This window comes from Prochlorococcus marinus str. MIT 9302, from assembly GCF_000759975.1.
Taxonomy (GTDB): domain Bacteria; phylum Cyanobacteriota; class Cyanobacteriia; order PCC-6307; family Cyanobiaceae; genus Prochlorococcus_A; species Prochlorococcus_A marinus_M.
This window is the reverse complement of the sequence record NZ_JNAM01000011.1, coordinates 286,321-340,802: the sequence shown is the minus strand read 5'-3', so window position 1 is coordinate 340,802 and position 54,482 is coordinate 286,321. Positions and strand designations below refer to the sequence as shown.

Sequence of the window (54,482 nt, the reverse complement as noted above, 5' to 3'; positions counted from 1 at the left end):
GGCATTGCAAGAATATATGGCTTAGATCAGGTCATGGCTGGTGAATTATTGGAATTTGAGGATGGTACCGAAGGTATAGCTTTAAACCTTGAAGATGATAATGTTGGAGCCGTTTTAATGGGCGAAGCACTGGGAGTTCAAGAAGGGAGTAATGTAAAATCTACAGGTAAAATAGCATCTGTTCCTGTTGGCGAGGCAATGCAGGGAAGAGTAGTTAATCCTCTAGGTCAGCCAATAGATGGTAAGGGAGAAATTCCAACAAGTGATACAAGATTGATCGAGGAAATGGCTCCAGGAATTATTAAGAGAAGATCAGTCCATGAACCAATGCAAACCGGTATAACTTCTATTGATGCAATGATTCCTGTGGGAAGAGGTCAAAGGGAACTTATAATTGGTGATAGACAAACTGGAAAATCTGCAATTGCGATTGATACAATAATCAACCAAAAAGGTCAAGATGTAGTATGCGTTTATGTTGCTATTGGTCAGAAATCAGCATCTGTAGCAAATGTGGTTGAGGTTTTAAGAGAAAAAGGAGCCCTTGATTATACCATTGTTGTTAGTGCAGGAGCATCTGAAGCCGCAGCTTTGCAATACTTGGCTCCATATACTGGTGCTGCAATAGCTGAGCACTTTATGTACCAAGGCAAAGCAACACTAGTTATTTATGATGATTTAACTAAGCAAGCTCAAGCTTATAGACAAATGTCTCTCCTTTTAAGAAGACCACCAGGAAGAGAAGCTTATCCTGGAGATGTTTTTTATTGTCATAGCAGATTACTTGAAAGGGCAGCAAAATTATCCGATGATATGGGCGGTGGTTCAATGACAGCATTACCAATTATTGAAACTCAAGCTGGTGATGTTTCTGCTTATATTCCAACAAATGTTATTTCAATTACTGATGGACAAATATTCTTGAGTGCAGATTTATTCAACTCAGGATTAAGACCAGCTATTAATGTAGGTATTTCAGTTAGTAGAGTTGGAGGAGCTGCTCAAACAAAGGCAATTAAGAAAATTGCTGGAACACTTAAATTAGAATTAGCTCAATTTGATGAATTAGCTGCATTTTCTCAATTCGCTTCCGATCTTGATGAGGCTACTCAACAACAACTAGAAAGAGGGAAAAGATTAAGAGAGTTACTAAAACAAGCACAATTCTCACCATTAAATCTTGCTGAACAAGTTGCAGTTGTGTATGCAGGTGTTAAGGGTCTTATTGACGAAGTTCCAGTGGAAGATGTAACTAAATTTGCTGCTGAACTTAGAGAGTACCTTAAGTTGAATAAAGCAGATTTTATTGAGGAAATTCTTAAAGAGAAGAAATTAAATGATGGCTTAGAAGCAACACTCAAAGAGGTAATAAAAGAAGTTAAATCTTCAATGCTTGCCACAGTTTAAATTTATTTAAGTAATTATCATGGCAAATCTTAAAGAAATTAGAGATCGCATTGTTTCTGTTAAAAACACACGAAAAATAACAGAAGCAATGAGGTTAGTTGCAGCTGCAAAAGTTAGGAGGGCACAAGATCAAGTTCTTAAGAGTAGACCTTTCGCAGATAAACTTGCTCGAGTTCTAGAAAATATTCAATCTAGAGTTCAGTTTGAGGCTGTAGATTCTCCTCTTTTATCAAAAAGAGATGTTAAAACAATTTCTTTGGTATGCATAACTGCTGATAGAGGATTATGTGGAGGATATAATACCAACATAATCAAGAAGGTAGAAATTAGGTATGCAGAGTTGATTAAACAAGGTTATGAACCAAATTTGATCTTAGTTGGTAAAAAGGCAATAGGTTACTTCCAAAACAGGAAAGATAGATACAAAATTAAAACCACATTTAAAGAGCTAGAACAGGTGCCAACTGCCAAAGACTCTGAAGGGATAACTAGTGAAGTCTTAGCTGAATTTTTATCTGAAAATGCTGATAGGGTAGAGATTATTTATACTAAATTCATTACTCTTGTAAGCTGTGCACCAGTAGTTCAAACATTGTTGCCACTAGACCCTCAAGGTATTGCGGATGAAAATGATGAAATTTTTAGGTTAACAACTAAAGATAGTAAGTTATTCGTTGAAAAATCAAATATTGAAAAAAGTGATTCAGAGAAGTTACCTTCAGATATTGTCTTTGAACAAAGTCCTGATCAATTATTAGATTCGCTATTACCACTATATTTACAGAATCAGGTACTCAGAGCTCTTCAAGAGTCAGCAGCCTCAGAACTTGCATGCAGGATGACTGCTATGAATAATGCGAGTGATAATGCTAAAGAATTAGCAAGTACGTTGAATCTTACTTATAACAAAGCCAGACAAGCAGCTATTACGCAAGAAATATTAGAAGTTGTAGGAGGTTCAGCAGTTTAGCCAGAAGATTAAGAATATGCCTGAACATAATATCAAAGTTAGATTTGAGCAAAAGACTTTTAGTTTTTTATGTTCTGAAGATCAAGATGTTATTTCAGCGGCAAAAATAAATGGAATAGATTTACCAAGCAGTTGTTGTTCAGGTGTTTGTACGAGTTGCGCATCAAGGATATTGGAGGGATCTGTTGAACAAGAAGATGCTATGGGATTAAATGATGATTTAAGAGAAAAGGGCTTTGCTCTTTTGTGTGTGGCATATCCAAAGTCAGATTTGCATGTTGTTATTGGTGAACAAGTTGAAGATGATTTATATAATGATCAATTTGGTAAGTATCAAAAATGAAATTAAGTTCAGTTGATTTTTATTTGGATTGGCCAGTTGCAATAAAATTAAAAAATTTGAGGAAATTTATTATTACTAATTTAGAAAAAAAAGGTGATGTAATTAGATGGTCAATTGTTGAAATTCAAAATTCTATTGACTCTTATGGCACGAAAAAACTTAAAATTAAAGCTGTCCTTGTTAATTAAAGAAGAATATAAATTGAAATATTTTTAATAATGGAAATTTCACCAACAGTATTCATTGTTCCAACTGGTATAGGTTGCGAGATAGGAGGTTTTGCTGGTGATGCACTTCCTACCGCTAAATTATTAGCATCGGCAAGTGGATGTTTAATTACTCATCCAAATGTTATGAATGGTGGGACTCTTTCTGAAAAAGATCAAAATATTTTTTATGTTGAGGGTTATAGTTTAGATCGACTTGTTAAAGGAGAAATTGCTCTAAAAAGGGTAAAGGAACAGAAAATTGGGATAATTTTTGATTCAGGCATTGAAAGTGAAATATTAGTAAGACATTTACAAGTTGCTGATGCGTGTGTTTCTACTTTAGGAATTAACGTTCATTCGTATGTGGCTACAAAAAAACCATTAAATATAGTTATTGATTCTGATTCGTCAAAAATGAGTGGTGGCATAATTGAAAATCCTGATACTTTAATTGATGCTGGTAAATGTTTAATAGAACAAGGAGTAACGGCAATAGCAATTGTGGCAAAATTTCCAGACGATTCAGATTCTCCAGAAACAAATATTTATCGAGAGGGAAAAGGGGTTGACCCTATTTCTGGAGTCGAAGCGGTTTTAAGTCATCTGATCAGCAAGTTCTTAAAAGTCCCCTGTGCTCATGCACCAGCGTTAAATCCAATTGAGTTGAATGAAAAATTAGATCCTCGCGCTGCTGCAGAAGAAATTGGATATACCTTTTTACCATCGGTATTGATTGGTTTAAGCAATGCTCCTGACATTGTTGAATTGCCTAATCAAAATGAACTTATCTCATTATATCCTAATCAAATTGAATCTATTGTCGTTCCTAATGGGGCGCTAGGTGGAGAAGCAGTACTCGCAGGTATTGAAAAAGGTTTATGTATTATCTCTGTAAAAAATCAAAATACATTAAAAGTTACTAATGAGTTTTATGATTATCCTAATCTTTTTGAAGTGAATAATTATTTAGAAGCTGCAGGCATAATTCTTTCTATAAAAAAAGGTATCAATCTTAATGCAATTAAACGGCCTTTAAAAAAAATCCAAAAATGTACTTAAAGCGATTAGTAAGATATTGCTATTGGAACTCTCCAGTCACTTCCTAATGATTGACTACTTAGTTTTAGGATTGGAGGAGCTTGCTTTCTTTTGAATTCAGCTTTTTTTATTAATAAGATTATTTTTAAAATTAATTCTTTTTTATAACCATCTTCTTCAAGTTGTTTTAAATCTTTTTTCTCTTCAATAATTCCTTTAAGAATACTATCTAAAATGGAATAAGGTGGGAGAGAATCAGTATCTAATTGATCAGGACCCAATTCGGCGCTTGGAGCTTTCGTACGTATATTTTCACCAATTATATTTACATTACTATCTAACATATAAGATTTTCTATGATTAATTGAATCTTTACTATCAAGCCAATTGCATAATTTAAAAACATTACTTTTATATAAATCCCCAATTACAGATAATCCTCCATTCATATCACCATAAAGTGTGCAATATCCTACAGCTAGTTCCGATTTATTACCTGTTGAAAGTAATAAATGCTTTTCTTGATTTGCTAAAGCCATCAGAAGCGTTCCTCTGATCCTTGATTGAATATTTTGATTTGTTATTTCAGCCATCTCGAAATCTATGGTTTCTATAAAAGATTCTTCAAAAGAGGTCATCAAGTTTTCAATTGGTATGCTGTTGAAATTTATCTTTAATCGTCTCGCTAACTCTTTCGCATCACTCTTTGAATGAGATGAGCTCCATTTAGAGGGCATTGAAACGCAATAAATATTATCACTTCCAAGAGCAGCTGTCGCAATTGCTGAAACTAGTGCTGAATCAATGCCACCACTCAATCCAATTAAAGCTGTCTTAAATCCGCATTTTTTTGCATAATCCTTAACTCCAAGCACTAATGCATCAAAAATTGATGACATTGCAGAGTTTTCAATTTTATTTTTTTCAGGTTCTGTCTGCTCAATTTCCCAACTGGAGAGGTCTTCTGAAAAAGGTTTTAATTGCTTAATTTTAGATCCATTCTTGTCAAGAATAAAACTATTTCCATCAAAAATTAAATTATCATTTGCTCCAATTTGGTTTACATAAATTAGGGGGACTTGAAGATATTGAGCAGCAAAACTGGAAACTTTGGATCTTAGCTCTAATTTTTTGAAGGTATATGGTGATGCCGATAAATTTACTAAAATATCAACTTTTTTTTTCTTTAAATCAAAAATAGGATTCTTTTTATGAATTCCTCTACCTTCTATATCTTTATTGACCCACAAATCTTCGCATATAGTAAAGCCAAGTCTCCAAGTTTTATCTTTAATTTTTTTTATCAATATAGAAACTGTTTCCTCTGATCTAAAGTATCTTTTTTCATCAAATACCTCATAAGTTGGAAGAATCATTTTACGTGCAATTATTTTCCATTTACCGCCCTCAAGCAATGCAATAGCATTATAAAGATTTGGGAAAAAAGAATCATTTATTATCTCAGCTATCCCAACGGTGATACTTAAGTTTCCATATTTTTTATATATATTTAAGGCTAATTGGTCAAGTATTTGATATTGATTTTTGATTAAATTTTTTTTTAGAAGTAAGTCATTTGCTGGATATCCCCATAAGGATAATTCTGGCGTAAGAACAAAATCAGCAGAAATTGAGCTAGCTTTCGAAGCAATAAAAAGTATTTTTTTTGCATTGCCCTCTAAATCTCCAACTACTGGATTAATTTGAGCGAGTAAAAACTTCATTCAACTAATTTAGTGGATTCATATAAATTATTCTTCTTAACAATATCTATTAATGACTTTGGTAAAGTAGAGTAATTAAAATTTAATCTGAACTTAGAACTTGAAATGTCTGGAATTTGTATGGTTGAAATCTTAAATTTCACTTTATAAGTTTCTAACATTTTAAGAGTATTAGATTCAACAGGATATCCTTCTCTTAAAATTATCAAAAAACTAACCTCCTTAATAATTTTATCAAAATTTTTCCAGTATAAAATATCTTTAATTAAATCACTACCAATAACAAAATCTAAATTATTAAAGTCATAAATTTCTTTACATTTTTTGATTGACTCCACCGCCCATTGGCTACTAACTCTTTGATTAAATAAAATTTTAGGATTGTCTAAATCTTCAATAAGAGTTTTTAATAAATGGCTACGAATGGTGATATCTTCTTTGTGCTTTTTGTTGGGGTTGTTGCTTACATAACTAATGGTAAAAGTATAAATTCTAGATAATTCTTCAAGTATTTTTTTATGACCAATGGTCGGTGGATCTGCACTAGTACCAAATAATGCAATGCTTTTACCCATTTCAAGTTTTAAGGCAGAAAACTAACAAAATTATTATTTGAATTTCTATTTGATAAATAAATATTTATGTGGTTAAAAATCTCTGGTTCATTAAAAGTAATATTTTGAATCATTATAAAAGGTTCTTTAAACGAAACTTTGCTTCTTATAAATAGCTCTTTAGCTGCTAATTTCCCGAGAATTTTTGTAGAATGCACTGCGATTGCTGCTTGAATAACTGCTATAGGTCCATAAGGTAGTAATGATAGTCCGTTAGTGAAAGGTGCAGTTAATAAAATTACTTTCTTAATAAGATTGAAAGATGTATTAATACCAACTTGAGTAACTCCCAAAAATAAATTATTAATAGATATATTTTTGAATATTTTCCTTGTTGATTCACCCTTTAAATTTAAGTCGTAAATCTTACTTAATTCGCTAATTAATGCAGTATCTAATGCAAAACTACCAGCAACATCAAACAAAATAAAAGGATTAAGAGCTACTGTTGATGCTTTTATGGTAGAAAATTTACCTATAGTTGACTGGGCTAATTTCTGCCTTCTTTTTAATCTTTGCTCTTTTATCTGAAGAAACAATTTGTCAGCTAATTGAAGAGAATTTAATATTAATAATATGTCTCCATGTTGATTTATTATTTTTGAGATGTAATTTTTAAGATTTTTTTCATGATTAATAATAATTGGAATACTTAAATCTTTTGGAAGCTTAGATTTTATATTTTCTATTACTTCTTTTAGTTCATTTTTTTTAAAAAGATCGATTTTATTTAAAATTACAATAATTTTTTTCCCATCTTTAATCAAGGAGCTGATTTCGCTTAATTCATTTCTATTAATATCTCCCGAAACTATAAATAAAATAAGATCTGAATGATTTATACAAGAGTAAATCTTATCTGGGAATTTAATATTACAGAAATCAAATCCTGGCGAATCTATCAACTCTATACTATTGATAGTTTGATCTTCAAGGGTCCACTCTTCCGAGTGTATTTCTCTTGTAGCCCCATTGATAATATTTGTTTTGAATATTTCTTTTTTTAATAAAGAATTTAACACAGAGGATTTACCTACGCCTGATTTACCATATGCGCTAATTCTTATTTTTTTTTCTTTGAGCCTAAAAAGTTGTTGATTAAAAGAAATTATTTCTCTATTAAAAAAACTTTTTTCATAGTTGGTAAGATCAATATTCTCCCACCAATTTTTTAAAAGAAAATAATTTTTATTAATTTTCAATTGTTTCATAATTTATTTTTCCACCAACCAGCTAATACAGATAAAACAGCTTCCGCTCCGATAATTCCCACGAATCCTCCAAATTCATCTACTACTACTTTCACTCCTTTATGGTTCTTGTCAAATCTTGTTAATAATTGATCTGCCTTAATCATTTCGGGAATGTAGTCCACAGGTTCGCAAATTTCTGATAATGATTTTTTATTTCCCCCATTAATTAATTCTTCTAACATGATCTCACGCTTAACTACTCCTTGTATTTTGTCAACTTTATCTCCCAAAATAACCCACCAAGGGGAGTTATCTGACATTATTAGTTTTGAAATTTGATCAAGATTTGAAGACCCATCAAGACAGGGTGCTGATACCCTGGGGATCATTAAATCTTTAGCTTTTAAATCATTTAATTGAAAAACCTTAAATATCATTGCTGCCTCATCAGCTTCTATTAAACCTTTTTGACTCCCGATTTTCGCCATTTGTCTAATTTCTGCTTCATCAGTTGAAATTTCATTTTCTGCCGTAATAACTGGAAATATTTGCTCTATTAATATTAAGAATGGCTTCATTAAAGTATTTAATATTCTCAGAATTGGAACGGATAATAATGCTATTTGGACTGAAAATCTTGTACCAAGAGCTTTTGGTAGTACTTCTCCAACTAAGACGACTAACATATAAAAAACAATTGAAAACAGTGTTAAGCCATAACTGCTATTAATTACCAATGCTCCGTATACACCCAAAATTAGACTTCCTATTATATTAAATCCATTATTAGTAATAGTAATTACAGTTAATGTTCTTCCAAGATGTTTCCTAAGTTTAAGGAGTTGATTCGCGGAACTTTTTGGCTTTTGTCTTGAGGCTATTTCTAGAATTCTAATTGAATTTACAGCTAAAAAAGCCGCTTCTACTCCCGAACAACATGCTGACCCAATTAAGATGATAATAATAAGTAGAATTAAACCGTAAACACTTGGTTCCATTAAAATAGATTAGGTACTAAATCTGTTTTAATTCATTCTTCCATTTTTTTTTAAAACACGCCAATACACAATTTATGTTTAAACCTGATAATAAAGTTTTTGAAGAAAGAAGAAAAATTTTCTTAAATAAATTAGATGGTAAAGCAGCTATCATCCCTGGAGCTCATCTTGTAAAGCATCATGCTGATTGTGAATATCCTTTTAGACAAGATAGTGATTTTTGGTATTTAACTGGTTTTGATGAGCCGGATGCGATTGCTCTTTTCTTATCGCATAAACCAGAAGGAGAGAGATTTATTTTGTTTGTAGCTCCTAAAGATGTTATTAGCGAGGTTTGGCATGGCTTTAGGTGGGGTTTAGAAGGAGCTGAAAAAGAATTTAATGCTGATAAGGCTCACTCAATAAATGAACTTAGAGATTTACTTCCAAGTTATATAAATGGTTCTGATGAACTTGTTTTTTCAATTGGTAAGCATCCATTAATTGAGAAAATAGTACTAGAGATATTTTCACAACAACTTGAAAATCGATCAAGATTGGGGATTGGTGCAAATTCTATAAAATCCCCAGAAATTTATTTAAATGAGATGAGATTAATTAAAAGTGATTTTGAAATTAAGAGAATGAAAGAGGCTGTACAAATTTCAGCAGAAGCTCATGAACTAGTTAGAGAATCTATCTCATTTAAGAAAAATGAAAGACAAATTCAGGGGCTTTTAGAGGGATTCTTTTTGGAAAAAGGGGCGAGAGGCCCTGCTTATAATTCTATTGTTGCTTCAGGAGATAATGCATGTATTTTGCATTACACATCAAATAACGCACCTTTGAATAAGGGGGATTTATTGTTGGTGGATGCTGGATGTTCATTAGTTGATTATTACAATGGAGACATAACAAGGACTATTCCCATAAGCGGAAAATTTTCTAAAGAACAAAAAGTTATTTACGAAATTGTATTGAGTGCCCAGAAAACTGCAATTAAAAGTGCTGTAAGTGGATCAAATTCGAGTACTGTGCATAATGTAGCTTTAAGAATTTTAATAGAAGGATTAAAAGAAATCGGATTATTGTCGGGCAGTACTGAGGAAATAATTGAGAATCAATCATATAAACATCTTTACATGCATAGAACTGGTCATTGGCTCGGTTTAGATGTTCATGATGTTGGAGCATACAGAATGGGAGACTATGAAGTTCCATTACAGAATGGAATGATTCTTACAGTAGAACCTGGAATTTATATAAGTGACAGGATCCCAGTCCCTGAAGGACAACCCATCATTGATGAGATATGGAAAGGTATTGGGATAAGAATTGAAGATGATATCCTTGTCAAAGATACAAATCCTGAAGTTTTAAGTATTGCTGCACTTAAAGAAATTTCTGATTTAGAATTTTAAAATTTGACTTATCTAGTTAATAGATTTATTTTTTATTAAGTTTAAAATTCAAAAATGAATAAGTCAGATTCATATGATGCGAAACTCTCTCAAGCAAGAGGTTTGGCCAGCCAGCTTGGAATGTTTGCAGAAGAAAACGATATCCCTAAAGATCTTTGGGACTCACTGGAAGCTACAATTTATGATTTTTATCAAGTTTCTCATGATAGATAAAAATCCTGTTTAAAAATTATCAATAACTAAAATCAAGAAGTTTTGAATAAATCAATCAAAATGTGACCATAAACTGATAAATTAATTATTGAACATAAATAAGTGAATGTCCTCATCAGATAAATTAAATCAAAATTCAGCAGAAAAAAACGCAAAAAACAGTGACTCTTCAAATTCTAAAAATCCCTCTCCGAATTCAGGAATGTTGGGTGCTACAGCTGTAATGGCTGCGGCTACAATTGATGAAGATGGAGTACCTACTGGTTATACCCCCAAACCTGATGAAGGAAGATTCATAATTAAAGTGTTGTGGTTGCCTGATAATGTTGCTTTAGCTGTTGATCAAATAGTAGGGGGAGGGCCAAGCCCTTTAACTGCTTATTATTTTTGGCCAAGAGATGACGCTTGGGAGAAATTAAAAAGCGAACTAGAGAATAAAAGTTGGATTACAGATAATGAGAGAGTGGAAATATTGAATAAAGCGACAGAAGTAATAAATTATTGGCAAGAAGAGGGTAAAACTAAAAAATTAGAAGAAGCCAAACTAAAGTTTCCTGAAGTAACTTTTTGTGGAACCGCATAATTATTAGTTTTTTGCAGCTTGAATCCTTGCCTCAGCTTTTGAAATCTCTTGAAGAGCTTTAATTTTCTCTGGATTTTTTTCATTTTCAGAGAATTTACTTATTGCTAATTTTGCTTCTTTAAGTTCTTGTTCAGCATTTTGAACATCAATCTCGGATCCAATTTCCGCATTGTTTACTAAAACTATGACTTCGTCTGATTCAATTTCAGCGAAGCCTCCCATTAAAGCTATTGATTTCCACTGAGAATTCATTCTTAGCCTTAAAACGCCAATATCTATAGCTGTAACTAAAGAAATGTGTCCCGGAAGCACACCTAGTTGCCCAGTAGTGCTAGGAAGAATCACTTCTTCAGCTTCGCCTTGATAAACATTTTTGTTAGGAGCTAAAACCTTAAGAGAAATTGACATTAATTTAAAATTATTGAAGGTTAAAAATATTTTTGGATATTTATTTTTCTGATTTTAGTTTTTCAGCCTTTGCTTTGACTTCGTCAATGTTACCAACTAAGTAAAATGCCTGTTCTGGTAAATCATCTAATTCGCCTGACAAAATCATGTTGAAACCAGCTATGGTCTCTTCTAATTTTACGTATTTACCTGACATCCCTGTAAAAATTTCTGCTACGAAGAAAGGTTGTGAAAGGAATTTTTCAATTTTTCTAGCCCTGTCAACTGTTAATCTATCTTCTTCAGAAAGCTCATCTAAACCAAGAATTGCAATAATATCTTGTAATTCTTTATATCTTTGCAAAGTTGATTGAACAGCTCTGGCCGTTTTGTAATGCTCATCGCCAACTACTGATGGTTGAAGCATGGTACTTGTTGAGTCTAATGGGTCAACTGCTGGATAAATTCCTTTTGCGGCAAGAGCTCTTGCAAGCACAGTAGTAGCGTCTAAATGTGCAAAGGTTGTTGCCGGAGCTGGGTCAGTTAGGTCATCTGCAGGTACATAAACAGCCTGAATAGATGTTATTGAACCTTCTAATGTAGATGTAATTCTCTCTTGCAATTCGCCAACGTCAGTTCCTAGAGTTGGTTGGTATCCAACAGCTGAAGGCATTCTGCCAAGTAATGCTGACACTTCAGAACCGGCTTGAACGAATCTAAAAATATTATCAACAAAAAGAAGTACGTCTTGTTTATTGACATCTCTAAAATGCTCAGCCATTGTAAGTGCCGACAAGCCAACTCTCATTCTTGCACCAGGAGGCTCATTCATCTGCCCAAAGCATAATGCAACTTTTGATTGACTTAAATCATCTGCATTGATGACTCCTGATTCTTTAAATTCTTCATATAAATCGTTGCCCTCTCTAGTTCTTTCGCCTACACCTCCAAAAACAGATACTCCTCCATGTTCCTTAGCAATGTTATTTATTAATTCTTGAATAAGAACAGTCTTTCCAACACCAGCACCTCCAAATAATCCTACTTTTCCTCCTTGTCTGTAGGGAGCTAAAAGGTCAATAACTTTTATTCCAGTTTCAAAAACTTTTGGCTTAGTTTCTAGGTCAGTTAGTTTTGGAGCGGCTCTATGAATTGGAGCGGTATTATTCGTTTTTACTGGACCTTGTTCGTCAACTGGTTCTCCTAAAACATTAAATATTCTTCCTAAAGTTGCTTCTCCTACGGGTACAGATATTGGAGCACCTGTATCGATTGCTTCCATGCCCCTCACAAGACCGTCTGTGCCGCTCATTGCTACTGCCCTAACTCTATGGTCGCCAAGGAGCTGTTGAACCTCTGCAGTGAGCGCTATGTCTTGCCCAGCAGGGTTTTTTGCTTCAATTCGCAACGCATTTAATATTTTTGGCAATTTTCCTGCTGGGAATTCTACATCCAGAACTGGGCCAATTACTTGGCGGACTATGCCTTTTGTTTGAGAGGAAGTTGATGGAGTTGCTACCATTTTTTATTGATTGGTGATGAATAGCTGATTTTAATTCAGCTCATAATCCGAAAATACTACCACCTCATGGGTAAATTCGTTAAATGGGTTCGGCCACCCGCACAGTTAAAGTATGGTTTAATTGCCGCTTCGCAGATTATGTTGTTGATGATACGGATAGAGAGTTTATCTTTCTATTTTTTATGGCGCAAAGCGTCTCAATTATGATCCTCCATTAATCTATGGCAGCTGTTTCACTTACAGTCTCTACAGTAAAACCACTGGGAGATAGAATATTTATTAAAGTTTCCGCATCTGAGGAAAAAACTGCTGGGGGCATTCTTTTGCCTGATACAGCTAAAGAAAAACCACAGGTAGGAGAAGTTGCTCAGGTAGGTCCTGGGAAACTTAATGACGACGGTTCTCGACAAACTCCAGAAGTGAGTATTGGCGATAAAGTCTTATACAGCAAATATGCTGGAACAGACATTAAATTGGGAGGAGATGAATATGTCTTGCTCTCAGAAAAAGATATTTTAGCTGTAGTCGGCTAAGATATCTGTTTCAAAAATTATTAAAACTTATTACTAAATTGCTGCCTAAACATGGCTAAAAGAATTATTTACAATGAGCAAGCTCGTAGAGCGCTCGAGAGAGGGATCGATATCCTTGCTGAGTCTGTGGCTGTAACGCTAGGACCTAAAGGGAGAAATGTTGTCTTAGAGAAAAAATTTGGTGCTCCACAAATCATTAATGATGGTGTCACAATCGCTAAAGAGATTGAATTAGAGGACCACATTGAAAACACAGGGGTTGCATTAATTAGACAAGCGGCCTCAAAAACTAATGATGCGGCTGGTGATGGCACTACAACAGCAACTGTTTTAGCGCATGCAATGGTTAAAGCAGGGTTGAGAAACGTTGCTGCAGGAGCTAATGCAATCACCTTAAAAAAAGGAATTGATAAAGCTACTGAATTTTTAGTCGGTAAAATTCAGGAAAATTCCAAGCCAATCAGCGATAGTAATGCTATCGCTCAATGCGGGACTATTGCTGCTGGAAATGACGAAGAGGTTGGTCAAATGATTGCTAATGCAATGGATAAAGTTGGGAAAGAAGGCGTGATTTCTCTAGAAGAAGGAAAATCAATGACGACTGAATTAGAAGTTACTGAGGGTATGCGTTTTGATAAAGGGTACATTTCACCTTATTTCGCAACTGACACAGAGAGAATGGAGGCTGTTCTAGATGAACCGTATATTCTTTTGACTGATAAAAAAATTGCCTTAGTACAAGATTTAGTTCCTGTTTTGGAACAAATTGCTAAAACTGGTAAGCCGCTCGTCATTATTGCAGAAGATATAGAGAAAGAGGCTTTAGCTACTCTTGTCGTTAATAGATTAAGAGGTGTGTTAAATGTTGCAGCAGTTAAAGCACCTGGATTTGGTGATAGAAGAAAAGCTATGCTTGAAGATATGGCCGTTCTAACTAATGGTCAACTCATCACTGAGGATGCAGGCTTAAAATTAGAGAATGCTACCTTAGATATGCTTGGAACTGGTAGAAGAATAACTATCAACAAAGAGACTACAACCATTGTAGCTGAGGGGAATGAGCAAGCTGTTAATGCTAGATGTGATCAAATTAAGAAGCAAATGGATGAAACAGATTCCTCATACGATAAAGAAAAGCTTCAAGAACGTCTAGCAAAATTAGCTGGAGGAGTAGCAGTTATTAAAGTTGGAGCCGCAACTGAAACTGAAATGAAGGACAAAAAACTTCGTCTTGAGGATGCTATCAATGCTACAAAAGCTGCTGTTGAAGAAGGTATTGTACCTGGAGGAGGAACAACTCTTGCTCACTTATCTCCAATCCTCAAAGATTGGGCTGATAAAAATTTAGAAGGAGAGGAATTAATTGGAGCTAACATTGTTGAAGCTTCATTAACAGCTCCCCTTATGAGAATTGCAGAAAATGCAGGCTCCAATGGTGCTGTGATTGCTGAAAATGTTAAATCTAAGCCATTTAATGATGGATTTAATGCTGCTACTGGAGAATACGTTAATATGTCCTCCGCTGGTATAGTTGATCCTGCAAAAGTTACACGTTCAGGATTACAAAATGCAGCTTCAATAGCAGGAATGGTTCTTACAACTGAATGCATAGTTGCAGATCTACCTGAGAAAAAAGATGCAGCTGCCCCTGGAGGAGCTCCTGGAATGGGTGGTGACTTTGATTATTAACTAAATAATAGTTAATAAATAACATTTCAAAGAGGGATCATTTTGTATGATCCCTCTTTTTTTTGTTCGATTTTTATGCAATCCAGCCAGCACTAAGAATAATTGCCAGTGACAAAAATATAACTAAAAAAGTCCAAGTTATTTTGTTAAGAGAGGCTTCTGCACTACTGGCGCTATTGAACATAGAGCTTCCACTGGCAGCTATTCCTCCCATTCCATCACCTTTAGGACTATGAAGTAAAACAAGAAAGATTAGAAGAACTCCAGAAAAAACCCATATCCAACTTAAAACTTGAATCATTACTTGAAAAGCTTGTATTAACTTTAAACGTGTTGTACGACCTTATTATAACCTTTTAATTCAATTTCTTTAATTAGGGATTTTCCTGTCATTTCTTTTGGAATTGGGAGATTTAATAATTGTAATAATGTTGGTGCAATATCTGCTAAGCCTGCATTGTCTCTTAAATAAATCTCATTTCCCATATTAGGGATTTTTCTTTTTTCACCCTCAATAAAAATTAAGGGAACTTTGTTTATAGTGTGAGCCGTCCATGGTTCTCCAGCTGGACCTTTCATTACCTCTGCATTCCCATGATCAGCTGTGATGACAATGCTTCCACCCATTTCTCCAGTAGCATTAACTATCTGACCTATACATTTATCGACTGTTTCTATAGCTTTTATTGTTGCATTCATGTTACCTGTGTGACCCACCATATCAGGATTAGCAAAATTGATTACTATAAAAGCATAGTCCCCACTTTTTATGGCTCTAGAGCAACTTATAGTTAGTTCTTCTGCAGACATTTCTGGTTCCATATCATAAGTTGCAACTCTTGGAGATGGAATCAAATATCTCTCTTCGCCTGGTAACGGGATTTCTACTCCTCCATTGAAAAAATATGTTACGTGAGGATATTTTTCTGTTTCTGCTGTTCTGTATTGCTTGAGTCCATTTTCTGACACTATTTGCCCTATAAAATTATTAAGAGACTCAGGAGGAAACGCTACTTTTACCGAGAAATTTTGGTCATATTGAGTAAAAGTAACTAAATCTAAGTTTGGAACGACTTTTCTTTTGAATTCTGAGAATTCCTTCTCTGAAAGTGATTTGATGATTTGTCTTGCTCTATCTGGACGGAAGTTAAAGCAAATTAAACTATCTCCATCTTTAAGATAGTTTTCAGACATTCTTATAGGCTCTATAAATTCATCAGTTATATTATTTTCGTAACTTTGTTTTACGTAATCCAGAGGAGAAATATTTGTTACTTTAATATCTGGATCAGTTAAATTAGCAAATGCTTTTTCTGTTCTTTCCCATAAAAGATTTCTATCCATTATCCAGTATCTTCCGCATATAGAGGCTATTTCACCTGTATTGAATTTTTTTATGCATGACTCTATTTGATTTAAATATTTAGATGCACTTTTTGAAGGAGTATCTCTTCCATCAGTAATAATATGTATTGCTACTTTTTTGATGCCATTATCAGATGCCCACTTTATTAATCCTAATAGATGATCAATATGACTATGTACGCCTCCATCAGAACATAATCCCGTAATATGCAAAGTAGAGTTGTTTTTCTTTAATGAATCAGCCATCTCATTTAACTCATCTATTATGCACAACTGATTATTTTTAACAACATTTGAAATCCTTACAAGTTCTTGTTGAATTATTCTTCCCGAACCAATAGTAAGGTGTCCTACCTCGGAGTTACCCATTTGACCATCTGGGAGACCTACATCAGAGCCACTAGCGCTTATAAGAGTGTGAGGGTAAGCATGCCACAATGAATCCATGATTGGTGTTCTAGCACTTTTTATGGCATTGTCTGATTTATCTTCTCGATATCCCCAACCATCTAGTATTGCAAGAACTACAGGGCTCTGAGGAACACTTAATTTATTTATACTTTTGCTGCTAATCTTTGACATATTTATATCAATTTCATTTTTTAAGTGATCCAATCTTAAATCTAGCTTCAAACGTTACTCTTTAACAATTTATATTTAAAATAGTTAGCTTTTGCTAATTTATGAAAATATTGAACGAATTTTATTTATTGATAAATCATGTCCAATAAAACAAAAAGGATCGTAATACTTAATGAAGTTGAGCTTAGGAAAACATTTGCACGTTTAACTTCCGAAATTATTGAAAAAGTGAAAAACCTGGATAACCTCCTTTTGATTGGTATTCCTACAAGAGGAATTGATATGGCAGAGGTTCTAGAAAAAGAATTCTTCTCTAAGACAGGTGTAAAAATAAGAAAAGGAACAATCGATCCAACTTTTTATAGAGATGATCAAAATAGAGTTGGAACTCGTTTAATAAAGGTAACTGATATTCCAACTCCTATTGAGAAACAAGAAATTCTTTTAATAGATGACGTGATTTATACAGGTAGAACAATTAGAGCTGCAATTGATGCTCTTTATTCATGGGGGAGACCTCAAAGAGTTATGTTGTTAGTAATGGTAGATAGAGGCCATAGAGAATTACCTATTCAGCCAGATTTTTGCGGTAAAAGAGTTCCAACCAGTAAAAATGAAAGTATTAGTTTACGTTTAAATAATGTTGATAATGAAGAAGGAGTTTTTCTTGAGTAGTTATGATTTAGTAGATATTCCCTAAATTATATTCTCCTAAAAATTCATCTTTCATATCAAAACAATTAACTATTAAATCTGCTTTTTTAGATATTTTAAAGAAAAGTATTAAGTTGTCTTCCCCAATATTACAATTATCTTTTAGTAAGATTTGTAGTGGTTTTTTGTCCCACTTAATAATTTCTTCTTCACTTTGAACCTCTGCTAATTTTGGTAATCCATTATCAAAAATCACATCATATTCTCTTTCTTTTTTTGTTTCTCCAATAACTATTTCAAATATTTTTTGATTAATTTTACTGGCTTGAAGGATTAATTTAAATGGGTTGTCAGTTGGCCATGTTTGACCTTTGCAAAAAATAGGATGCCAGAAGTGTGTTTTCTCCCTTTTATTTAATAACCTTATGGATAAACCTTTGTTTAAAATGTCTTTAATTTTTACGCCTGGAGTCATTGCTAAAGCTCCTAACGCTATTGATTCAATTGGAGGAGGGGACTTTATTTGAATTTCCGGAATCTTTTTTGTTATCCATTCTTTAATTAATGGTATTTGAGTCCCCCCTCCAACCAAAATGATTGCACTTAAATCATCTACTGTGCAATATTTTCCTCTTGCTTCATTTAATAAATCTTTAAGTAAGGAGTTAAGATGATTAATGAAATTATTCTCAATAATAATTTTCTCAAATATTTTTCTACTCAGGAAAAATTCTTTTTCTTGATATTCTTCAGTTGAAAACTTTGTTGGATATTTATCTTCATATTTAATTGCAGATGAGCTGAGTTTACATTTAATTTCTTCTGCCTTTAAAAGATTAATTGCATATTTATTATCAGGTAAAAAGAAATCAACGATCCATTGATCAATATCTTTACCTCCAATTTTTGAGCCACTTTTACTGATTATTTCAGCACACCTTATTTTTTGTTTTGAAATTGAGCTTACATCATTTCCTCTGAATTTCAATAATTCAGCTATTGGCCCAGATTTACCTTCTCCTCCTTCTATCTTTACTATATTCATATCTATTGTGCTTCCTCCAATATCTAATGTCATAATTTTTGAGCCAAATGGTACATTAATTCCTAAACTTGCGGCGGTAGGTTCATCAACTAGCGCTATTTCATCTACATATACTTTTCCACAAAGGGTAACTAACCATTCTCTATAACCCTTGTATGTATCAATAGGAGCAGTTAAAACAAGTCTCTTGATTTCATATTGTTTAGGAATGTTTGCCCACAAAAATTTAAAAAATTTTTCGCCACATTCCTTAGGGTTTAAAATATTTTTTTGATTAATTTTTTCAATAGGATTTCCAATTAATCTTTTGAAATTTGAATGAAAATACATATCTGAATTAGATCTATCCCTCATCTTTAAAGCACTTACGCCAATTTTTAATATCTTTGAAGGCTCCTCGTACCAAACTGCGGAAGGGATAACTCCAGGAGATGATGTAATATTCGGTATTTCAACTAAAATAGTATTTATATCTTTTTGATCTTGAAAAGCTAATACAGTGTTGGTATTTCCTAGATCAATAGCAAGAGTTCCTGATAAATTTTCTTTCATATGAAATTCTGAATCATTTAAGTTTTTTTGTAATTTATGTTTTGAATCGATCTAATAAACTGTAAGATACATAATATAGTACAAAAAAAATTTTTAATGAACATATCAAATAATGCGGGAATTGACTCTAATGATCTTGCAAAAAGAGGTGAGAGCTTGATTAGAAAATCAACTAATAGATACTTAACTACAGTGAGAATTGCTTTTAGAGCTAAACAAAGACGTTTTGATGATTTTGATGGACTGTTAGAAGAATCAACTATTAAACCTGTACAAAGGTCAATTATTGAACTAAGCGATGAACAAGATCAACCAGATTTACTTCCTGGTTAACTTTGGTAAAAGATCAAAAAAGATGGAGATTACATAGAGATTTGAAAAAAGGCAAATTCTGCTTTTTGATTGGTGTGGACAATTGGTCAATTGAGTTACAGAAAAGTGAATTTTATTCACTTTATCTTTTACTTTTAAGAATTAATGAACAACTATTAGGTATCAAGAATGAATTAATGGATGAGGAATATATTACTTTAGAGTTAGAACAACTGCCTTGGCATATTGAGTTAGAAGGAAAAAAAAATGAATGGAGTTTAAGGTTTGTTTTTGAAAGCCAGGACCAAACTAGATCTTTCGAAATGTATTGGCCAATACCAATAGCACAAAATTTATTATATGAAATAAAAAAGATGTGGGAATCAATGGATTAAAAGATAAATTAAATTGGAAATTTTTAAATATATTTCCCCGTGCAAAAAAAAAAAATTCACAACTTTTCCACAGTAATTTTTTAAAAAATATCTGGTTATCTAAAGTATGTGGAAAACTTCTGATTTTATATAATTCTTTATATTTCAGTAAGATTTAATTTTATAAAATTAATTTTCATGACCATCCGCTTTATGACTGGATTCTCATTATTCTAATACTTGAGATTGTCTTTTAATAATACTTGTTGACGATTGAGTAATTTTGAAGAAAACTGGAACTTGTAGATTTTCAACAAATTTTTTTCAATATGCAAGAGTTAAATTACGACGAAAATTCAATAGTTTTAAATCAGAAAGATGAAGTAATTAGTTTCAAATGTGAACTTCAGGAAAATCTTCAAAATGCTATGAAAGAATTTGTTGAGGAACATCCCAATTGGGATCAATACAGGATACTACAAGCTGCTATCGCAGGATTTTTGATGCAAAAAGGATTTCAAAATAGGGATTTAACGAGACTATATATTGGAAATATGTTTTCAATGAATTTTAAGGACTAAAAATTTTTATATTTTTTCCAGCAATATTTTTGCTGTATCATTTTGGACTGGTATTATAGATAACCTATTTCCTTTCTTTACAACTAATAACTCATCCTCACTAAATAAATTCTTTAATTCAGGTAAACTTAAAATCTTATCTGACTTAGATAAGTATTTTACTTTTACACAATCCCATCTCGGATTCTCAGGTTTTGATTTTGGATCAAAATATTTTGAATCTTTATCAAATTGGGTAGGATCAATAATATTTAGATCTATTACTTCCATAAGTCCAACAATACCTGGGGGTTTACAGTTTGAATGATAGAAAAAAACCTTATCTCCTTTATTCATTTTTCTCATGAAATTTCGAGCTTGATAATTTCTTATCCCGTCCCATAAAGTAACCTCATCATTTTTTAAAGTTTCTATACTGTAAGCGTTAGGTTCGCTTTTCATTAGCCAAAAATTTTCTTCAGTCATATCAAGGGATTTGGGTGATTTTTTGGGCTTCCATGAGGAGTTACCCAAACTTTTTTGGTATAAATTTATTATCCATCAAAGTTCCTATTTAGGAAAGTGATGTGTGGTATGGGGTCAATTATCCTTGCATGTACGTATATATTCCACCTCATAAATTTCTGTATAAACCCCGCCATTGATACTGAAAAATAGGTTTATCGCATGAAATTTGTTTAATGTAGAACAGTTTTTAGAACAAATTCTAGGGTTTTTAAATAGTTCGTCCTGATACAAATGTTTTAAAAGGTTGACATAAGAGTTTTGTATATTGCTAATACACTTCGATTGAGGTTATTTAGGTCAGTTACTAAATCTTCGTGGAGACTGCTTTAGTTAATTTCTTTTACTGGCTGCTGATGAGATCAGCCGAATCACACTACGGTGAATCTTTGGTTCCAGTAAAAGTTCCTTCTAATACGATCAAACGTTTTTATTAAATTTTATAGGTTCTTTAAGGTAAGAATTAAATAGCTATTTCTTGGCGTCCAATGCTTTTAGAGGAGTGTCATTAAAAGTAGCTAATTGCTTTCCTGAATTAAGAGAAAAAGAGGATTAATGGAATGGTGGCATAACACTTTTATTGACCAAGGATGAATAATTTAAACTCAGTCACAATAGATTAAACAATTTTGATTAGTTGGATTGTCTTTACATTCTTTGTCCCAGTAGGTTTGAAACTCTACAGGGCATTGCTCAAGTTCTTTTGGGGTTTCATTCAAATTTAAACCTGCATAGTTAAATGCCGTTAGATATTTTGGAAGAATATTAAATTGATTGAATAGCTTCATAAGACCTCCTAGATCTATACCTATATTTTCCTCTAATTGACCTGAAATTAATAGAGTATTTTTACCCGAGTAGAAGTGCTTTGTGGTTGTCACGACTATCTTTTCCAATTCAACAGGAGTAGAAATAATTCAGGAGTCAAAAGCACTCACCGACTTTTTAGATAATGAGTGCATAAGACTCGAAAGGGGCAAACACATGCCCCTTTATTTTGTTTATTAATTGGTATTAGAAGTGTTACTAATAGATGTTCGTGGTTTTTAAATACATCACTATCTCTTTAGTTATATGAGTTTGTTTTATATCTTGAATTGATCTCTAATAATTTATGGTTGGCTTCAGTTGTATCCCTGCAACTGCCTCATGACAACCATGAATTAATCCTAGGACTTGCATTTAAATAAAAGTCTCAAAATTTGGTCCTTTACCCGTACTTTATTTTTCCTTAAACCGTACATACTGATACTCATAAATGATATGCGTTGGTAGTTAGAACATAGGTGTAGCAAGTAGGAGGAAATCATGAATAAAAGAGTTCCTTATACAATCATTCCTAAATACTTTAGGACTATTAACGATATAGATAACGGAGCAAATATCAAAGTAATTTATTGGAAACTTAGGTGTGAAGAGAACCCTTCATATTGCGGCTGCGAAATTTAATTGCTGGAAACTGTAGATATATAAATATATTCAATCTTAACTTTGCTTAATCTGCTTATAAAAAGTTTAAAGGATAATCGACATTAGCTGGTTCCAAGTGTTTAGCATAACAAGCGGTAGTACAGTCTACCCCCTCACTATTGATACTGCATGAAGTAATGCAATCGAAGAAACTTTCCAAAGCATCTGAATTTTTGATGTTTGATAAAATGTCTTTTTTCATAATTAATTCTCCAATCTGCAGAACATCTAGCAACTTTTTCCTAATAAAGTCAAATTTTAGGTAAAGTACCTAATCTAAAGGTTTTTAAATTTGGCACTTGATATCTATATTGTTCTTGTTGTAGATGAATCTTAATTACTTTGAAATTATTTGCACCCATAGACCACCGCTTTGCTTAGGTTGTAATGGATGCTTTTTAATATTGGCAAAATAGAAATAAATATGAGAAGTTTGTTTTGATGTAAACCCAATAAAAAAAGAGATTGAATCCTGCCTTTAGAAAACAATCTCTTTCACTTAGTTATGTGTCGGAATAAATTAACAACGCACCTAAATCATTGATCCTTGTTGTTAATGTTGTCGGCTGCTTAAACCAATCTAATGAACTTCTCTGGTGGACTATCGATCATTTCTAATCCCTCCGTTTGACTAATAGGAAGCTAGTACGGATAAATTTTTTTGTATATGCGTAGATATGCTGATTTATTTGAAACTTAGTATTTAAAATAAATTCTTATTTTTAGTTTCGAAGTTAATTAAAGTAATTGCCTGATATTTTTTTAGGTATTCATACGCTTGCTTTTTAGATATCAAACGTACTAAATAATACTCAAATCAAAGGAGGTTAATCAAATGACCAACTTAGGATTAGAGCTACTCATATTGACTGTCTTACTTATTTATTTTGGAGTTTTCATGACTCAAAGTATTTATAGAAAATATGAAAAAGCCTATCTACGCAAAACAATTTTTTGCAGCAAATCACAAAGCGACCCCTATTGCATTGCTGAATAATAGGGTTTAAAAATTTTCAAAAAACAAAGGAGGTTAATGATGTCTTGCGGAAATCCTTATAAACATAAGATTCAAAATACAATACATTTTTTTCTAGATACATTCTCAGGTCGGAATTCAAACTCGAGAGCTTTGACTGATGATCAAATGGAATGTATGCAATTTGGCATCTGTTCTTTTATTCCAAAAAAATTAGAAGAAATTCCTTATTTTCATTACTAATTAGGAGGAAAAAATGAAGATTAAAAAACCCCTTACTCTACCCCAGAAGTACTTTAATGAATTTCAAAACTACTTTCATAATGCTGATGAGAAATTAGTTTCATATAGTTATATCCCTGAATATCTTAAGAAAACTACTTCAAAAAAACCAAAAACTCTTTCAAAAATCATTTAAATATTGACTGATAATACTAAATTCGTGAAATCAGGATATCAATCAGAAAAAATGATTAAGGGATTCGGATAATTTTTAAAAGTTTAAAAGTTTAAAAGTTTAAAAGTTTAAAAGTTTGGGTAAAGTTTGGGTAAAAAATCACAAATCCTTGAGATCCACTCTGAAATCAGACTGGCTCACTTTTCATTAGCCAGTAGTTTATTTCAGTCATATCAAGGGATTAGGAGAATATTGCAAATCGTGAATGAATCGTGAATGTAATATAAGATTTGCCTTTATAAAATCATTATCCATTAAAGCTCCTATTTAGGAAAGTGATGGGTGGTATGGGGTCAGCTCATTGGCTGCTTCAGACATCTATTTCCTAATTCAGCTCTTTCTGCCGAACTTAATCATTGCGACAGGCAACCCAACAGTAATAACAACGCCAATAGGGATTTTGATTATTGGGATGCTGACCCTGCTACTATTCCCAAGAATGTAAAAGAAAAGATTGATATTTGAAAAGAAATAATATGTTCATAATGATACATTTAGCAGAAGTAATAGGGCATAAGTGTATATTAACCATACAGAATCCGTTCCAAATTTCTGTAGGTTTAAGGTCTTCCCTCTCTTTCAACTGCTTATAATCCTCAGTTGAAAATAAAAACCTATTTAATTTTTTTAAATATAAACAGTTAGCCCTTATCCTCACCATCGGGATTATGTGGAATTGCTATTAAAAAATAGAAAATCAAGATAAAGCTGAATAAAAATTAACAAAATTCACAAATTAAATGTTTTTTTGAGACTATCAGATTGCACTCTCCAAAATCCTGATGCAAAGCAGTGGTTATGCTGAGTGCTAATTTTTTAAGTTAAGCGCTTATTCTTTAAATAAGGGAAAGAGCTTTTAAAGAGACGGTTAAATTTAGTAAGAATTACTCTCGCGAGACTAATTGTTGAATGTTATTGTTCATTTACGTTCATCCAATAAATATCTGGACGCATGAAATGAGAATAGGGAACGGGATTCTCATTAACTGCATAAAATCATGAATAACCTCTTAAAAATTAGAGAAAAAATTAACAAAGTAAAAAGACTTAATCAAGCCCAACTTTTGGCAATTAAAAATGGAGGAATTACTCCATATCGAAGGTCAGTCTTTGAAGAAAGGATCACGCAAGCACAAAAGGAAATGGAATTAAAAGATTCCTAAAATAATATTCCCTTAAAATTGCAGATCTAAAAAAGAGGTTTTAAAGCCTCTTTTTTATTTATTTAAACCATGTGTTGCGCATGGCATCCATAAATCACCCATTTTATGAATTCCTTTGCATCCAAGTTTTTTCGCTTCTTCAATAGCTTTAGCTTTTGTGGGATATGCATAAATATTCATTGAATCTGAAGAATTATTTTGTTTAGTGCTTTGTTCAATGTTAGGTCCTATAGGAGTCCAAACTTTTAATCCCATCGTTGTAATTCCAGCAGAGAAAACACCCATTCCAACTATGGAGGCATTTATTACTCCCATTGCAACTACGCCAAAAGAGACTACTCCCATTGGCACAATTCCTATAGTGACAATACCCATGGGGACTATTCCAATTGATATGTATCCAAGCGGAGCTATTCCAATTGCAATTTTCTTTGGCTTACTACCGCAATGTGCGGGACCATCAGTTTTATTCTGATTAGTATTTTCTGAATCCTTCATTTAAGAATTAATGATGGTGGTGATTGTGATCCTTTTTGTTCTTGTCATGAGAATTTTCATGAGCTTCATGAGTTGCGCAAGGCATCCACTTATTGCCCATCATATGCGCTCCAGTGCAATTAAAACTTTTAGCAGCTTTTTCAGCTTCTCTTTTGGAATCAAAAAGTGCAGGGGTTTTTGTTTCTTCAACTTTTGAAGTGCAGCCAAGACTAAATAGTATGGTTATTAAGAAAATTGGAGAAAGAATGAATGTTTCTTTCAAAGGAATTGTAAGAATTTATACCAATATTAATATGTAATTACTAGTTAATCTAGATCCCCTAGAAATTATTTTTAATGAAGCTTTCTCCTCAGAAATTATTTGCACCTGCTTTGGCTGGAACAATTATGCCTATTGCTATTCATGCAGGAGGAATGAATCATCATGATCATCATATGCATAATGATTCTCATATGAATATGACTGATTCGTTCCCATCAACGATGTTTATGGGAAAGAGTACGTTTGTTTTAGGAGGCGTTGATGGTTCCACTAGAACAGATGCTGTACTTTTTAACTACGACTTAAAGTTAATGGGCATGACTAGCTTTACAGGAGAAGACATGTTGATGACTGCTATTCGTGCTGGTAATTTTAATATGATGGATCCCTTTGGAATGATGGGAGCTTCTAGGCTGGATACAGCATTTAATAGTAATGATAATCTTGAAGTTCATAAGCTGTTTTATAAGTTTCCTGTAAGTGATAGTGTCAGAGTTACTATGGGTCCTAAACTTCGTCAAGATGATTTACTTGGTGTTAAGCCAACAGCTTATCCTGGTGAAGATGGAATTTTATTTGTTTTAAATCAAGCTGGAGCTAATGACACCTATTCAAAAAGAATGGGAGCAGGAGTAGGAGTTACTTATTCCAAAGATAAATTCATAGCAAGTACTGTTCTCGTTTCAGAAGATGCTGATTCTAATGAAGGAATTTTAACTAAAGAAGGAAGAGACAACATTACTACACAGCTTGCATTGGTAGATGATTCGTATACTCTCGCTTTTGCTTATACACATTCTGATGGTGGAAATACAGATAATAGTCCTGATGCCAATGATTATTCATCTTATGGAATAAATGGCACTTACAATTTCTTGAATCAGTCAGATGTCTTCTTACCTTCTTCAATAAGTGCTGGCTTTGGATGGAAGAATCCAGATAATCATGATGATCCAGATACAGCTGCAAATTCTGTTGAGGATGGTAATACATGGACAGTTGGTATTCTTTGGAACGATGTAATTAAAGAAGGAAATAACCTAGGATTTGCTATTGGAACAGCGGAAACTCATAGGGATGATGATGGCTATGATGATCCCTTAGCATGGGAGACTTTTTATAAGATGCAAATCAATGACAATATTTCAATAACCCCTTCAATCTTTGCAGTGCAGCAGGATGGAGCTGATGATGTAACAGGAGCGATAGTGAAAACTAGCTTTAAATTTTAAAACAAGAAGAAAATATTCTGAATATTTTGACAAGTTTGTAAGTGTAAAAATGATTATATTTTGACAGTCTTTAATAATGGATAATTTGGTTATTATATGATTGATTAGTTATTTTTTAGTTGATTTTTCGATGAAAAGGACTCAACTCAATATTAATATTGATCCAAATCTTTTAAAAGAAATAAAAACTAGTGCAAGAAAGGAAGGTAAATCTTTAGTTGAGTATGTAAATGATTTTTTCAAAAAACATCTAAATAACGATGCTTCAGATGATGTAGAAATAAGATTAAGGAATCATGAAAATAGATTGAAATTTATTGAAGAGAATATGGGTTTAGCTATAAAACAAAAGAAAACGTTTTCAGATTTTACCCCTCAAGAAGCAGCTAACTTTAATGATTTTATTAAAGCTATTTTCGAAAAAGAAGTTAAGAGGAAAAAATATAATTCAACTAAAGATGCATGTAACGACCTTATTAGTCATTTGAATTGCTTTGATCAATGGAATGAAATATGTTCACTTAGATTAAAAGAGATTCTTTTTATCGAACATGGAGATTCGCTTAATTGTGATGAAATGAATTCTCTTAAGAATAGTCAAATGTGTCCTTCTCCTCTAAGAACTGGAATAATTAATTGGATTAATAATTCAGAAAAAGGTAAATGTTCTTGTTCTAATAGAATTTTTCCTTCAGAACAAATTATCCGCGCAAAAGGAGCTGAGTTGATTAGTGATATATAGATTTAGGATAGTTCTCTTTTAATCCATCCTTAATTGAATTTGAAGTTAGATATTTATCTAGTAATGACTAATAGCGATATTAGGGTGACTTTAAATCACTAGAAAGTTCGAATGAGGTTCGAATGAGGTTCGAATAGAATTTTTTGGAAAAAATAAAACCCTTTTTTTCAAATTCTCCTTATTAGAAGTAGCCTTATAAAGTCTCATCACATAAATCCAATGTTCTGGATCTGGGTCACCTGTATACCAGCCATCTGGATCAGCTAGGTCTGCAATTCTTGCGAGAGTAATATCTGTCGTTTGTTCAAAAGTTCCAAAAAAGTCATCTGAAATATAAGATTTGAGAATTTTTGAAAAGGCACTATAAGATACTGGTCTTATTTCTTGATCTCCAATTTCTACTTCTTGCCAACTATCAGAGTTAACCATCTTGAATTTTCAATTAAAAAATCTGAGGGGTCTGCAATTCAATTCAATGATATATCAAAAGAATCCGCATCCAACCCCAATATGTTTCTAATAATATTCAATCTTTAGACAATGGAAACTATTATTTAAGCAGAATTTATCTAATTAGTTTAGATCGACTGTCAATCGTATTAAATATAGCGGTGCAAGTAGTAAGCGTTTCATTTAATTCCACCCATAGCAGTTTTCTCTTATTTTTTCTGAAACGATACAAGTTTCAAATGCTGTTTTTATAAAGAACTTTTTTTCTTTTTTACTTAATTTTCTATAACTACATTTTGTACCTGCTGTACTAGGAAAATATGAATACTTATTGTTAGGTTTTTCTGGATAAAGATAAGTTGCTGGAAATTTATATTTTTCTTCTCCATCATCTTCAAATTTCATAACTCTTCCAGCTTTAAATGAAATTAAATGTTTTGGTTCATTATCTGCACAGCGTACTTCTATACCTTCATTAAAGAAAGGATAAATGTAGATGCCTGCATCAGCTGATGGAATAAAACTCAATAACAAAGGGATGAATACTAAGCTTTTCATTTACCCAATCAAAGAAATAATAAGGGTCATAATCTTTTCAGCAATAAAACTTTTATCCATTAAAAAAGAGGGTTTTATCCCTCTATGTTATATCGACTGTCAATCAATATGAAAGTATAAATTCAGAGCGGAAATTATAAATAAATCTTTAAAGTTTAGGAGTTCGCTAATCGCGAAATATAGGTTTCAAGATTACCTGCATTTATCCAACCGGTTGCAATAGTTTTAAAATCAGTATGATTGACTCTCCCCCGGTGAATATGAGAAATTCCTGCGGGAAAGATAATAAGTTTTCCTCTTTCAGCTTTTTCATGATGATTCTGCCAATAAAATTCAGTTCCGCCAGAAGTAACATCATTACAATAAAGAATCCAAGCTAATACTCTATGAACAGGTTCTGTAGATTCATTACTAATAGTCCAATCGCAATGCCATTTCTTAAATCCTTCTCCAGGAGCATAACATTGTAAATTAAATATTGGGTTAACAAATAAAGATTGTTCTGGGCAACATTCCTTCAAAAGTGGCCGATCTTCTAGATATTTTTTTAGTCCAGCATTTACTCCTCTAATTATAACTTCAGAGATTGCAAAGGCTTCTGGATCTGAACGGTCTATAGAAACAAGACTAATATCAGTTGAAACTTTGTAAGGATCAGAATTCAAAGAGATGTTTTGACCAAAAGCGATACCATTAGTATGTAAGTCTTTACGGCGATCAAAGAAAGAAATAACACCATCAGCTACAGCCTCGAATCCTGAGTTCTTGTATCTCCCAATTAGTTCCATTAAAAAAGAGGGTTTTATCCCTCCAATTTTATATCGAATGTCAATCACAAATTATCCTAAATCCTTACCTAAATGAATGTATTAATATTTATTAGTTTTGCTAGAATAGAATTTAAGAAATTTTGAAAAACCTAGTTATATCAAGCTGGTACATGGTTCATTAGTCAAAAATTTTCTTCATTCATACCAAGGGATCTCGGCGATTTTTAAGGCTTGGAGGATGCGTTATCCAAACTTTTTGGGTATAAATTTATTATCCATCAAAGTTTCTATTTAGGAAAGTTATGGGTGGTATGGGGGTAGCTCAGTGGCTGTTTTCTTATGTAAAACCCAAGAGAAATTTATAATATTCTTTTGGAATTTATAGCGGTGCAAGTAGTAAGCGTTTCATGTTTATCAAGGAATAGGTTTTTGATATTTATAAGTTTTTTGAGTAACAGGAGTAGCGATACCTTTCCCTATACCAGGAAAATTCTCAGATAAGAACTTGTCTCCTTCTTTTATTTGAATTAGTTCTTGACCGACCATTTCCATCTTGTCATCGTCGTATAAGCAGAATCTTCTAGGCAACCACCTAGTAACCATATCGTAGCCACTTTCTTCTCGGATATAAAACTCACCTCCTTCCTTCATCCAACTTCTGCATTCATTCCAAGCAAGCTCCCGAGTTTCATATACGACTTCGGTTGTACATGCTGGTAAAGCAAGAGCAGCTAATAGTGGGAGTAGTAAGCGTTTCATATTCCAATAAATGGTTGAAATTAAATTAGATGATATAAATTCTCTACAAAATGAATCTGAAGATGAAAATCTAGATTAGTCTTTAGTTTTTAGTTAGTGAATCAAGTTACCTAAACTTGTCATGAATATATTTTATCGGTATAAGTGGTCTAAGGACTTGTCCTTTTCGTAAGGACTTGAGCCTAGCGGTTTCAAGGTTAACCCCGCACTCCTACACACGAGTACAAAAACCTTTTTAATTAATGCATATTACTTCCAAGACACTTAGCTTGCTACTTAATGTGGTTTTTGTGCTTTGTGTCTTTTTTATTTGAAGACTATTCATCAAAAGAGATTAATAGTTTCAGGGTTTTCTTACTTCGAACCGAACTCAATATCGGTTAATTTTTTACTCTATAAAAGTTTGAGTAAAGTTTGAGTAAAAAATTACGATTCCTTGTAAGTAATAAAAACTAAAGATACAAGGGAAAATAAAAGTGGAAAAAATATAAATAGTAATATGAACTTCATAAGATATATCGTAAATATAATTTTTAGTCTTGCTTGAATGATACCCTCATTGGTAGCTTGGATGTGCTTGTTTAAATAAAATTATTATGGCTAAAAAAGAAGGTAAGGAATTAGCAACAGTAAAGGTCTATCTTAATACTGGAATAATTGCTGGATTAGTTGGTGTTGGATTTGTTGCCTCTACTTTAATTTTTGGAGTATTAATTCTAGTTTTAAAATAAAAAACTACGAATCCTTGAGGCCCCAGTAATATCAGTGGTTCAAAGTGTGGATGAGGTTTGTTTGGATTGCTAAGGTTTATACCTTCACTTCTAAGCGTATTATCCATCAAAGTTCCTAATTAGGAAAGTGAAGAGTGGGATGGGGTAAATCTTAGTTAGGAATAATTAATAAAAGAAGCTTTAGAGATTATTGTCGAACATTAAAGTCTGACTAACTTGATAGTAGGGGTTGGATGCGGACTATTGAAGCTGGACTGCAGACTCCTTGCATTTTTAAAATTAATCGCATCAAGAAAATAAGTGTAAACTAATTTAATAAGTAAAAAATTTTTTATCTTGAGAATATTGTGATTGAAAAATTGCCAGATCTGAATGAATGGGAAAATTATTTCTTAAAGAATAACGGCAATCTGCAAAAGATAACTTGGAATTATGAAGACTCATTATCAAAAGAAGAAAGAAATTGTGTATCACGCTCTATTGCTAAATTTCAGCTAGGAGAATATTCAGAGGGACAAAAATTAATAGAATTCTGCGAAAAATATTCACAAAAATATGAAGATAAAATACTCAAGAAGATAACTTCTCTTTTTATAAAAGAAGAACAGGCACATTCGCAAATCTTAAAACGCTTTATGGAATTAAATAATATTGCAATCCTAAAGTATGATTGGACGGATAACATATTTAGATTTATAAGAAGTCTTTCTGGCTATGAGTTATCAATCACAGTTCTTATAACAGCTGAAATTATCGCCTTAACTTATTATAAAGCTCTCTCAAAAGCAACAAAAAATAAGTTGCTTAAGGATATTTGCCTAAAAATAATTGAAGAAGAAAGAAAACATGTTTTGTATGAATCTATGCTTTTAAAATCTATGAGAAAGCAAAAAACGAGGATATCTCAATTCTTTATTTTCGTTGCACATAAGTTCCTCTTCTGTAGTTCTCTTTTATTAGTTTTGATAGATCATAGAAACGTCATTATAAGAGGCGGATTTAATGTTTATTCTTTTTGGGCTACAAATATTGATGAGTTTGACAATGCTTTTAAGTAGATAAAAAAGTGTTTTAAGTTAATCCTTGACCTTACTGTTCACACAGAATTGATTATCTGTTCACATAGGGGTTATAAATTAATGCTATTACTAGGTTTTATACTCTCTCTATAGCAACCAAGCACCCAAAGCTTAAGCCGCTTCTGGAGCGAATATTCTGCTGTTTTCTCTCCAGTATCTACATCCTTTAATTAGATGATCGCCTTGAGGAATAAGCTTTTGATGAAAGGGACAAGTAAGGATGGTGACACAAGAACTTGTCGTGCTGTACCTGAAGTGATTGCAAGTAATACAAATCTTCCGTCGTTTTCTTACTAATATTTCGTCCTCTAGGTAATCCCATTCCTGCCAGTCCTCCATAACTATATAGTACAAGTGTACTAATATTTATAGCAACTGAAAAGGGTAAGAGTCAACAAGTTTATTTACTCTTCAAAAAGGATAGCTATTGCCCTATTCCATCTCCTCTCGAAAGACTCTTCTCTACTTGATTCTTCTATCTGATTGCCATACTTACCTACGCCGCTGTAGTAAACGTCTAGGACGTACTTTGCAAAGGGTTCAAGGGATTTCTAATTTTAGATTTAACGAGCTTTGTGAACACTTCCATCGACCTCTCAAGCTCGTTTCTTTCGAGATTCTGTACCCTCATTGGACCCTGATTATGATAGAGAAGAACCTTGCCTGCTTCTTCATAGGAAAGCCAAGTGTGAGTGTCTTTTATTTGTTGCGTTCTGTCCATTTGTTTAAGTGTTAATTGATTAGTTATTTATGAGTAGTTTTCGAGGGGTGGTATGGGGGTTGAACTCTGGTCTAGAGAGTATATAAACCCCTTCAGACATCTATTGCCTGATTCAGTCCTCTCTGCCGAACTTAATCATTGCGACAGGGATCCCAACAGTAAAAACAACTCCAATAACAAGAATCAATATCCCTATTGGAGAAAAAATATCAACTCCTTGTCCGGTTTTTGCGAAGAGCATTTTTCTTACTTAGAACGTTTCAAAAAACATTATGCAGCTTTAGTAGCATTTCATACAAAACTAGTCATCATAAACTAACTATGAGAATCTAAATCTCTTCTTTTGAGTATTTTCTACGTTGTTTTTATTTGAGATTCTGATTTGAATTAGAAAAGCTATAGATATTCCTATGGAAAAATCATTTGTAAATTTCATTTATTGGATCTTAGTAAAGTCCGCTGAAAGTTACTATGGCGACGCAACGAAAACAGATATACCATATACTCCTTATTTCTAAATCTCCAATGTTTTGTTAAATAAGAGTTAGAAAAGGCCTTTGATCATATTGTCATCTTAAAAAAGCTATTACTAATTTTTAAACCCAAAGCAGTGTGTTCATAATTCTAAAAGTATTTTTAGATATATATACATATACGTAACATAAGTGTTTAAGAATTCTTCTATAATCTGAAATTTAGACTAATTTCTTTACATTGATTAATACTAATGTTATATTTCTTTACATAATATATTTTTAATTATGGCTCCTGAAGCAGAAAGATTAAACGGTTGGGCAGCAATGCTTGGTTTCGTTGCAGCTGTTGGCGCATACGCAACAACTGGTCAAATTATTCCTGGCTTTGTGTAATGTTTGAGCCAGAAGTTAACACTTGGATTAACACTATACTTTTCCCTTTTATGCCAGTCATAACAGTATTTATTGTTAGTACATTGATGTTGAGTGATTTGCCATGGAATGACGACGACGACGATGATGATGGAGGTGGATTAATCTCCCCGATATATGACTACGTTCCACAAGGGACTTAGAGGATATATATCAAAATGATTTTCATCTCATCTTTATTTAACTCAGTCCCTTCAAGTGCTAAAGACCTTTTAGAGTTTGGTTTCTTTCTTACTGTGGGTATTACAGCAGGAAAAGTAGGACTCTTATAAAAACTTATCTAAATGCCATATCACTATTTGGCATTGCATAACTACTGCGATAGCACCAAGTATTGCTTACGCACTATAAAAATTGAATTATTTTTACTAACGAGCAATTAAAAAATGGAAAACTCAAAACCAACTTATTGGCAAAATGCCGAGAGAACCAATGGAAGGATGGCAATGATGGGCTTCTTCGCATTAGTAGTAAACTACGGTCTTTTTGGCTGGATCATCCCAGGTATTTTTTAAAATGAATGTAGATATTTTCTTAATCTCTTTCTTTACATATATATTAGTGCCAGTGGTAATGATAGCCAAAGAAAAAAAGCAACTAACTAAAATATGAATTTAGGGATATAGGCAAGCTTTTTTTGTTTGGAATGAGTTTGTAATTTCTTATAAAAGTGTGAATAAAGTGTGAATAGAAAATTGTGAATCCTTGAGATCCAAGTAATAGCTAGACGAGGTCACTTTTCATTAGCAAGTAGCTAGGTTCCTTTTATATCAGGGGATCTCGGAGAATATATAGGGTTTGAATAAAGTGTGAATAACTCTTTCAATATAAATTTATTGTCTATCAAATTGTCTATGTATGAAATTGATGGGTGGTACAGGGTAAATATTAGGTTCGAATTAGTTATAAAGAAGCTTTAGAAAACTATATCAAAATTTAAAATATGATTAAGTTTCAATTAGGAGTTGGATGCGGGCTGTTCCATCTGGACTGCAGACTCCCTAAAACCACTCACTCCTTCATAGATATTTAAATTAATTCATATATCTTTTTCGTGAAAAGAAATAGTGGAATATTGCTCAACTGTCACATGTGACAGTTGGCAAAGAATAATATCTCAACTTTAAATTTTCAATAAATAATTTACTGTTTATATGTGTGAGTGAGTTGTTTAAAATATTTTAATTTATAAAATGAAAATTCTTATCGCAACTCTTATATTGGGTGCTTCTTTCCCAGTCAATGCTTATGAGAGCAATGGAGATCACATTAATCGACAAGCATATGAGTCACAAAAAGGATACGCATATGAGAACAAGTGTTTCCGTTATGAATATAGGGAAAAATATATTCCAGGCACTTTAATATCTCCTGGTTATGTCAAATCTTACAGTGAGAAGGTTTCTATCCCATGCAATAGTCATCGCAAGGTATTCAACCATTATCATCACAAGACTGAACCACAAACTTCGTATGTTAAATATAAACCTGCTCCAAAATGTACTGGAAGTACAACTTTAGGTGGATTGATTGGTGGTGGAATTGCAGCATCTCTATCAAAAAGTGATGCATATGGTTGGAGTGTACCTTTAGGTGCAGTTTTAGGTGCAGGTATTGGAAATGCCGAATGTAAATAATTATGGTTTTTATTTAATATTGGGTTCATTTTTCAAAGGATTTTCAACTACAAATCACAAAAAACCTAAAAGTGTGAATAGAAAATTGCTAATCCTTAAGATCCCAGTCATAGCTATACACGCTTACTTTTCATTGGCCAGTAATTAATGTCATTCATATCAATTAGTTTGAAGATTATTACTAAGTGTGGATGAGGTATGGATGGTTAAGCTTTATACCTTAACTTCTAAGCGTATTATCCATTAAATTATCAGTCTAGGAAAGTAAGCTTAGAGGTTATTTTGAAATTGCAATATATCTCTGGAAATATATTTGGAATGCGATAATTTAAATACTAAAATTAAGTGTGAGAAAATTTGTGAAACTTTTTAAAAGTTTATTAGTTACATCAGCGTTTTTAGCTCTTTTAGCACCTATAACTGCAACAGCATCTGAGATAAATATTGATGAGATGAACAGTTATGTTCGAAAAAAGTCCTCTTCAAAAAAACAATTTAATAGCCAAAGTTTCTCTAAAGATATTGTAAAAATTAATGAAAGTGTTGAAAGGATAGATTCTGGAATTAATGAGTTTGAAGCGGGAAGTTTCTCAGAAACAACGACAATGAGTGGTACTGCTTCATACCAGATTGGAGGTGTTACTGGGTCTGAAATAACTGAAGCTATAACATCTACTTATTCTATAAAAACAGACTTAAATACTTCTTTTACAGGAGAAGATAATCTTTATGTCGGCATTGAAACTGGAAACTCATCAGCGTTAAATGATTTTGATTTAGAGAGCTCTGTTGTTGGAGGAGATAATTTAAATGTAGCTTCGATGTATTATCAATTTCCTCTTGGAGAATTCCAAATAGCTGTAGGTCCAGAATTAGACAGTGATGACCTAATGCCTACAAAGACATCGGCTTATTCTGATAAGTTTTTCTTTGAAAGCCAATATGGTTTAAAGTCTAATTTTTTTGCGAGTCGAGGAACAGGAGCTGGTGTAGCAGTAGCAAGAACTTTTGATGGTGGATTAAATGCTTCAGCAAGTATTATAGGCACTGGGGCATCCACCAATAGTGGAATACTAACTGCAGAAGGTATTGATGTTAGTACTCTTTCATTAGGCTATGACGCTGATAATTTTGGTGGAGGAATTATTTTTCAAAATTCTGATTCTATTTGTACTCTTGTTAATGATTTTATTGTTGAACTTTGTAATGATTATGGAATAAGTGCAATTTTAGATGAAGGTTATAGCGCCACTACCATTGGAGGATATTACAGCCCAGATGAGAAATTAAAATTTAGCATTACATCCAGTTTTCTTGATCCAAGCATTAGTGGAACAAGAATTGATACAATCCAGGATTTTCAATTTGCAGTTGATAGAGAATGGGGTGATGGAACATTACATGCTTCTTATAAAACGTACCCTTTTTACAAAGTTCCTGACTTAAATGGCGATAGGATTCAGCAGGATGATTTGGGATCTTTTGTGGAAGTATATTACACTTATAATGTTAATGACTCTTTAACGCTTAGACCTGGTGTGTCGATTACAATGCCAATTCAGGATGCTGATGATATTGCAGCCGGTAATGATGACTTAGCTTTCTCTTTAATTGAGCGCACCGCTATTGGTGTAGGGGCTACTTTCAAGTTTTAAAACAATTTAAGAATAATTAAGTAGTCCTTTAATAGAACTAAAAGGGATACTTTTTTATGAAATTAATTAATCTAGATAATCTTTCATATATTCTTTTCCAAAAAAGTAAAAAACAATAAAATATATTGATTACTTAATAAATGAAAGTCTACCTAAAAAAGAGGGAATAAAACTTTCTTCCTTTTTATTTTCTTTTGTTTTTTCATTTAATTGAATTACATTATTTTTGGCAGCATCAGTATTATTAAGTACTAATTCAAAATTATTAAATATATTAATTTTTCTGGATGCTTGGAATAATCCCTTACATAAAGAAATAAAGGATAAAAAAGTAATTCCTATTATTTTAAAGAGATTTAGAAATTGAATAAAAGCAGACATCAATGACTTGAAAATTTCAGCTACATTTTTTAAAAATGTACCAAAAAGTTCATAGATTTGAATGAAGCTTTTAAAAAGAGTATCAATAATAGTAATTATATTTCTAAAGATTAACGTAAAATCATTAAACAATTTACTTGAAAGTACATTGATGGAATTCTCATTATCTTTGGTAAATATTTTTACAATGCCAAACCAAATAAGAAATGAAGTTAGAAGAGTAATTAAGACTTTAATCATTGGAGAGTATTTTTTTTAATCAGAGCAAAATTTGCTATGAATCGCAATCAAAACAATTACTCAAAAAAGAAAGAGACGCCTAAGATAAAAATTTTTAATAAAAAAGAGGGTTATATCCCTCCAATTTTAGATCGACGGTCAATCAAATGTGGAATTTTCATCTAGTTTAGTTTGAAGTTTAGCTGCCTTATGCAATAAACCTACTGCTTCTTTTCTTCCAGTTGCGATAGATGCTTGATGTAATAATTCAGCATATTTTTTGGTTAATTTTTTCATTGGTTAGTTTTTTAAATGTCATATACACAGGCTTAATAAGTAAGTTAAATCTTAAACTTTTTATATTGGATAGATCAAACAACTTTATTACTTGAAAGTATTTGACTCTTGCAGGTGGTACTCTTTTTCATAAGTTCTTTAGCTTGGTCAATATTGCTGTTCCTTATCTCAACCTGAGATTTAACAATAATAACATGAACTACAAAATATATTCTTTAGAAATTATTCTCAACTGATTTAAATTTCGGTTATTTAAATAACTTTTTGCGTTGAATTTGTTCTCATATGATTCGAGATCCTTAATCTCAAAAATCATACTATCAGATATCAAATCAATTAAATGTTCTTTATCCATACTTAACTTATAAACCTTGTCTAGAGTTAATTAAGAATAGGTATGCAACTCAACACATAAGTAATAATACTTAGACATATCAAATGACTTGATAAATTAATTTTTTAGCAGATTTAAAATTGTTAGAAAAAATTAGATCATATGAAAATTTCAATGAATAATTTATAGATATTAAATCCAATTTACTCATTAATGGAATTCGCTAAAAAATTCATGTCTGAAAAAGCTGAAGAGCTTAACAGTAAAGCTGCAATGCTTGGAATATTTTCTCTAGTTGGAGAATACTATTTTACTGGTCAAATTGTACCAGAGTATCTTCTGAAAAATTTCTTTTGTATTTTTATGGGGCTTATCAAGCCCCTTTCTTATTTTTCATTATTTGAATGTTTTGATGGAGATCCTAAATCACAACTCCCTACACATTCTTCTAATAATTTTTCAGAAGAACTCTTTATTTCACAGGTTCTAAGGCAATCATAAAAGGCATACTTGGGATCCAATTGATTTTTGAATTGTTTATTTCTGAAAGTATTCATGGTCAAACTCCCTTTGCTTGTCTTTCAAGTTGATTAATTAATTTGTCCAACCATAAAGTGTTGTTAATCTTTTTTGTTTTTTTAAAGTATTTCGTTTTATAAGTACTCATGAAGTTAAACCTCAATCAGTTTAAATAACTTAGATGAAATCATTTGAATTTCCTAGAGCAAAAATACTGATTGTGAAAATAGTTAAATGTTTAATAAAGATTCATTTAATAAAAAAGGAGCTAATTGATTCTCATTTTAGATTCACTTTTAATTAGTTAAAAGTTTTAAGAGTGTTGAATCTAAAACTAAGTATTTGTTTTAAATCAAAAAAATCTAGTATTAAGTTATTAATTTATAAAAAATGGAAATAACTCTAAAAAAAGAAACTTCATTAGGTTTAGAGTCCTTCGATGTTTTAGGATTTAATTCCGAAGAGGAACTTGAATGTGAAATTTCAAAACTTATGAAAATTAGACCTGAATTTGAAAATAATCTAAATTAAATTTATATATTTGCAAATAGTAAGCGTTTTATTTCCTTCATTCACTTTCCATTATTTCAGCAGAATCAGAACAGACATTAACGCTAAACCACTGCATTGCCGACCAAGTTTTTTCTTGGTATGTACCAGCCGCAATACTTACAAAACAATCATTCTCATACCAACTTCGATAACTGGGATTTACTCCAGTTCCTTTTAATCTGTTTTCTAAGCCTTTTCCATATTTTTTAATTACAAGATTTATAGCTTCATACTCAATTTCTCTTTGCCTTTCATCAGCAAATGCTCCAAAAGATATAAAAAAAAGGATTGATGCAATAAGTAAATGTTTCATTAGATTCTTTTCTTTTTTATATGTAGCTAATTTTATATTGATTAATTAATTGTTTAAAATCTTCAACTCTTTTTTGTCCGTTTTTTAATGGTCTTGAGCAGTCAAGTACAGCTGCACAACATAATTGCCAACAAGATTTTTCATCTAGGGCTAATTTCTCGCATATATTTTTTGGGGCTTTAAAAACTGTGCTTATTTCTGCAATGTGTTGAGTGGTTTCCCATAACTCTCCTTCAAGAAAGTCAAGTTCAATGCCTGATAATAATTCTGTGGCTACGTAATCTTTGATTAGCTCAGTTAATTCCAAAATTCTATATTAAAGCAGAGGAAGTTGAATCATCTCTTAGTATTTATATAGCAAGATAAAAAAAAAGGAGCTAATTTCCTCTTAAACTTAGATCCACTATTAATCATGATACCCAACCTTAGAAACAATATTCCCTGAGACAGTATCAGTAACTAAAAGTTCAGGAGACAAATCTTCCATAAATCCTTTAACCTCATCTTCATTATGAAACGACCTTCTTTATAATTTTCCTTGTATTTTATTTGATAAATTCCTATTTAAAGGATGAAATCTAAGTTGATTTCTGAAATTCTCATCTCCCCAATAGTGATCTTCGTAAAATGAAAAAACAGACATAGCTACGCCAGCTGTTAGTAGTCCCCCCATAATTAAAACAAGATATATAAGGTAATCTGTAGGGACCCAATTACTAGTTCCAAAAATAATTACAAAAGACATAAGGTTTTAGAAAGATTAGATTTTTATATAACTATTTTTACTAAGTAAAATAATTTTTACTACCTGAAAGAAATACCCAATTTATAAGAACTTGAATTCTGAATCTTTCATTTAAGTATTAATGATAATGGCGTTGATGATTATGTTTCTTTATTTACTTATAATATCAATCAAATTATTATTTAAGTTTTGGTAGATTTATCTAAGCTTAAAAAGCTGTCACCTTTATATTCTTATTGGCAATCAGACCAAAATGATTTGGATGAAAGGAATAGGTTATTAATTGCTAATAAAGATAGTGCAGCTTTATATCTTTTTGAGAAAGAACCTTATAAGTGGGAGATATTATTTCAAAGCATCATAAGAGAAATAATTAAAGGAGATTTATCTTCATTGAAAGGCTTGCAAGTACTTTTAAGTAGCCTTTCTCTTGAAGTAAGAAAAAAAGTTTTAAAGGACTTACTGGTAAATAAAATTATTAATCAGGATTGTTTTGCCCAACTTAACAAGCCAATTAATATTAAGTCAGAAACCAAAAATAATTTACTTAGATTTCTAAGAATCTTATTGTCTATATTTACTAATCCTTATGGTATTGAATTAAGAAGAAAAAAAATTCATATTTATGAGAAAACTGGGTTTTTATTAAACTATTTTAAGAATTTATATTCCAAATAAATGTTACGTGAAATTTTTCTAACCAATTAGAGAAATGATGAGGGTAAAGATTTTTTCTAACAAGAACTAAATATTCATTCTTTAATAAGAAAAGATAAATCTTTGATTAATTAATAGTCTAAAAGTGTGAATAAAAAATTACGATTCCTTGAGGTCCCAGTAAAAACTAAACGGATTTCTTTGCATTAGCCAAAACTTTTTTATTAATATCAAGTGAACTCGGCAAAAATATAGGGTTTGAGTAAAGTTTGGGTAAATTCTTTAATATAAATTCATTATCCATCAAATTATCTTTTTAGGAAGCTGAAGAGTGCTGTGGAAAAATTATATTTAGTTGCCTACATTTATGGATTTTTTAAACAATAGACTGTATAAAATATTAAAATTAACTTTATTTTTATGAGAAGAATATCTCATTTTTTATCAACTACCTTTGCAGGTTTATCTTTACTTAGCGGTCCTTTAATTGCAAATGAGTATTCAACAAAAGGAGCTTACTTCACAGGCAGTATTGGAGGAAGTAAAGTTGGAGATATTGATATACAAAATGTAAATTCAGATATTAAGTTTGACCCAGGTGTAGGACTTGATTTAGGACTTGGTTATGATTTTGGTACAGCTCGCGTTGAGGGTAATTGGATCAGGGCACAATCTGATGGAACTTCATGGCTTGGATTTAATATTGAAACCAATACGACAATTGATTCAGTCATGGGTTCAGTTTATTATGATTTCCGTGAAGATAAACAATGGAGTCCATTTATTGGAGCTTCAATAGGTAGCACAACTGTTGATATTGATGGAGTCTCTGAATCAGGTTTCTCTTATGGATTGAGCTATGGTTTAAGTTATAAGACATCCGAGAAATTAGAAGTTTTCTTTAAAGCTAATACATCAATAGTCCCAGAACTTACATTTGATACATTAAACAACGGATCAATTACCATAACAGATGGCAACTTTACTAATGCAACAATTGGATTAAGAGTAAGATTCTAATTCTTCTTACAATTTCGAAAAAAAAGTAATTTTTTAGAGCTACTTTTTTAATTTAATAACTTAAAATATTGTGGTTAATGTTTCGTTAAAAAATCTCGAAACTTTTAGATCCTAGTAATATTTAGTCGGATTTACTTTAATCAGCCAGTCAAAATCCAAAGTATTTGATTCGGTTTATCGACAATAATAAGCCGAAGAAAGTTTAGAAAAATATAGAAACAGATAGCTATAGGTAAATTTTTTTTTAATTAATATACTTAAAATTCTTTATTAAGTTCCAAGCATCATTTGCTGTATCAGCGTATTGAAAAATAGACAAATCATTCTCTCCAATCAAACCCATATCAGAAAGGAATTGAAAATTAATTACCTTTTCCCAGTAGCTTCTGCCAAATAAAATTATTGGAATATTCTTCTTCATCCCAGTCTGTCTTAATGTTAATAATTCAAATAATTCATCTAAAGTTCCAAATCCTCCAGGAAAAAAAACTGCAGCAGCAGATCTCATAACAAAATGAAATTTCCTCATTGCAAAATAATTAAATTTAAAGCATAATCCTGGAGTAATAAAAGAATTTGGGTGTTGCTCATTGGGCAGGCTTATATTTAATCCAATGGATTTACATCCAGCATCAAACGCTCCTCTATTAGCTGCCTCCATAATCCCTGGTCCACCGCCAGTAACTATTACATGAGAATGAGGATTTTTTGTTTTGCTATCCAGCGAGATTAATTTTGATAATTCTCTTGCTTCAGAATAATAATGTGAGAGAGAGTGCAAATTTTTTAATCTCTCAATATTTATCTTTGAAGATTTAGATTTAGGATTAATTGAAAGAAGTTTTTCTGCATCATCTAGTCTTCTTTTGGATGTAATCTCTTCTGATATGTGTACTCCTCCAAATACAATAACAGTTGAAATTATATTTTCTTTTTCAATAACCTGCTCAGGCTTTGTAATCTCAAGGAGCATCCTCACACCTCTCATTTTATCAGTATTCAATAAGTCAATATCTTCGTGAGCAAGTTTATAAGTACTAGATTTTAAAATTGCTTCTAAATTACTAGCAACTAATTCAACCTCGTTACTTCTTTCTTGTTCAAAATCACATTTAATCTTGTCATTCATATTGTTCTCCATTTTTTTTTATTTTCTGTATAAATATTTTAAGCATTTTTCTATAAAAGATCAGCCGCTAATTCTGCTAAATCACTTCTTTCTCCTTGAGATAAAGTTATGTGTCCAATTATTGTTTGACCATGCAATTTTTTAGCTAACCAAGTCAATCCGTTACTATCAGAATCAAGATATGGATGATCTATTTGATTTGGATCTCCTGTAAAAACAATTTTTGTTCCTTCTCCAGCTCTCGTAACGATAGTTTTTACTTCTAAAGGGGTTAAATTTTGGGCTTCATCAATAAGAATAAATTGATGTGGGATTGATCTTCCTCTAATGTAGTTTATTGCCTCTACTTCCAAGAGACCCATGCCTCTTAAGTCTTCCCATGAATTTTTAGAGTTAATATCTCTTTCTTTTTGATTAACTCTTGCTCCATTTTTATTTGAATTTGGACTTGTTAAATAATCTAAATTATCAATTATTGGCTTCATCCAAGGAGCTAATTTTTCATCAAGACTACCTGGGAGATAGCCTAATTCTTTGCCCAAAGTTATTGGTGGTCTAGATACTAATAATCTTTCGTATAAATTTTCGTCTGCAACTTGATGTAATCCTACTGCCAAAGCAAGTAAAGTTTTACCTGTCCCAGCTTTTCCTACAAGACTTACTAATTGAACTTTTGGATCTAGGAGTAAATCTAAAGCAAAACTTTGTTCAAGATTCTTAGGTTTTACTTTGCCTAAATTTGATCTTCTTAAAAAATTTAGACCTACTAACTTTTTCTCAGATCGATCATATCTTGTTAAGTAAGTATGATTCTCTTTTAAATTATCTCGCAAGATTACACCCTCATTACTCACTAAAGATGGTTCAAATTTTGATTTAATATCTTTTAAATAAATAAACCCATCTTTTTGAACCTTATTTATCTCATCTGAATTTGAACTGATTTCCCTGAAACCCTTATCTAAATTATCTAAAGAAACCTTGTCTTTATTATAATCTTCAGCTTTAAGACCAACAGCATCCGCTTTGATTCTTAAATTTGTATCTTTTGAAATAATTACGACTTCAGGAAAGTCTGATAAGATTTTGGTATTTTTTTCTTCAAGAGCGACAGCTAAAATCTTATTATCTCCACTACTGTCACTAAGCTCTGAGGGTAATCTATCAGTAGTCTCTTTTCTGCAAAATGCAACTTTGATTGTCCCCTCAGATTTATTATTAATTTTTACGCCCGATGATAGATTACCTTTTTCTCGGAGACTATCTAATAATCTTGAAACTCTTCTAGCATTACGTCCCTTCTCGCCAGGATCCCTTTTGAATCTATCAACCTCTTCAACTACCTGAATTGGAATTACAATATTTTCATTGGCAAAATGCAGAGGTGACTCGGGATCATGTAATAAAACATTTGTATCAAGAACAATAACTCTTTTTTTCATAATTAAGGTCCTCTTTAAATTAAGTGTGAAGTGAGTTTGAGTTTTAATATCAATTTGAATTAGCAGTTTTTTTAACTAAAGGATTAAACATTAATCTTTTGATTTGATCATTTTCCCAAATCCAATAAACGGGAGGACTTTTTCTAGCCTTAATAAGGCTTAATTTGTTTAGTTTTTGAGGAATAAATTCTTTTTTTGGATCAAAAAATTTATCTCTGATAGGTTGATTTAAAACAATGCTCCCTTCATTTCCAGAGATTGACCTGTGATAAGTTCCAATAGGAATTTCAAGTGCTCCCATAGATCTTTTTAGATAAATCACATGATGTGGCTCGTCCCAAGTTGGATTTATCAAAATAAATTTCCGCTCACCAGTAATAACTAAATTGTGATCAATTTGATGATTGTGCACATAGTACTGTTCATACTCAAATTCATCTGGAGGGGATATAGCCTCTTCTGAATGCATAACTACATCACAACTATTAGTTAACTCTATGCCTGCATCAAAAAAAGTTACTTTGGGAGTTTCTCTGAAAATAGTTATTGGGCAGAATTTTAATTTCATAATTCAACCTCTCTGCTAGTGGATTAACAAATACGACAAGAATTTATTTGCAGAAAATAATTATTTATTGATACTTAGTTGCAACAAACTAAACAATCTTCCTAAGATGGATTATCTATACAACTTTGTTTTAGAGTTTTTTCTAAAGTTTGCATTTTCCTTAAGTAATCAAGATCTCTCAAATCTTTGTTAGGAACAGTGAATTGCGTTTTTAATTTCATTTTGCCCTCCTATTAATATTGTTGTTTATAGCCATTCCAAGTTTGATTAAACCTTAATCCAAGATATACAATTAAGATTGTCCAAAAAATAATCTCTAAACTTAAATTACTCATTTACTTTTCCTCCTTTTTTAATAACTGAGCTTTAGTACGGATTAAATATGAAAATCAAGGGAAAGAATACTTAAAATAGATCGAATATTAATCACAATAAATTTTGCAATGACTATTAGTAGGATGCGCTATGCATTCTTGATCCCAATATTTTTTTAATTCTTTTTTGGGTAATTGATAATTAAAATCATGCATACTCCACATGTCTGAAGTTGCATTTCTGAGAGCTGTGAACGGAGTAGTGAGTTTCATAAAACCTCCTTTATCTCTACTTCTTAATTATCCTCCTTTTGACTTGAAATTAATAGAGTATTATTACCCGAGTATAAATGCATTGTGGTTGTCACGACTATCTTTAACCTATTCAATTGGATTAGTCATTATTCAGGAGTCAAAAGTACTTCATCGACTTTGTAGACATTGAGGAGTATATGGCTTGAAGAGGGAGAAAAAATGCCCTCTTATTTTTTAGGTATTACCCTCTTGATTTTTCTATGTAAGAGATACTAAATAATTATTAGCCCAAAGAGGTTACTCAAATCACCAACCTAGGATTAGAGCTTCTTATATTGAATGTTTAATTAATTTATTTGGGCGTTTTTATGACACAAAATTTTTATCAACAAGGTATGAGAGCTCATCTACGCAAAAACATTTTTTTGCGTTAACTCACATAGTAATCCCTATTGCATAAATGAGCAGTAGTGGGTTAATAATTTCAATAAAGGAGGTTAATTATATGTCTTGCGGAAATACTTATAAACATATGATAAAGAATGCTTTTACACCTTTTTGGGATGCCATTTCGTCAGAAAAGAAGTTAAGTGATGAAAAACTGGAGTGTATGCAATTTGGTATATGCGACTATAGGCCAGAACAAGTAGAAGAAGTTCCCTTTTTTCATTACTAATTAAGACATCAATGTCATTAATAGATTTACATTAATCAGATCCAAATTGAAATCAAATATCTTCTAAATTAGTAAAAATCCATTAACGATTTATCTTTTAAAGATACCAATTTGGTAGAAAATACTACATCATTTGAAAATTCCAATGAATAATTTATAGATATTAAATCCAATTTACTTATTATGGAATTCGCTAAAAAATTCATGACTGAAAAAGCTGAAAAGCTTAACGGTAAAGCTGCAATGCTTGGAATATTTGCTCTAGTTGGAGCATACTATTTTACTGGTCAAATTGTGCCAGGTATCTTCTAAAAAATTTCTTTTTGAGTTTTTTTGGGGCTTATTAAGCCCCTTTTTTATTTTTCGTTATTTGAATGTTTTGATGGAGATCCCCAATCAAAACCTGACTTATAAAATTTAGTCTACAAATCCTCAATAATTACATAAGTCACATAATCATTAATTTCATTAATATCCAAAAAATTTCTTGATATCACTATTTGAGGAATAAAAACGCAAGAAATAATCAATAAGGCAAAAGTTAATCCATAAACTTTTGGTTTAATAATTAAGCCTTTAAGCCTGCCATGAAAACAATTCGATTTAATTGTTTTTACTTCTTGTTTATAAGAAAGTGCATTCTCAATCATTTGATTAAGACGTTCCTTTTTTAATTTAGACATGCAATAATTCCTCCAGAATATCCTTTGGCAAAATAGTTTTTAACTTTTTGCGAGCACGAATAATAAGGCTTTCAGTTGCCTTGTTGCTTTTTTTTATAAGATTAGAAACTTCCTTTTGTTTGTATCCAGAAAAATAATGTAGCAAAATAGCTTCTTTCTGATCTTTAGGAAGTTTTTGAATATTTTTTAAGAGCATTTTTCTTAATTCATATGTCCTGTAATTGTCGTTTTTTGTAATTTCTAGGTTGGAATAATTATCTTTAAATTCGTCAGTAATTTTATATTTTCTAATAAAATCCATACAAGACGAAAAAACTATTTTGTAAATATATCCTTCGATACTTCCTTTGTTTTTCCAGCGAGGAGCTGATTGCCAAACTTTAATTAAAGAAATTTGTACGACATCATCCGCATCAGCAATATGCGATGAGCCCAATATTTTAATTGCTGTTGCATGCATTTTGTATCCCAAAGCATTTGCAATGAATCGGAAAGAATCCTTATCACCCTCGGCCGTTTTAAGCATATAGGAACTGAGGTCCTTAGACATTCTTTACTCCCCTTCATTCCTTACTTTTTTTATCTTTTTTTTCATTTCTTGCCTTACTGCGGCTAATTCTTTTTTTGATAATTTATTATCACCATTCTTATCAAATTTCAAAAATAGTTTATCTATGCGATCTTGGTGAGCTTCCATCATTTCCTCTTTAGAAATAAGTCCATCACTATTTTTATCAATCTTTTCAAAACGCCTGCGCATCTTCATAAAGTTATTCTTCTCATTGGTTGGCTTGGAATAAGAAGGTAATGCAATAAAAAAGGTTAGTAATAAAATTAACAATGAAAATTTTTTCATAAAAAGTATTTAATGTGTTTAACTTATTAACGCATAAACTGATAAAAATCCTTCGCAAGAATTTTATTAATTGAATTCTTTCATTAATAAATTCCGGCCAATTTAATGATGCATCTTTATCGAAGGATTCTCTTTCCTTGGAATTAAAGCCATTATCAGCTCCTTTAACTTCAATATAAATAACCCTCTCTTCTAAAGGATCTAATTTTTTAAATATTTTTTAAATTTTGTAATTTATGAGTCAGTGTTAAGCGTTTCAAAAAAAATGCAGCTAATGAAAATAGATTTTTTTAAGATTAAATAAATAAATTTTAGGGAGAATTAAATGTCTATCATTACTGACAATACAGTACTAGTTCATATTTTTAGTGGTTTGGAATGCAAAAACAAATTAACTTTAGGTTTATTAGTTGCCCTTACAGCAGAAAAAAACGATCATAAAGTAACTCTTTTTCTGGCGGGAGACGGAGTAGAAGCATTAAATTGCAAAAAAGCTGGGGAAATAGTTGGTCAAGGTACTGGAGATTTATATGAACATCTTGAAAATTTAAAGAATTCAAACGTTACCATATATGTCTCAGGACTATCAGCTAAATCAAGAGGATATGATGAGAGTCTATTAGAAGGATATAAAGCAGAGTTTGCAATGCTCGATGTACTAGTTGATGAGTCAATCAAAGCAGATAGCATCCTTTGCTATTAAGTATTTATTAATATAGAACTTTTATTCTGAGGCTGTTGTTGATTTGATAATTCCCCATTCTTCTGAATCAGTGTCTGCATATTCAAAAGATTTCAGTTTTGATTTGCAATTAATCCAATATTATCTAGATATTCGAAGTTAACTATTTTATTCCTAGTATCAGATCAGGCAGTATTTTTTATCCATCTATTCTATCTGCGTATTCTCTTAAAACTTCAGCCATCTTTTGAGGTGGAATGTCTTGTTGATATTCTCTACATAAATCAAAAAATTTATCCAGGAAATCTTTCATTTTATAGGACATAAAAATTAAATTAGCGTTTCATTTTAAAAGTAATGTATGCAAACCCACTAAGCAATAAAAGAGTAGGAATCACATAGTTAATTGCTATGCCATACATGTGCGTTATTTATTAATAAAGATATAAGAGGAATATAAATAAACTTAGAAAACTCCAATTGAAATAGAACTTCAATAAATAAGAAAATCCCAAAATTTAAATAATTTGTTTTTTCTAAATTCTTGCTCTTCTTTTTTTAGTAATCATTTACTTCCTTTTTCTTTTCTAGAATTATTACCTTTAGCTCTTAATACTAAAGTTATTGTAAGGGCAGTGCTTAGTATCACAGCATCAATTAATAGATGTGGGGAGATATTCATCAGCTGATAAGAGTGATTATCTTTTCAGCAATAAAACTATTAAACATTAAAAAAAAGCGTTTATCCCTATAAGTTTAGATAAACTGTTGATCACTGTCTATCTTGGCTTTTTAGCTTCTTTTATAAATCAGCATATTATTTAGCTAGAACAAGAGAAGGCACCTGCAATAATATTTTTAAAAATTGGTGCTTGACCCAGTGCGTAGAGGAAGAAAGTTGATGATGTGAGAGTAATAGCTATTTTAGAAGCTCTGTTAACTTTTAAATTTGATACTTTTGAGAATCCAGAATTCATTTATTAATTAATTTAATGAATATATATTAGCTGCATAAATTAAATATTCAGCATCAAAATTTACCAAAGATTAATTTTATTACTACTTTTGCCGCTCTTGCATTTTTACTAGTTCAAATTCTTTTTTAGAAAATACTCGAATTTTGTATTCTTGATTTCTTATCTCCAACATTTATTAAGAGAGATAGCTATTCCTTAATAATGTTCTGCACAAATATTGACACATAAAAGCTTAGTTTGATCTTTTAGTAGAATTACCAACTAGTAGGGCAAGTCATTAAAAAAAGTTAATGAGATTTTATGATTTTTGAAAAACAAGTTTTTAAATTTAGGAATATGGCTAATTAGCCAAAACTTTTCTTTTTTTATATCAGCTATTTAGATAAAAATATAGGTTTTGTATAAAGTGGGAATAACTACCTTGAAATAAAAAGATTTTTCATCACTTTTACTTTCAATTAAAAAATATCTTAGGGAAGAAGGGGCCAAAAATTGACCCCTCTTGGTGAAACTCTTCCAAAGAAACACCATTAAAATTTTACTCTGAAAGATGCAAATTTAAAAAAATTAACAAAATTAAGATTCAAAATTTAAGCGGCCTTTTTAAAAGGGTTCATTTTCCTAAAAAAGTCATTACTTTTGTGGGTACTCATTTTTCTATATCTTTGATTTATCTCTAGGATATATTTTCTGGCTTTTTTATTACTTTCAATTTTCTGTTTTTGAAGACGTAAAGCCCTTAAATCCTCTATTGACATGAGGCCATCATCTTGGTTGTAATTAAAATGATTAAATTGCATCAGTTTAAGAAATTAACTATCCTCTTTAAGTGCTACAGTAACAACCTCACATTTATTTGCAATAGAGATAATTAACTAACTTAAATTAAATAAGTTATTCAATGTTTAGTAAGCTATGAATTTAAATCTTAAAACCTTCAAATAAACAACTTTTTAAAATTACGAAAAAACTTTTGATTTAATTAAATGTAACTTCTACTGATACAAATGATCCGCCGTAATGTGATTCGGCTGATCTTATTAGTAGCCAGTAAAAAAAGTTAGCTAAAGCTTTCTTCACGAGGATTTAGTAACTAATCTAAATAACCTCATAAATTTTGTAATAGCAATATATAAAATAAATTAATTAAGCAATCAAGATATTCATAACAAAAAAAACATAGATTGATATTGATTTAGAAAGATTTGCACCTTAAGGGTTTAGGTTGCGGACTAAATCCTCGTGGAGTATTGGACTTTAGCCCGCTTTAATTTTTTAGCAAAAGAAAAATGGTACCGCAAGGTGGCTAGATCAATAGTTACTATTCTTGATTCTGATAAAGCCTTTATAGGTTAATTAGAACAAGAATTTCTAAGAATATATTTGGTGTTATTTATTGTATACATATGTTATGAGACTTTATTCATATCAAAAGATGCAGTATTTTCTCATTGATGCATTCATTCTTGGAATAAGATTGTTGTTCAATAAAGAAGGTTTAATTTTGAAAAAAATAATTAAATTTTAGAAATTATTTAAGAGAAGTTTTGATATTCTCAGTAAAGAGACTCAATTGAAATTTATATTGGAAAAGTAGGATTTCTACATTGCCCTATTTTTGTCGTTCTAGCATTTATTTGATTATATAGAAGTTACTCTTAGTGATATGTTCTTTATTCTTTTTATGGAGCTTATTAGAGAAGAATCCAAGTTTAAATTGAAGTTTAGTTTCATTTAAAAGTTGACAGCTGAGTATAAATACTTTATAAATAAAATGTAGTTAATTCTACAAAAATCGTCCGATCTACCATTTGATAGACCGCAGTAAGACTTAAGCCATAGGACGGGGACTTGAGCAAATTCAGGAGCTGCATCATGGTAAACATGTATTTCAATGGAAAGTCATTCGTATATTGTAGAAAAGAAGAAGAAAAGGCAATAAAGCTTACTTATAGAGGATCTAGTTATTTGAAATAAGTTTTTTAATTTCTTTTTAGATATCTAATAAACATTTATTTAAGAGGTGATATGCAATTTATTAATTCTCCTTTTACCATACTTGACAAGAGATTAAATGCTTTAGATTACCAAAAAAGGAATCTCATAAATAAGGACTTTTGGAAAAGAGAAAAAGATAATCAATGCATTCTCAATAAATCTATCTAATAAGTAATTTAATATTAGCGGTCTTTAAAAATTGTCACATCAAAATTATTTCTATTAAGTAACTTAGAGATTTCTCTTATTAATACCCTTAGACTTTTTTCTAAATTAATATATAGGTGTTGTTGTTTTATTGATTAGAATAGAAATTAAGCTTAAAAAAGCTATGTAATTTTATTACTCATAAAATTCTTTTTAAAAAAATTTATGAATTTATTGAAATTTTTTTTACTAAGTATTGATTAACTTATAAGAAAAACTTATTATCATGATATTTTTTGCCTATTTATAAAAATATATATTCGTATATTTCGTAACGAGAAACTAATCTAAAAATAACTAATTTATAATCAGAATTTCCATGCGCAATGCAACCTATTTCTGAAGAACTTTACAAAAAAATAGTTGAGAGTTATAAAAAATGAGAAAGTTACTAATTGCTTTATTAGCTTTAGATATAGGTGTTAGTCTTTCTAAAGTTTATATTTTTACCTGAAAATCAAATTACTTAAAAAAACTAATTATTTTTTCTGAAGAAAAGAAATAAATACAAGGAATTCATTATTTTTTATGTATTTTATTTTATAAAATAGATAATTAAACCAATAAAAGAGCTACCTACAAGTAGTATGACCACTAATAGGGCTATTAACTTTGCTAATCCCATAAAGATAAATCTGAATTTCCTGTAGATCTTTGCATCCAATAGATTTTCCAAATATTATCCACTTTTTTAAAAATAGAAGTAACTGTTGGCAAGTCATCGTTAGGCTCTCCTTTATAAGTAAATTTTGAACCTAATGTAAAAATGCACATTACTATATTTTCACTTAAAAATTCTAATCGGTGAATTTTGGTTATTTCTGCTTTTTCTTGAACTACATCACCAGAAATCATTTTTTCAAATCCTTCTGCATTTATAGGATTGCCACTTGGTCTTATGAATAGAAAATCTGAAGTTGCATTCTTAACAAAAAATGAAGCCATTTTTTTTGGATCAGCAAAATCATTTAATAATGAAATTATTGTTTCTTTATCATTCATAAAAAATAGGAGAGGTATCACTCCAAGTGTAGATCTACTATTTCAAAAGTACAAATAGTAAATGTGATAGTTTTAAAAAAAATTAGCTAGGATGTTCAAAATTATCAAAATTGTGATGCAAACAATAGTGAATTCATTAAACAAATTATTACCCGCTGGCAAAAAGGTAAAAAAATATTTGCCTTTTTTTATAGGATTTAAATTACTTACATTTACTGGTTTCCTTACTTATATAATGAATCGTTAAATGATATTTTTTTCACATAAAAATTTAATCAAATAAAGATCTAGTGAATAAAGAAGCACGAATAAAAAGATTTAAGTCTATGTCTAGTAGTGAAAGACAAAAATTAATCTTAAAGAAAATGAAAGCTATTGGAATAGAAGTAGGTAGCGGAGTTCCTAATAAAAAATATGATAGTACTGAGGTTTATGAATTAATTAATATTGCTAATTGCTTCCCAGAGTTAAGATATAAAAAGTAAAAAAATATTTAGGTTTATAGAGTTAAGTTACTTATATTGGTTCTCTTACTGCAGTAATAATTAATCCACCTATCAATGCGAGATTCATAAATACAGCTCTTTGATGGAAAGGGAAAACATGAAAAATTATTGTTGTTGGAATAAGAAAGAGTAACAAAAAAACTGAACCGATTTTTTGATTTTCTCCAAATATAAAAAATCCCGAACCCAAGATAAGACATATAATCGCACCAACTAGAAGAATAGATGAAACTGGATCAGGAATACCCTTTGAAGAAATATATTCAACTGTTCTTTCGAAACCATTTATTTTGCCTGGTATAGCTGAGATAAATATTGCTGAAATTGATACTCTTGAAAAAAAATCTAAAAAAGATTTGATACTTTTATTTTTAAAAAATGAATTTTTCATGATTTTATTATAAGAAAAAATTTCATTTCAAAGATAAATACTAAATTAGTCAGAAATACTTTTGAAATTGTTTCAAAAATAATTAGCTAAATTCATATTATTCTTTTTAATTAATGAGAATCTTCTATAGGGAATATATAGTAATTTATAAATTTTCTTTTTATTTTTATGCAATAATTAATTTAACTTAAATTAAAAATGTTTAAGAAATTACTTTTAACTTCTTTTTTACTTTTTATTTCCTTAATAACTATTTATCCTTCAAAAAAAGAAAACACTAATTTTTTCGATTATTGTTATTCTCTTGAAAAAACAATTTCTAGAAATTCAGTAGAAAAAAGTAAAAATTTATCAAAGAAGTTTAAGCCTTTTGCAAGAGATATTACTTTATTAGGTACTAATAAAACAAAAGGGGCTTTAGCTAATAAGATAATTGATCAATATAAAAATTCTAAAAAAATATTTATTGTTACGTTTGTGCCAAATCAAATTTATTGTTTAGCAGGATATTGGATTGAGGAGGCAAAACCAGGAACATTTAAATCAATTTTTTATGAGAAAAGCAAAGAAAAAATAAATGAATATAAAGATATTAAAATTGAGGTAGATAAATTTATAAATGATATCAATTCAGAATATAAATCGATAAAAAAGGAAATTAATGATCTCTTTTAGAAAATTAAAATTCTCTTTCTAGAGTGGAAAATCTATTTGATATGTTTGATTCATTTTTTTTAGATTGCGAAAAAAATATTAGAAATCCAAAAATAAAAGTAAAGCTAAAAATTGATAAAGAATAAATTAATTTTTTTGTGATATTAAATTTAAGTTTGCTTTCAGAAAGTTTTTCAAATAATCTAAATTTTTTATTTGATTTTGGAATTAATTTTTCTGAAGTA

At 31.1% G+C, this 54,482-nt stretch carries 71 protein-coding genes and 1 pseudogene (2 of these 72 only partly in view); 36 read left to right on the top strand and 36 right to left on the bottom strand.

Annotated elements, in window-relative coordinates:
• The 5 genes in view from atpA to EU96_RS01075 are tightly spaced (at most 30 nt apart) and all read left to right on the top strand, a layout consistent with a single transcriptional unit that may run on beyond the window.
• Positions 1-1,407, top strand: the 3' portion of a protein-coding gene (atpA, locus tag EU96_RS01055) for a F0F1 ATP synthase subunit alpha (protein WP_032527376.1). It extends 111 nt beyond the left edge of the window; the window shows 1,407 of its 1,518 coding nt (coding positions 112-1,518); its start codon lies off the left edge, out of view; the stop codon is at positions 1,405-1,407.
• Between the two features lie 19 nt (positions 1,408-1,426).
• Positions 1,427-2,377: a F0F1 ATP synthase subunit gamma gene (locus EU96_RS01060; RefSeq protein WP_032527375.1), complete on the top strand. Its 951-nt coding sequence runs from the start codon at positions 1,427-1,429 to the stop codon at positions 2,375-2,377.
• A gap of 16 nt (positions 2,378-2,393) precedes the next feature.
• Positions 2,394-2,720: a 2Fe-2S iron-sulfur cluster-binding protein gene (locus EU96_RS01065; protein ID WP_032527374.1), complete on the top strand. Its 327-nt coding sequence runs from the start codon at positions 2,394-2,396 to the stop codon at positions 2,718-2,720.
• Positions 2,717-2,908, top strand: a complete 192-nt coding sequence (locus EU96_RS01070) for a hypothetical protein (protein ID WP_032527373.1) — start codon at positions 2,717-2,719, stop codon at positions 2,906-2,908. Before EU96_RS01065 ends, EU96_RS01070 begins: the two co-directional genes overlap by 4 nt.
• Before the next feature lie 30 nt (positions 2,909-2,938).
• Positions 2,939-3,988 (top strand): DUF3326 domain-containing protein, encoded by a 1,050-nt coding sequence (locus tag EU96_RS01075; RefSeq protein ID WP_032527371.1) that lies wholly within the window; start codon positions 2,939-2,941, stop codon positions 3,986-3,988.
• Positions 3,989-3,993: 5 nt separating this feature from the next.
• Here EU96_RS01075 and EU96_RS01080 read toward each other — a convergent pair whose 3' ends face one another.
• The 4 genes from EU96_RS01080 to EU96_RS01095 are packed head-to-tail and all read right to left on the bottom strand — an operon-like array spanning position 3,994 to position 8,496.
• Positions 3,994-5,691, bottom strand: coding sequence for an NAD+ synthase (locus EU96_RS01080; protein WP_032527370.1), 1,698 nt, complete (start codon positions 5,689-5,691; stop codon positions 3,994-3,996).
• Positions 5,688-6,266, bottom strand: a complete 579-nt coding sequence (locus tag EU96_RS01085) for a nicotinate-nucleotide adenylyltransferase (protein WP_032527369.1) — start codon at positions 6,264-6,266, stop codon at positions 5,688-5,690. The genes EU96_RS01080 and EU96_RS01085 overlap by 4 nt, the downstream gene beginning before the upstream one ends.
• Before the next feature lie 8 nt (positions 6,267-6,274).
• Positions 6,275-7,516 (bottom strand): GTP-binding protein, encoded by a 1,242-nt coding sequence (locus tag EU96_RS01090; RefSeq protein WP_032527368.1) that lies wholly within the window; start codon positions 7,514-7,516, stop codon positions 6,275-6,277.
• Positions 7,513-8,496 carry a CNNM domain-containing protein gene (locus EU96_RS01095; RefSeq protein WP_032527367.1) on the bottom strand — a complete coding sequence of 328 codons (984 nt, stop codon included), beginning with the start codon at positions 8,494-8,496 and terminating at the stop codon, positions 7,513-7,515. Before EU96_RS01095 ends, EU96_RS01090 begins: the two co-directional genes overlap by 4 nt.
• Before the next feature lie 74 nt (positions 8,497-8,570).
• On the opposite strand from EU96_RS01095, the gene EU96_RS01100 reads away from it, so the two are divergent.
• From EU96_RS01100 to EU96_RS01105, 3 genes are all read left to right on the top strand, one after another.
• Positions 8,571-9,896 (top strand): aminopeptidase P N-terminal domain-containing protein, encoded by a 1,326-nt coding sequence (locus EU96_RS01100; protein WP_032527366.1) that lies wholly within the window; start codon positions 8,571-8,573, stop codon positions 9,894-9,896.
• Between the two features lie 54 nt (positions 9,897-9,950).
• Positions 9,951-10,109, top strand: a complete 159-nt coding sequence (locus EU96_RS10480) for a hypothetical protein (RefSeq protein ID WP_193741373.1) — start codon at positions 9,951-9,953, stop codon at positions 10,107-10,109.
• Positions 10,110-10,215: 106 nt separating this feature from the next.
• Positions 10,216-10,692, top strand: a complete 477-nt coding sequence (locus EU96_RS01105; protein WP_032527365.1) for a 30S ribosomal protein PSRP-3 — start codon at positions 10,216-10,218, stop codon at positions 10,690-10,692.
• A 3-nt stretch (positions 10,693-10,695) separates the two neighbouring features.
• Here the strand turns inward: EU96_RS01105 and atpC are convergent, their stop codons facing one another.
• Positions 10,696-11,100, bottom strand: coding sequence for an ATP synthase F1 subunit epsilon (gene atpC / locus EU96_RS01110; RefSeq protein ID WP_032527364.1), 405 nt, complete (start codon positions 11,098-11,100; stop codon positions 10,696-10,698).
• A gap of 40 nt (positions 11,101-11,140) precedes the next feature.
• Complete coding sequence (gene atpD, locus EU96_RS01115; protein ID WP_032527363.1) at positions 11,141-12,601, bottom strand: F0F1 ATP synthase subunit beta; 1,461 nt, start codon at positions 12,599-12,601, stop codon at positions 11,141-11,143.
• 221 nt (positions 12,602-12,822) lie between these two features.
• Here atpD and groES point away from each other — a divergent pair, with 221 nt between their 5' ends.
• Complete coding sequence (gene groES / locus EU96_RS01120; protein WP_032527362.1) at positions 12,823-13,134, top strand: co-chaperone GroES; 312 nt, start codon at positions 12,823-12,825, stop codon at positions 13,132-13,134.
• Positions 13,135-13,185: 51 nt separating this feature from the next.
• A complete protein-coding gene (gene groL, locus EU96_RS01125; RefSeq protein ID WP_032527361.1) occupies positions 13,186-14,823 on the top strand; it encodes a chaperonin GroEL in 1,638 nt (545 codons plus the stop codon).
• Positions 14,824-14,896: 73 nt separating this feature from the next.
• On the opposite strand, the gene secG is transcribed toward groL, so the two are convergent.
• Both secG and gpmI read right to left on the bottom strand, forming a co-directional pair.
• Positions 14,897-15,124: a preprotein translocase subunit SecG gene (gene secG, locus EU96_RS01130; RefSeq protein ID WP_032527360.1), complete on the bottom strand. Its 228-nt coding sequence runs from the start codon at positions 15,122-15,124 to the stop codon at positions 14,897-14,899.
• Positions 15,125-15,147: 23 nt separating this feature from the next.
• Positions 15,148-16,770, bottom strand: coding sequence for a 2,3-bisphosphoglycerate-independent phosphoglycerate mutase (gpmI, locus tag EU96_RS01135; RefSeq protein ID WP_032527455.1), 1,623 nt, complete (start codon positions 16,768-16,770; stop codon positions 15,148-15,150).
• 138 nt (positions 16,771-16,908) lie between these two features.
• On the opposite strand from gpmI, the gene pyrR reads away from it, so the two are divergent.
• Positions 16,909-17,445, top strand: a complete 537-nt coding sequence (gene pyrR, locus EU96_RS01140; protein WP_032527359.1) for a bifunctional pyr operon transcriptional regulator/uracil phosphoribosyltransferase PyrR — start codon at positions 16,909-16,911, stop codon at positions 17,443-17,445.
• A gap of 7 nt (positions 17,446-17,452) precedes the next feature.
• Here pyrR and EU96_RS01145 read toward each other — a convergent pair whose 3' ends face one another.
• On the bottom strand, positions 17,453-19,021 hold the full coding sequence (locus EU96_RS01145; RefSeq protein WP_032527358.1) for an Hsp70 family protein: 1,569 nt from the start codon (positions 19,019-19,021) through the stop codon (positions 17,453-17,455).
• Positions 19,022-19,117: 96 nt separating this feature from the next.
• On the opposite strand from EU96_RS01145, the gene EU96_RS01150 reads away from it, so the two are divergent.
• From EU96_RS01150 to EU96_RS01160, 3 genes are all read left to right on the top strand, one after another.
• Positions 19,118-19,354: a DNA-directed RNA polymerase subunit omega gene (locus EU96_RS01150; protein WP_011863544.1), complete on the top strand. Its 237-nt coding sequence runs from the start codon at positions 19,118-19,120 to the stop codon at positions 19,352-19,354.
• A gap of 2 nt (positions 19,355-19,356) precedes the next feature.
• Positions 19,357-19,728 carry a DUF1818 family protein gene (locus EU96_RS01155; RefSeq protein ID WP_032527356.1) on the top strand — a complete coding sequence of 124 codons (372 nt, stop codon included), beginning with the start codon at positions 19,357-19,359 and terminating at the stop codon, positions 19,726-19,728.
• Positions 19,729-20,036: 308 nt separating this feature from the next.
• Complete coding sequence (locus EU96_RS01160) at positions 20,037-20,288, top strand: DUF2811 domain-containing protein (protein ID WP_032527353.1); 252 nt, start codon at positions 20,037-20,039, stop codon at positions 20,286-20,288.
• A gap of 6 nt (positions 20,289-20,294) precedes the next feature.
• Here EU96_RS01160 and EU96_RS01165 read toward each other — a convergent pair whose 3' ends face one another.
• Together EU96_RS01165 and EU96_RS0109460 are read right to left on the bottom strand one after the other, a co-directional pair.
• The gene (locus EU96_RS01165; protein WP_032527454.1) at positions 20,295-20,753 is read right to left on the bottom strand and encodes an EVE domain-containing protein; all 459 of its coding nucleotides are present in this window, start codon (positions 20,751-20,753) and stop codon (positions 20,295-20,297) included.
• Positions 20,754-21,397: 644 nt separating this feature from the next.
• Positions 21,398-21,673 carry a hypothetical protein gene (locus EU96_RS0109460; RefSeq protein ID WP_241434583.1) on the bottom strand — a complete coding sequence of 92 codons (276 nt, stop codon included), beginning with the start codon at positions 21,671-21,673 and terminating at the stop codon, positions 21,398-21,400.
• A gap of 427 nt (positions 21,674-22,100) precedes the next feature.
• Here EU96_RS0109460 and EU96_RS10475 point away from each other — a divergent pair, with 427 nt between their 5' ends.
• The 4 genes from EU96_RS10475 (at position 22,101) to EU96_RS10465 (ending at position 24,858) form a co-directional block, all read left to right on the top strand.
• Positions 22,101-22,241, top strand: a complete 141-nt coding sequence (locus EU96_RS10475; RefSeq protein ID WP_193741372.1) for a hypothetical protein — start codon at positions 22,101-22,103, stop codon at positions 22,239-22,241.
• A gap of 1,253 nt (positions 22,242-23,494) precedes the next feature.
• Complete coding sequence (locus EU96_RS10470) at positions 23,495-23,656, top strand: hypothetical protein (RefSeq protein ID WP_193741371.1); 162 nt, start codon at positions 23,495-23,497, stop codon at positions 23,654-23,656.
• Between the two features lie 321 nt (positions 23,657-23,977).
• On the top strand, positions 23,978-24,160 hold the full coding sequence (locus EU96_RS01180) for a hypothetical protein (RefSeq protein ID WP_032527350.1): 183 nt from the start codon (positions 23,978-23,980) through the stop codon (positions 24,158-24,160).
• Positions 24,161-24,693: 533 nt separating this feature from the next.
• Positions 24,694-24,858 (top strand): hypothetical protein, encoded by a 165-nt coding sequence (locus EU96_RS10465; RefSeq protein WP_193741370.1) that lies wholly within the window; start codon positions 24,694-24,696, stop codon positions 24,856-24,858.
• Positions 24,859-24,912: 54 nt separating this feature from the next.
• Here the strand turns inward: EU96_RS10465 and EU96_RS01185 are convergent, their stop codons facing one another.
• Both EU96_RS01185 and EU96_RS01190 read right to left on the bottom strand, forming a co-directional pair.
• Positions 24,913-25,356 (bottom strand): hypothetical protein, encoded by a 444-nt coding sequence (locus EU96_RS01185; protein ID WP_011377060.1) that lies wholly within the window; start codon positions 25,354-25,356, stop codon positions 24,913-24,915.
• Positions 25,357-25,363: 7 nt separating this feature from the next.
• Positions 25,364-25,618, bottom strand: coding sequence for a DUF3721 domain-containing protein (locus EU96_RS01190; RefSeq protein ID WP_032527349.1), 255 nt, complete (start codon positions 25,616-25,618; stop codon positions 25,364-25,366).
• 74 nt (positions 25,619-25,692) lie between these two features.
• Between EU96_RS01190 and EU96_RS01195 the strand changes: the two genes are divergently transcribed.
• Together EU96_RS01195 and EU96_RS01200 are read left to right on the top strand one after the other, a co-directional pair.
• Complete coding sequence (locus EU96_RS01195; RefSeq protein WP_032527348.1) at positions 25,693-26,850, top strand: carbohydrate porin; 1,158 nt, start codon at positions 25,693-25,695, stop codon at positions 26,848-26,850.
• Between the two features lie 130 nt (positions 26,851-26,980).
• Positions 26,981-27,592: a hypothetical protein gene (locus tag EU96_RS01200; RefSeq protein WP_032527347.1), complete on the top strand. Its 612-nt coding sequence runs from the start codon at positions 26,981-26,983 to the stop codon at positions 27,590-27,592.
• 90 nt (positions 27,593-27,682) lie between these two features.
• Here EU96_RS01200 and EU96_RS01205 read toward each other — a convergent pair whose 3' ends face one another.
• The 4 genes from EU96_RS01205 to EU96_RS01220 all read right to left on the bottom strand — a co-directional run bounded on the left by EU96_RS01205 (position 27,683) and on the right by EU96_RS01220 (position 30,129).
• The gene (locus EU96_RS01205; protein WP_032527346.1) at positions 27,683-28,021 is read right to left on the bottom strand and encodes a hypothetical protein; all 339 of its coding nucleotides are present in this window, start codon (positions 28,019-28,021) and stop codon (positions 27,683-27,685) included.
• Between the two features lie 204 nt (positions 28,022-28,225).
• On the bottom strand, positions 28,226-28,600 hold the full coding sequence (locus EU96_RS01210; protein WP_032527345.1) for a hypothetical protein: 375 nt from the start codon (positions 28,598-28,600) through the stop codon (positions 28,226-28,228).
• Positions 28,601-28,755: 155 nt separating this feature from the next.
• Positions 28,756-29,388 (bottom strand): 2OG-Fe(II) oxygenase, encoded by a 633-nt coding sequence (locus EU96_RS01215; RefSeq protein WP_032527453.1) that lies wholly within the window; start codon positions 29,386-29,388, stop codon positions 28,756-28,758.
• A gap of 396 nt (positions 29,389-29,784) precedes the next feature.
• Complete coding sequence (locus EU96_RS01220; protein WP_032527344.1) at positions 29,785-30,129, bottom strand: hypothetical protein; 345 nt, start codon at positions 30,127-30,129, stop codon at positions 29,785-29,787.
• A 596-nt stretch (positions 30,130-30,725) separates the two neighbouring features.
• On the opposite strand from EU96_RS01220, the gene EU96_RS10680 reads away from it, so the two are divergent.
• On the top strand, positions 30,726-30,860 hold the full coding sequence (locus EU96_RS10680) for a hypothetical protein (protein WP_275040775.1): 135 nt from the start codon (positions 30,726-30,728) through the stop codon (positions 30,858-30,860).
• Positions 30,861-31,207: 347 nt separating this feature from the next.
• Positions 31,208-31,918, top strand: coding sequence for a hypothetical protein (locus EU96_RS01225; RefSeq protein ID WP_032527343.1), 711 nt, complete (start codon positions 31,208-31,210; stop codon positions 31,916-31,918).
• A 132-nt stretch (positions 31,919-32,050) separates the two neighbouring features.
• Here the strand turns inward: EU96_RS01225 and EU96_RS09885 are convergent, their stop codons facing one another.
• Both EU96_RS09885 and EU96_RS10675 read right to left on the bottom strand, forming a co-directional pair.
• Positions 32,051-32,278 (bottom strand): hypothetical protein, encoded by a 228-nt coding sequence (locus tag EU96_RS09885; RefSeq protein ID WP_072014707.1) that lies wholly within the window; start codon positions 32,276-32,278, stop codon positions 32,051-32,053.
• A gap of 494 nt (positions 32,279-32,772) precedes the next feature.
• Entirely contained in the window at positions 32,773-32,901 is a 129-nt protein-coding gene (locus EU96_RS10675; RefSeq protein WP_275040774.1) for a hypothetical protein, read from the bottom strand.
• A gap of 520 nt (positions 32,902-33,421) precedes the next feature.
• On the opposite strand from EU96_RS10675, the gene EU96_RS0109450 reads away from it, so the two are divergent.
• The 5 genes and pseudogenes from EU96_RS0109450 (at position 33,422) to EU96_RS01245 (ending at position 36,860) form a co-directional block, all read left to right on the top strand.
• Positions 33,422-33,529: a high light inducible protein gene (locus EU96_RS0109450; RefSeq protein WP_032527342.1), complete on the top strand. Its 108-nt coding sequence runs from the start codon at positions 33,422-33,424 to the stop codon at positions 33,527-33,529.
• Complete coding sequence (locus EU96_RS01230) at positions 33,529-33,711, top strand: hypothetical protein (RefSeq protein ID WP_032527340.1); 183 nt, start codon at positions 33,529-33,531, stop codon at positions 33,709-33,711. The genes EU96_RS0109450 and EU96_RS01230 overlap by 1 nt, the downstream gene beginning before the upstream one ends.
• A 261-nt stretch (positions 33,712-33,972) precedes the next feature.
• Positions 33,973-34,083, top strand: a pseudogene (locus tag EU96_RS01235) (chlorophyll a/b-binding protein); the annotation flags it as partial.
• Positions 34,084-34,761: 678 nt separating this feature from the next.
• Positions 34,762-35,205 carry a hypothetical protein gene (locus tag EU96_RS01240; RefSeq protein ID WP_032527338.1) on the top strand — a complete coding sequence of 148 codons (444 nt, stop codon included), beginning with the start codon at positions 34,762-34,764 and terminating at the stop codon, positions 35,203-35,205.
• A gap of 359 nt (positions 35,206-35,564) precedes the next feature.
• On the top strand, positions 35,565-36,860 hold the full coding sequence (locus EU96_RS01245) for a hypothetical protein (RefSeq protein WP_032527452.1): 1,296 nt from the start codon (positions 35,565-35,567) through the stop codon (positions 36,858-36,860).
• A gap of 129 nt (positions 36,861-36,989) precedes the next feature.
• Here the strand turns inward: EU96_RS01245 and EU96_RS0109445 are convergent, their stop codons facing one another.
• The gene (locus EU96_RS0109445; protein ID WP_032527337.1) at positions 36,990-37,481 is read right to left on the bottom strand and encodes a hypothetical protein; all 492 of its coding nucleotides are present in this window, start codon (positions 37,479-37,481) and stop codon (positions 36,990-36,992) included.
• Between the two features lie 138 nt (positions 37,482-37,619).
• Entirely contained in the window at positions 37,620-37,757 is a 138-nt protein-coding gene (locus EU96_RS10460) for a hypothetical protein (RefSeq protein WP_193741369.1), read from the bottom strand.
• 547 nt (positions 37,758-38,304) lie between these two features.
• On the opposite strand from EU96_RS10460, the gene EU96_RS10600 reads away from it, so the two are divergent.
• Together EU96_RS10600 and EU96_RS10455 are read left to right on the top strand one after the other, a co-directional pair.
• Positions 38,305-38,592, top strand: a complete 288-nt coding sequence (locus tag EU96_RS10600; RefSeq protein WP_241434582.1) for a hypothetical protein — start codon at positions 38,305-38,307, stop codon at positions 38,590-38,592.
• Between the two features lie 408 nt (positions 38,593-39,000).
• Complete coding sequence (locus EU96_RS10455; protein WP_193741368.1) at positions 39,001-39,141, top strand: hypothetical protein; 141 nt, start codon at positions 39,001-39,003, stop codon at positions 39,139-39,141.
• 37 nt (positions 39,142-39,178) lie between these two features.
• Here the strand turns inward: EU96_RS10455 and EU96_RS01250 are convergent, their stop codons facing one another.
• The 3 genes from EU96_RS01250 to EU96_RS01260 all read right to left on the bottom strand — a co-directional run bounded on the left by EU96_RS01250 (position 39,179) and on the right by EU96_RS01260 (position 40,220).
• Positions 39,179-39,475 (bottom strand): hypothetical protein, encoded by a 297-nt coding sequence (locus EU96_RS01250; RefSeq protein WP_032527336.1) that lies wholly within the window; start codon positions 39,473-39,475, stop codon positions 39,179-39,181.
• Positions 39,476-39,491: 16 nt separating this feature from the next.
• Positions 39,492-39,782: a hypothetical protein gene (locus EU96_RS01255; RefSeq protein ID WP_032527335.1), complete on the bottom strand. Its 291-nt coding sequence runs from the start codon at positions 39,780-39,782 to the stop codon at positions 39,492-39,494.
• Positions 39,783-40,001: 219 nt separating this feature from the next.
• Positions 40,002-40,220 (bottom strand): hypothetical protein, encoded by a 219-nt coding sequence (locus tag EU96_RS01260; protein WP_032527334.1) that lies wholly within the window; start codon positions 40,218-40,220, stop codon positions 40,002-40,004.
• Between the two features lie 189 nt (positions 40,221-40,409).
• On the opposite strand from EU96_RS01260, the gene EU96_RS01265 reads away from it, so the two are divergent.
• Both EU96_RS01265 and EU96_RS01270 read left to right on the top strand, forming a co-directional pair.
• Positions 40,410-40,898, top strand: coding sequence for a hypothetical protein (locus EU96_RS01265; protein WP_032527333.1), 489 nt, complete (start codon positions 40,410-40,412; stop codon positions 40,896-40,898).
• Positions 40,899-41,297: 399 nt separating this feature from the next.
• On the top strand, positions 41,298-41,897 hold the full coding sequence (locus EU96_RS01270; RefSeq protein ID WP_032527332.1) for an outer membrane beta-barrel protein: 600 nt from the start codon (positions 41,298-41,300) through the stop codon (positions 41,895-41,897).
• A gap of 244 nt (positions 41,898-42,141) precedes the next feature.
• Here the strand turns inward: EU96_RS01270 and EU96_RS01275 are convergent, their stop codons facing one another.
• The 4 genes from EU96_RS01275 to EU96_RS10450 all read right to left on the bottom strand — a co-directional run bounded on the left by EU96_RS01275 (position 42,142) and on the right by EU96_RS10450 (position 45,623).
• Positions 42,142-43,026: an LOG family protein gene (locus EU96_RS01275; RefSeq protein ID WP_032527450.1), complete on the bottom strand. Its 885-nt coding sequence runs from the start codon at positions 43,024-43,026 to the stop codon at positions 42,142-42,144.
• Between the two features lie 50 nt (positions 43,027-43,076).
• Positions 43,077-44,468 (bottom strand): PhoH family protein, encoded by a 1,392-nt coding sequence (locus EU96_RS01280; RefSeq protein WP_032527331.1) that lies wholly within the window; start codon positions 44,466-44,468, stop codon positions 43,077-43,079.
• A 49-nt stretch (positions 44,469-44,517) separates the two neighbouring features.
• A complete protein-coding gene (locus tag EU96_RS01285) occupies positions 44,518-45,036 on the bottom strand; it encodes a hemagglutinin (RefSeq protein ID WP_032527329.1) in 519 nt (172 codons plus the stop codon).
• A gap of 422 nt (positions 45,037-45,458) precedes the next feature.
• Entirely contained in the window at positions 45,459-45,623 is a 165-nt protein-coding gene (locus EU96_RS10450; RefSeq protein WP_193741367.1) for a hypothetical protein, read from the bottom strand.
• 442 nt (positions 45,624-46,065) lie between these two features.
• Between EU96_RS10450 and EU96_RS10445 the strand changes: the two genes are divergently transcribed.
• Positions 46,066-46,281 (top strand): hypothetical protein, encoded by a 216-nt coding sequence (locus EU96_RS10445; protein ID WP_193741376.1) that lies wholly within the window; start codon positions 46,066-46,068, stop codon positions 46,279-46,281.
• A gap of 204 nt (positions 46,282-46,485) precedes the next feature.
• Positions 46,486-46,593 (top strand): high light inducible protein, encoded by a 108-nt coding sequence (locus EU96_RS01290; protein WP_193741374.1) that lies wholly within the window; start codon positions 46,486-46,488, stop codon positions 46,591-46,593.
• 110 nt (positions 46,594-46,703) lie between these two features.
• Here the strand turns inward: EU96_RS01290 and EU96_RS01295 are convergent, their stop codons facing one another.
• Genes EU96_RS01295 through EU96_RS0109430 form a run of 3 tightly spaced genes read right to left on the bottom strand, consistent with a single transcriptional unit; the run spans position 46,704 to position 47,724 of the window.
• Positions 46,704-46,964 (bottom strand): hypothetical protein, encoded by a 261-nt coding sequence (locus EU96_RS01295; RefSeq protein WP_032527326.1) that lies wholly within the window; start codon positions 46,962-46,964, stop codon positions 46,704-46,706.
• A complete protein-coding gene (locus EU96_RS09680; RefSeq protein WP_080735252.1) occupies positions 46,957-47,514 on the bottom strand; it encodes an RNA polymerase sigma factor in 558 nt (185 codons plus the stop codon). The genes EU96_RS01295 and EU96_RS09680 overlap by 8 nt, the downstream gene beginning before the upstream one ends.
• 3 nt (positions 47,515-47,517) lie before the next feature.
• Positions 47,518-47,724, bottom strand: a complete 207-nt coding sequence (locus EU96_RS0109430; protein ID WP_193741366.1) for a hypothetical protein — start codon at positions 47,722-47,724, stop codon at positions 47,518-47,520.
• A gap of 421 nt (positions 47,725-48,145) precedes the next feature.
• On the opposite strand from EU96_RS0109430, the gene EU96_RS01300 reads away from it, so the two are divergent.
• Positions 48,146-48,523 (top strand): DsrE family protein, encoded by a 378-nt coding sequence (locus EU96_RS01300; protein WP_032527323.1) that lies wholly within the window; start codon positions 48,146-48,148, stop codon positions 48,521-48,523.
• A gap of 800 nt (positions 48,524-49,323) precedes the next feature.
• Here the strand turns inward: EU96_RS01300 and EU96_RS10440 are convergent.
• The 3 genes from EU96_RS10440 to EU96_RS01310 all read right to left on the bottom strand — a co-directional run bounded on the left by EU96_RS10440 (position 49,324) and on the right by EU96_RS01310 (position 52,686).
• Positions 49,324-49,479 (bottom strand): hypothetical protein, encoded by a 156-nt coding sequence (locus EU96_RS10440; RefSeq protein WP_193741365.1) that lies wholly within the window; start codon positions 49,477-49,479, stop codon positions 49,324-49,326.
• A gap of 590 nt (positions 49,480-50,069) precedes the next feature.
• Positions 50,070-50,279 (bottom strand): hypothetical protein, encoded by a 210-nt coding sequence (locus EU96_RS01305; protein ID WP_032527322.1) that lies wholly within the window; start codon positions 50,277-50,279, stop codon positions 50,070-50,072.
• 2,020 nt (positions 50,280-52,299) lie between these two features.
• Entirely contained in the window at positions 52,300-52,686 is a 387-nt protein-coding gene (locus EU96_RS01310; RefSeq protein ID WP_032527321.1) for a DUF3804 family protein, read from the bottom strand.
• A gap of 290 nt (positions 52,687-52,976) precedes the next feature.
• On the opposite strand from EU96_RS01310, the gene EU96_RS09965 reads away from it, so the two are divergent.
• Complete coding sequence (locus EU96_RS09965; protein WP_032527320.1) at positions 52,977-53,171, top strand: hypothetical protein; 195 nt, start codon at positions 52,977-52,979, stop codon at positions 53,169-53,171.
• 31 nt (positions 53,172-53,202) lie between these two features.
• Here the strand turns inward: EU96_RS09965 and EU96_RS01320 are convergent, their stop codons facing one another.
• A complete protein-coding gene (locus EU96_RS01320; RefSeq protein WP_052044282.1) occupies positions 53,203-53,583 on the bottom strand; it encodes a DoxX family protein in 381 nt (126 codons plus the stop codon).
• A gap of 198 nt (positions 53,584-53,781) precedes the next feature.
• On the opposite strand from EU96_RS01320, the gene EU96_RS01325 reads away from it, so the two are divergent.
• Positions 53,782-54,258 (top strand): hypothetical protein, encoded by a 477-nt coding sequence (locus EU96_RS01325; RefSeq protein WP_032527319.1) that lies wholly within the window; start codon positions 53,782-53,784, stop codon positions 54,256-54,258.
• Positions 54,259-54,262: 4 nt separating this feature from the next.
• Here the strand turns inward: EU96_RS01325 and EU96_RS01330 are convergent, their stop codons facing one another.
• A protein-coding gene (locus EU96_RS01330) for a hypothetical protein (protein ID WP_193741364.1) crosses the window boundary here: on the bottom strand, positions 54,263-54,482 show its 3' portion. It continues 227 nt past the right edge of the window; the window shows 220 of its 447 coding nt (coding positions 228-447); the start codon falls outside the window, past its right edge; the stop codon is at positions 54,263-54,265.

Excerpts from the sequence above, each read along its gene's own strand:
- EU96_RS01280 (WP_032527331.1), bottom strand. The coding sequence starts at position 44,468 with ATGAAAAAAAGAGTTATTGTTCTTGATACAAATGTTTTATTACATGAT.
- EU96_RS10470 (WP_193741371.1), top strand. The coding sequence starts at position 23,495 with ATGAAGATTAAAAAACCCCTTACTCTACCCCAGAAGTACTTTAATGAA.
- EU96_RS01195 (WP_032527348.1), top strand. The coding sequence starts at position 25,693 with ATGAAGCTTTCTCCTCAGAAATTATTTGCACCTGCTTTGGCTGGAACA.
- EU96_RS01185 (WP_011377060.1), bottom strand. The coding sequence starts at position 25,356 with ATGAAGGATTCAGAAAATACTAATCAGAATAAAACTGATGGTCCCGCA.
- EU96_RS01060 (WP_032527375.1), top strand. The coding sequence starts at position 1,427 with ATGGCAAATCTTAAAGAAATTAGAGATCGCATTGTTTCTGTTAAAAAC.
- EU96_RS01210 (WP_032527345.1), bottom strand. The coding sequence starts at position 28,600 with ATGAAAAGCTTAGTATTCATCCCTTTGTTATTGAGTTTTATTCCATCA.
- EU96_RS01220 (WP_032527344.1), bottom strand. The coding sequence starts at position 30,129 with ATGAAACGCTTACTACTCCCACTATTAGCTGCTCTTGCTTTACCAGCA.
- EU96_RS09885 (WP_072014707.1), bottom strand. The coding sequence starts at position 32,278 with ATGGAGGACTGGCAGGAATGGGATTACCTAGAGGACGAAATATTAGTA.
- EU96_RS01305 (WP_032527322.1), bottom strand. The coding sequence starts at position 50,279 with ATGCAATTTAATCATTTTAATTACAACCAAGATGATGGCCTCATGTCA.
- EU96_RS01160 (WP_032527353.1), top strand. The coding sequence starts at position 20,037 with ATGCAAGAGTTAAATTACGACGAAAATTCAATAGTTTTAAATCAGAAA.
- EU96_RS01325 (WP_032527319.1), top strand. The coding sequence starts at position 53,782 with ATGTTTAAGAAATTACTTTTAACTTCTTTTTTACTTTTTATTTCCTTA.
- EU96_RS01070 (WP_032527373.1), top strand. The coding sequence starts at position 2,717 with ATGAAATTAAGTTCAGTTGATTTTTATTTGGATTGGCCAGTTGCAATA.
- EU96_RS01100 (WP_032527366.1), top strand. The coding sequence starts at position 8,571 with ATGTTTAAACCTGATAATAAAGTTTTTGAAGAAAGAAGAAAAATTTTC.
- EU96_RS01215 (WP_032527453.1), bottom strand. The coding sequence starts at position 29,388 with ATGGAACTAATTGGGAGATACAAGAACTCAGGATTCGAGGCTGTAGCT.
- EU96_RS10450 (WP_193741367.1), bottom strand. The coding sequence starts at position 45,623 with ATGAAACTCACTACTCCGTTCACAGCTCTCAGAAATGCAACTTCAGAC.
- EU96_RS01285 (WP_032527329.1), bottom strand. The coding sequence starts at position 45,036 with ATGAAATTAAAATTCTGCCCAATAACTATTTTCAGAGAAACTCCCAAA.
- atpD (WP_032527363.1), bottom strand. The coding sequence starts at position 12,601 with ATGGTAGCAACTCCATCAACTTCCTCTCAAACAAAAGGCATAGTCCGC.
- EU96_RS0109430 (WP_193741366.1), bottom strand. The coding sequence starts at position 47,724 with ATGCGCAGGCGTTTTGAAAAGATTGATAAAAATAGTGATGGACTTATT.
- EU96_RS01080 (WP_032527370.1), bottom strand. The coding sequence starts at position 5,691 with ATGAAGTTTTTACTCGCTCAAATTAATCCAGTAGTTGGAGATTTAGAG.
- EU96_RS10445 (WP_193741376.1), top strand. The coding sequence starts at position 46,066 with ATGAGCAGTAGTGGGTTAATAATTTCAATAAAGGAGGTTAATTATATG.
- EU96_RS01320 (WP_052044282.1), bottom strand. The coding sequence starts at position 53,583 with ATGAAAAATTCATTTTTTAAAAATAAAAGTATCAAATCTTTTTTAGAT.
- EU96_RS10460 (WP_193741369.1), bottom strand. The coding sequence starts at position 37,757 with ATGAAAAAATTAACCAAAAAATATGCTGAATTATTACATCAAGCATCT.
- EU96_RS10440 (WP_193741365.1), bottom strand. The coding sequence starts at position 49,479 with ATGAATTCTGGATTCTCAAAAGTATCAAATTTAAAAGTTAACAGAGCT.
- EU96_RS01310 (WP_032527321.1), bottom strand. The coding sequence starts at position 52,686 with ATGAATGATAAAGAAACAATAATTTCATTATTAAATGATTTTGCTGAT.
- EU96_RS0109445 (WP_032527337.1), bottom strand. The coding sequence starts at position 37,481 with ATGATTAAAGTCTTAATTACTCTTCTAACTTCATTTCTTATTTGGTTT.
- EU96_RS10465 (WP_193741370.1), top strand. The coding sequence starts at position 24,694 with ATGAATAACCTCTTAAAAATTAGAGAAAAAATTAACAAAGTAAAAAGA.
- groL (WP_032527361.1), top strand. The coding sequence starts at position 13,186 with ATGGCTAAAAGAATTATTTACAATGAGCAAGCTCGTAGAGCGCTCGAG.
- pyrR (WP_032527359.1), top strand. The coding sequence starts at position 16,909 with ATGTCCAATAAAACAAAAAGGATCGTAATACTTAATGAAGTTGAGCTT.
- EU96_RS10675 (WP_275040774.1), bottom strand. The coding sequence starts at position 32,901 with ATGCTCTTCGCAAAAACCGGACAAGGAGTTGATATTTTTTCTCCAATA.
- EU96_RS10680 (WP_275040775.1), top strand. The coding sequence starts at position 30,726 with ATGGCTAAAAAAGAAGGTAAGGAATTAGCAACAGTAAAGGTCTATCTT.
- EU96_RS01290 (WP_193741374.1), top strand. The coding sequence starts at position 46,486 with ATGACTGAAAAAGCTGAAAAGCTTAACGGTAAAGCTGCAATGCTTGGA.
- EU96_RS10600 (WP_241434582.1), top strand. The coding sequence starts at position 38,305 with ATGGAATTCGCTAAAAAATTCATGTCTGAAAAAGCTGAAGAGCTTAAC.
- EU96_RS01105 (WP_032527365.1), top strand. The coding sequence starts at position 10,216 with ATGTCCTCATCAGATAAATTAAATCAAAATTCAGCAGAAAAAAACGCA.
- EU96_RS01295 (WP_032527326.1), bottom strand. The coding sequence starts at position 46,964 with ATGTCTAAATTAAAAAAGGAACGTCTTAATCAAATGATTGAGAATGCA.
- EU96_RS09680 (WP_080735252.1), bottom strand. The coding sequence starts at position 47,514 with ATGTCTAAGGACCTCAGTTCCTATATGCTTAAAACGGCCGAGGGTGAT.
- EU96_RS01205 (WP_032527346.1), bottom strand. The coding sequence starts at position 28,021 with ATGGTTAACTCTGATAGTTGGCAAGAAGTAGAAATTGGAGATCAAGAA.
- EU96_RS01260 (WP_032527334.1), bottom strand. The coding sequence starts at position 40,220 with ATGTCTTTTGTAATTATTTTTGGAACTAGTAATTGGGTCCCTACAGAT.
- EU96_RS01150 (WP_011863544.1), top strand. The coding sequence starts at position 19,118 with ATGAACATATCAAATAATGCGGGAATTGACTCTAATGATCTTGCAAAA.
- EU96_RS01095 (WP_032527367.1), bottom strand. The coding sequence starts at position 8,496 with ATGGAACCAAGTGTTTACGGTTTAATTCTACTTATTATTATCATCTTA.
- EU96_RS01165 (WP_032527454.1), bottom strand. The coding sequence starts at position 20,753 with ATGACTGAAGAAAATTTTTGGCTAATGAAAAGCGAACCTAACGCTTAC.
- EU96_RS01275 (WP_032527450.1), bottom strand. The coding sequence starts at position 43,026 with ATGAATGACAAGATTAAATGTGATTTTGAACAAGAAAGAAGTAACGAG.
- EU96_RS01145 (WP_032527358.1), bottom strand. The coding sequence starts at position 19,021 with ATGAAAGAAAATTTATCAGGAACTCTTGCTATTGATCTAGGAAATACC.
- EU96_RS01230 (WP_032527340.1), top strand. The coding sequence starts at position 33,529 with ATGTTTGAGCCAGAAGTTAACACTTGGATTAACACTATACTTTTCCCT.
- atpC (WP_032527364.1), bottom strand. The coding sequence starts at position 11,100 with ATGTCAATTTCTCTTAAGGTTTTAGCTCCTAACAAAAATGTTTATCAA.
- EU96_RS01300 (WP_032527323.1), top strand. The coding sequence starts at position 48,146 with ATGTCTATCATTACTGACAATACAGTACTAGTTCATATTTTTAGTGGT.
- EU96_RS01085 (WP_032527369.1), bottom strand. The coding sequence starts at position 6,266 with ATGGGTAAAAGCATTGCATTATTTGGTACTAGTGCAGATCCACCGACC.
- EU96_RS10480 (WP_193741373.1), top strand. The coding sequence starts at position 9,951 with ATGAATAAGTCAGATTCATATGATGCGAAACTCTCTCAAGCAAGAGGT.
- EU96_RS01090 (WP_032527368.1), bottom strand. The coding sequence starts at position 7,516 with ATGAAACAATTGAAAATTAATAAAAATTATTTTCTTTTAAAAAATTGG.
- EU96_RS10475 (WP_193741372.1), top strand. The coding sequence starts at position 22,101 with ATGAATAAAAGAGTTCCTTATACAATCATTCCTAAATACTTTAGGACT.
- EU96_RS01240 (WP_032527338.1), top strand. The coding sequence starts at position 34,762 with ATGAAAATTCTTATCGCAACTCTTATATTGGGTGCTTCTTTCCCAGTC.
- EU96_RS0109450 (WP_032527342.1), top strand. The coding sequence starts at position 33,422 with ATGGCTCCTGAAGCAGAAAGATTAAACGGTTGGGCAGCAATGCTTGGT.
- EU96_RS01250 (WP_032527336.1), bottom strand. The coding sequence starts at position 39,475 with ATGAAACATTTACTTATTGCATCAATCCTTTTTTTTATATCTTTTGGA.
- EU96_RS01065 (WP_032527374.1), top strand. The coding sequence starts at position 2,394 with ATGCCTGAACATAATATCAAAGTTAGATTTGAGCAAAAGACTTTTAGT.
- EU96_RS01270 (WP_032527332.1), top strand. The coding sequence starts at position 41,298 with ATGAGAAGAATATCTCATTTTTTATCAACTACCTTTGCAGGTTTATCT.
- gpmI (WP_032527455.1), bottom strand. The coding sequence starts at position 16,770 with ATGTCAAAGATTAGCAGCAAAAGTATAAATAAATTAAGTGTTCCTCAG.
- EU96_RS10455 (WP_193741368.1), top strand. The coding sequence starts at position 39,001 with ATGGAAATAACTCTAAAAAAAGAAACTTCATTAGGTTTAGAGTCCTTC.
- EU96_RS01075 (WP_032527371.1), top strand. The coding sequence starts at position 2,939 with ATGGAAATTTCACCAACAGTATTCATTGTTCCAACTGGTATAGGTTGC.
- groES (WP_032527362.1), top strand. The coding sequence starts at position 12,823 with ATGGCAGCTGTTTCACTTACAGTCTCTACAGTAAAACCACTGGGAGAT.
- EU96_RS01200 (WP_032527347.1), top strand. The coding sequence starts at position 26,981 with ATGAAAAGGACTCAACTCAATATTAATATTGATCCAAATCTTTTAAAA.
- secG (WP_032527360.1), bottom strand. The coding sequence starts at position 15,124 with ATGATTCAAGTTTTAAGTTGGATATGGGTTTTTTCTGGAGTTCTTCTA.